This is a genomic window from Paracoccus ravus (genome assembly GCF_004522175.1).
GTDB classification, from domain to species: domain Bacteria; phylum Pseudomonadota; class Alphaproteobacteria; order Rhodobacterales; family Rhodobacteraceae; genus Paracoccus; species Paracoccus ravus.
In genome coordinates this window covers 1-55387 of the sequence record NZ_SDEB01000015.1, presented here as the reverse complement: position 1 = coordinate 55387, position 55387 = coordinate 1, and the positions used below count along the sequence as shown (strand labels likewise).

Sequence of the window (55387 nt, the reverse complement as noted above, 5' to 3'; positions counted from 1 at the left end):
GATCATCTCGACCGTGCATGGCCGGGGCTTTCGCGTGTTGCCACCGGTCGCGCTGTCGGGCAGCGGATCCGGCCCGGCAATCGCTTTGGGTGACGGTAACGGAAAGCCGTCGATCGCGGTCCTGCCGTTTCGGGCGCTGGGACTGGGGCCGGGATCAGAGATCCTGCCCGAAGCGCTGGCCCATGAGATCATCCGCGCCCTTTGCCGCCTGCGCTGGCTGACGGTGATCTCGCGCGGGTCGTCCTTTCGCTTCGCGGGACATGATACCGGGCTGGGGCAGATCGGAGACATGCTGTCGGTCCGCTATCTGCTGACCGGCGCGATCGAGCCTGAGGGCAGGCGGATCGCGCTCTCGGTCGAACTGGTCGAAGCCGCAAGCGGCCAGATCATCTGGACCGACCGGCTGACACGGCCGATCACGGAACTGGCCGAGTTGCGCCATGATATCGTGATCGCCACGGCAAGCGCGCTCGAGGTGAATTTGCCGCTGCACGAGGCGCGATTGGCCGATACGGCCGAGGCCAGCGCTCTGGATGCCTGGGCCAATTATCATCTGGGCCTGCGTCAGATGTTTCGCTTTTGCGCCGAAGGCAACCAGCGCGCGGCGGGCTTTTTCGCCCGCGCGCTGGACCTTGCTCCGCGCTTTGCGCGTGCCCATGCGGGCCTGTCCTTCACCAGTTTTCAGGACGCCTTCCTGCAATATGGCCCGGATCGCGCGGCGGCGGTCCGCCGCGCGAGGTCCGAGGCCGAGTTGAGCCATGAATTGGACCCGCTGGACCCTTTCGCAGCCTTTACCCTGGGTCGCTCGTTCTGGCTGACGGGCGATATGGAGAATGCCGGTGGCTGGCTGACACGCGCCACCGAACTGAACCCGAATTACGCCCAGGCCTATTACTCCCGAGCGCTGACCGAGGTGCTCGAGGCCGAAACCGGGCTGGCGGACAGCAATATCGGCCATGCGCTGCGGCTCAGCCCGCTGGATCCGCTGCTCTATGGCATGTTCGGGACGCGGGCGCTGGCCTTGATCCAGCAGGGCGCGGATCAGGCCGCCGCGGATTGGGCGGACCGTGCGGCGACCTCACCCCATGCGCATTTCCTCATCAGCATGCTGGCCGTCGCGGCAAACGGGCTTGCCGGTCGCGAGGGCAGGGCAAGGCAATGGCGGCGACATACCCGCATGCTGCGCCCAGATGCCAGCCAGCAGCTTTTCTTCAAGGCCTTTCCGCTGCGCGATGACATGGTCAGGCAGCGGGTCGCATCGTCGCTGCGCCAATACGGCCTGTCGTGACGCCGCCTGCGAGGTTCTTGGGTAATATGCCTATCTGTTGCAACGGATCACGGAAAAGTTCCCACAAATCCCGAGTTATCCCCATCACAATGATTTGGCTTTTGTGTCAAATCCATGACTGCTAGTCGGTCCGTCCTTACTAAGGAGATACGACATGAAATTGGCATCCTATGCGATCCTCGCCGGTCTGGCCGCCACTGCGGCAAATGCGGGTGGCTATGCCGCCCCGGTCGTCGAGGCTCCGGTGACCCCGGTCGTTGTGACCGACGTCGAGCCTGTTTCGGACTGGACCGGCTTCTACGCCGGTGTGCAATACGGCAAAGGCAACGCTGACGAAGTCGAGGGCATCTCGGAAGAGAGCGATATTGACGGTTTCGGCCTCCATGGCGGCTACAACCACGATTTCGGCCAGTTCGTTCTGGGCGGCGAACTTGATTACAACCGCATCAGCATGGATGCGACCGACGAGGATGCCGACCTGTGGCGTCTGCGTGGCCGCGCCGGCTATGACGCGGGCAAATTCCTGCCCTACGCCACCCTGGGCGTTGCGCAACTCGAAGGCGACGAACTTTCGGAAACCGGCATCACCTACGGTCTGGGCGTTGACTACAAGATCAACGAGCAGTTCACCGTCGGCGCCGAGTACAACCGCAACGACTTCAAAGACGTTGCTGATGTCGACGGTGCGGACCTCGACACCGATCTGTTCCAGATCCGTGCATCCTACCGCTTCTGATCGGACAGCAATGTCCAACGAGAAACGCCCCCGTAAAGGGGGCGTTTTTTTTTGGCTGGAGTCAATTCCGGCGCAAAGCTCAGGGCGTGGTTGCAGGGCGGCAAATGGTTTCTTCGACCGTCCGTCGCGAATATGGGGGTGGATATCTTTTGATTGCAGGCGCGGGGATCAGCACTGGCGAAGAACGCTGAGGTGACCGACGCCCCGGCGCACCAATTCGAAGCTGCTCATTGTGATGACCAATGTGAGGATCGCCAAGGGCTCTGGCATCGGCTCGGAAAGGCGCAGCATCGAACAGCGCATCGCTGATCTTGCTGCCGGCTCAGATGCGTGCTCAGGGCGACCACGGCGAGGAAAAACCGGCTGGGCGCGAGGATGCTCCAATTGGCCGCGGCCTTTCCGACGGAGGCGGCAGGTCGGTTTGTGAATAGGCGGACATGCGGCTTGCGTCGATCTCGCCTCGAACCGATCACCTCACGCAAGCGGCGCCTTTCCGTAAGCGCAGTCATAGCGCAATGAAAAAGGCCGCCCCCGAAGGGACGGCCCGTTTAGCGGCTGATCGCAGGGATCAGAGCGTGTCCAGAGCCTCGATGGCTTTTTCCAGTTCTTCCTTGCTGACCGACTTGTCGGCAACCTTGGCGCCTTCGACGATGTGGTCGACGACCTTGTCTTCGAAGATCGGCGCGCGCAGCTGCTGCTGGGCCTGCGGGTTCTGCTGGATGAACTCGAAGAACTGACGCTCTTGGCCCGGATACTGGCGAGCCTGACGCAGCACGGCTTGGGTCATCTCTTGATCGGAGACGGTGATTTCGGCTTTTTGGCCGATTTCAGCCAGCAGCAGGCCGAGGCGGACGCGGCGTTCGGCCAGGGTCTTGTGCTCTTCGGTCGGCTCGATCTCGCCATGGTTGTGGCCGTGATCTTCCGGGTTCTCTTCGTGCCACAGCTGGTGTGCGATCTGACCAGCTTCGGCTTCGACCAGCGATTCCGGCAGGTCGAACTTGACCAGACCGTCCAGCTTGTCCAGCAGAGCGCGTTTCAGGATCTGACGCGACGCGCCTTTATACTCGGCTTCCAGACGCTCACGGATCTGGGCTTTCAGCGCGTCGAGGCTTTCGGCGCCGAATTTTTTCGCCAGTTCGTCGTCCAGCTCGGCCGGTTTCGGCGCTTTGACGGCTTTGACGGTGCATTCGAAGACGGCATCTTTGCCAGCCAGAGTCGGGTGGCCGTAGTCTTCCGGGAATTTCACTTCGACTTTGACTTCCTCACCGGCTTTGGCGCCGACGAGTTGAGCCTCGAAGCCGGGGATGAAGCTGTTCGAGCCCAGCACCAGCGGGTAATCCTCGGCGGTGCCACCGTCGAAGGCTTCGCCATCGACCATGCCCTTGAAGTCGATCACGACCTGATCGCCGTCCTTGGCCTTGGTGCCTTTTTTGCGGTCTTCGAAGTTCTGGGCGTTCTTCGCGAGGTTTTCCAGAGCTTCGTTGACCTGCTCGTCGCTGGCTTCGACGATCAGGCGCTCAAGCTCGACGCCCGAGAGATCGGCGTCCGGAATGGCCGGCAGGGCTTCGTAGGCGACGGTGACGACGACGTCGTCGCCCTCTTTCCAGGTCTCGCCATTGACCATCTCGACCTTCGGCTGAAGGGCCGGGCGGTCGCCCGAGGTTTCCAGGTGGTTCTTGAGCGCGGTGTCGATCGCTTCCTGCATGGCGTCGCCCAGGATGCGCTGGCCGAATTGCTTCTTCAGCATCGCCATCGGGACTTTGCCCTTGCGGAAGCCCTTGATCTCGACTTCGGGCTGGGCCTCTTTCAGCTTCGCGTCAACCTGCGCCGCCAGATCGGCCGCCGGCAGGGTGAATTCGTAAGCGCGCTTCAGCCCTTCGTTCTGGGTTTCCTTGACCTGCATGTGCGTTCCTTCATTCAGCCATGATGCGGGTGGGGCAGATCCCCAGCGCAGGCGCAGATGCGCGCCCCGCGCCCGCCCGCAGAGATTCAGCGCGCTAGGTATGGGATTTTGCCGCCCATAGCAAGGAGGAAGGCAGGCCGGATCAGGTATCGGCGCGGCTTCCCGCGCCGGGATCAAAGCCGGCGCAATTTCGGGCTTTGCTCGGCTTGCGAAAAAAACTCGCTGTACGATGCGCTTTTGTGCTTGCGCCCTGTGACGCGGCTTTCTATACGACCCCCCACGGAACGGCGGCGACGCGGTTCAGACCTCCGGTGGGGCCATAGCTCAGTTGGTAGAGCGCTTGAATGGCATTCAAGAGGTCAGGGGTTCGACTCCCCTTGGCTCCACCAAATTCATCTCGAAAACTTAAGTGAAAACAGCGCCTTATCTGGCGCTTTTGACGTTCTTTCTGCAATTATCCTGTCTGTCGCGGATATGCAGAACGCGTGTTGCTTTGGTGCAATTTTCCGCTTGCACCTGTTCTGCCGCCCCCCTATATGAGCGCTCACGAGGACGGCGGCGACGCCTTCCAGACCTCCGGTGGGGCCATAGCTCAGTTGGTAGAGCGCTTGAATGGCATTCAAGAGGTCAGGGGTTCGACTCCCCTTGGCTCCACCAAATCTCCCATTCGAAGAACCTGCCGCGCCGTTTACAGGCGGTGCGTCCTCGGGTCGCGATCATTGGGTCTTGGGGTGTGATCGGAGCCGTGAGAGCGGTCGCCGGTAAAGCCCGAGGCCGGGGGACGGCGCTGCCCGTCGATGATGCCGCGGATCAATTCCGCCGCGTCGCCGAATTCCCGGACAATGGAATTGGCCTGGCTCGCCACGCCGTGAAAACCGGCCACTGCGGATGAAACCGAGCGCATGACATTGTCGAGACTGTTGCTCAGCTTCTGCGAATTGACCTCGATCTCTTCCATCAGGCTGCGCTCGGGTGCGGCGCGTTCTGGCCTGGGGGTTTCGGGGGCGGGGGCGTGCAGCTGCATGCGCGGCTGCGGCGCATCCTCGGGCCGATAGGGGCGGCGGCGGGGCGCGCCGGAACCAGAGAGTGCATCCGCAACCTGCCGAGCGGCGAGGACGGCCCCAGCCGCCAGCCCTGCGGCCGCAAGCCCGGTTCCGCCCCACACGATCCATTTTGCGCTTTTCGACGGCCGGGGATAGGCGCGACGCCCGTCGGGCGAGACATCTCCATGCGGCGGCACGGCGCGGTAATCCCTGTGCCGCGATGCATCATTGCGCGCGGGTTCCGAGACATGGGGACGCTCGTCGAAAGGGGGCTGATGGCTCATGGATCTCACCTCTGCGATGGGCAATTCGCGAAACCAACCCGTGAGCCGGGGGAATGTTCCGCCCCCCGGTTCGAAGCCAATGAGACGAAAAAAACGCGCCGGCAAGCGGCGCGTTCTTTGATTTTCAACCTGTGAAGGGCGATCAGTTCGCGCCTTCGTCCTCGTCGCGACCGGCCGAGCCGATTTCGTCGAAGAGTTCGGCGATCTCGAAATCCGCAGCGGCGTCTGCTTCCGCAGCCAGTTCCTGGATCGACTTGCCCGAAGCTTGCAGTTCGGCTTCTTCGGTCGAACGAGCAACGTTCAGGTGGATCGTCGCATCGACTTCCGGGTGCAGGTGCACGCGGACGTCATGCAGGCCCAGTTCTTTGATCGGGGCGGTCAGGACAACCTGACGACGCTCGACCGCGAAACCTTCGGCATTGGCGGCTTCGGCGGCGTCACGCGGGGTGACCGAGCCGTAGAGCGCGCCGGCGTCCGAAGCCGAGCGGATGATGATGAAGGTCTGGCCTTCGAGCTTCTCGGCAGCGGCTTGCGCTTCTGCACGGGTCTCGTCGTTGCGCACGGCCAGTTCGGCTTTTTGAGCTTCGAATGCCTTGATGTTGGCGTCCGAGGCGCGCAGAGCCTTGCCTTGCGGCAGCAGGAAGTTGCGTGCAAAGCCGTCTTTGACTTTGACGACTTCGCCCATCTGACCCAGTTTGGCCACACGTTCCAGCAGGATGACTTGCATGATCGTCTCTCCTTACTTCACGGCATAGGGCAGCAGGGCGAGGAAGCGGGCGCGCTTGATGGCGCGGGCCAGCTCACGCTGCTTCTTGGCCGAGACGGCGGTGATGCGCGACGGCACGATCTTGCCGCGTTCCGAAACGTAACGCTGCAGCAGACGCGTGTCCTTGTAGTCGATCGCAGGAGCATTGTCGCCCGAGAACGGGCAAACTTTACGGCGGCGGAAGAAGGGTTTGTTTGCCATGATACTGGTTCCTATCCCTTAGTTCCGGTCGTCGCGGTCACGACGCTCGCGGCGTTCGCCACGCTCGCCACGATCACCGCGGTCGCCACGATCACCACGCTCGCCGCGCTCTTCGCGCTTCTGCATCTGGACCGAGGGGCCTTCCTTGTGCTCGTCGACGCGGACGGTCAGCACGCGCATGACGTCGTCATGCAGGCGGGCAAGGCGCTCCATTTCCTGCACGGCGGCCGAAGGCGCGTCCGAACGCAGGAAGGCGTAGTGGCCTTTGCGGTTCTTGTTGATCTTGTAGGCGAGGGTGCGGACGCCCCAATATTCGTTTTCGACAACTTTGCCGCCGTTATCGGCGAGAACGGTCGAAAAATGTTCGATCAGCCCTTCGGCCTGCGTGTTCGACAGGTCCTGACGGGCGATCAGCACATGCTCGTAAAGCGGCATGACTGCTTACCTTTTTGACAGGGCGCACTTCAACGGCGGGTTAGCCCTTCTGCGCCCGCCACGAGAGGCTGCGCCGGTTTCGCATTTGCAGAAGGATGGGGCCTTATAGCGGCGAATCCCCCGGATGCAAGGAAAAACGCCCCAAGCGGCGCGACATTCGCCGTGGCGGCGAAACTGTTTCTGCGCGTCGGCACAACAAAATAATGTCAGGATATGTCATGGAAACCTTTGTTGTGATTGTCGCATTTCGCGACGACAAAGCGGATGACCTTTTCAATCAGGAGTCCTTCATGAAATTCGCCCTTGCCCCCGCCGCTGCGCTGCTTCTGACAGGAACCGCCGCTTTGGCCGCGCCGGTCGCCTATGATCTCGACCCGAGCCACAGCCAGGTGGTGTTCGAATACAGCCATCTCGGCTTTTCGACCAGCACCGGCATCATCAACGGCGTGACCGGCAAGCTCATGCTCGACGCGGAAAACCCGGCCGAGTCCAGCGTCGAGGCGACCATTCCGCTGTCCGGCCTGACCTCGGTCGCGACCAAGCTCGACGAGCACCTGTTCAGCGCCGATTTCCTCAATGCGGATAAGGCGAGCGCCGTGGCGACGTTCAAATCGACCAAGGTCGAGCCGAATGGCGACAAGGAAGCCAAGGTCACCGGCGATTTCACCCTGAACGGCGTGACCAAGGAAATCGTGCTGGATGTCGAGCTGAACCAGATGGCCGCCCATCCGATGACCGGAAAGGAAGCCGCGGGTTTCGACGCCGAGACCACGATCAAGCGTTCGGAATTCAACCTTGGCAAATTCGCCCCGGCGGTCGAAGATGAGGTCGAGATCTCGATCACGCTTGAGGCGACCAAGGCCGAGTGAACCACGGCAGATACGCCATGAAAGGGGGCTTGCGCCCCCTTTTTTATTGCCCCAGCTTGCGGCCGCTGCAAAGGAGGCGGATCATGGCACTGGAAGATGCGAAAACGCAAGTGGATCAGGCGTTTACTCGACATGATCTGCGGGGGTTGAGCTATGAGAACGCCTTTGGCGGCGCGACCAGCTTCCTGCGTCGGCGGTATGGCAAGGATCTGACCGGCGTCGATATCGCGGTGACCGGCCTGCCTTTTGATCAAGCCGTGACCCATCGCCCCGGCACCCGCTTTGGCCCGCGCGCGATCCGCGAGGCAAGTTGCCTGCAGCCCTTCGACAAGCCCTATGGCTGGGATTTCAACGCGCTCGAGGAAATGGCGATCGTCGATTATGGCGACATGGCCTTCGACTATGCCAATGTCGCGGCCACGCCGGGACTGATCCGCGATCATATCGCGGGGATTCTCGCGGCGGGCGTCATTCCGGTCACCCTGGGCGGCGATCATTTCATCACCCAGCCGATCCTTGCGGCCATGGCCGAGAAACACGGGCCGGTGGGGCTGATCCAGTTCGATGCGCATTCCGACACATGGGCCGATGACGACATGGCGCGCATCGACCATGGCACTTTCCTTTACAAGGCGATCCGGCAGGGTCATGTCGATGCCGCGCGCGCGGTCTCGGTCGGCATCCGTACCGACAATCCCGACACTCTGGGCGTCACGATCCTCGATGCGCCCTTCGTCCATCAGGCGGGCGTGGCCGAGACGCTGGCGCGCATCCGCGCGGTCCTGGGCGATGGTCCGGTCTATGTCACCTTCGACATCGACGCGCTCGACCCGGCCTTCGCGCCCGGCACCGGCACGCCGGTCTGGGGCGGCTTGGCAAGCTGGCAGGCGGCGGCGCTGCTGCGCGGGCTTGCGGGGATCGACTTCGTCGGCGGCGATGTGGTCGAGGTCTCACCGCCCTATGACACGACCGGGGCCACGGCGATTGCGGGGGCGCATGTCGCGACCGAGCTGATCTGCCTTGCGGCAGCGCGGATCAGGGGCTAATTCCCGCGACATGCTGCCCCAGGACAGACTTTCCCAGATCGTTCAGCGCTTCGAGTTTCTCGAGGCGCAATTGAATGCCGGACCCGCCCCCGATCAGATCGCGCGGTTCAGCCGCGAATATGCCGATCTCAAACCCGTCGTCGCCCAGATCGCCGAATGGCGCGCCGCCCGGGACGGACTGGCCGAGGCCCAGGCCATGCTCGCCGATCCCGAGATGCGCGAACTGGCCGAGGACGAGCTTGCCCGTCTGCGCGCCCTGATGCCCGAGTTGGAACAGCAACTGCGCATCGCGCTTCTGCCCAAGGATGCCGCCGATGCCCGTCCTGCCATCCTTGAGATCCGTCCCGGAACCGGCGGCGACGAGGCCGCGCTTTTCGCGGGCGACCTGCTGAATATGTATCGCCGCTTCGCGGAATCGCGGGGCTGGAGCTTCCATCTTCTCGAGCTTTCCGAATCCGAACTGGGCGGCGTGCGCGAGGCCATGGCCCGGATCGAGGGTGAGGGGGTCTTTGCCCGTCTCAAATACGAATCCGGCGTTCATCGCGTCCAGCGTGTGCCGGAAACCGAATCGGGCGGGCGCATCCATACCAGCGCCGCGACCGTGGCCGTGCTGCCCGAGGCAGAAGAGGTCGATATCGACATTCCTGCCAGCGACATCCGCATCGACACGATGCGCGCCAGCGGCGCGGGTGGTCAGCATGTCAACACCACCGATTCGGCGGTCCGGATCACGCACCTGCCCACGGGTATCATCGTCACCAGTTCCGAGAAATCGCAGCACCAGAACCGTGCCAATGCGATGACGGTCCTGCGCGCGCGGCTTTACGACATCGAGCGCATGCGCGCCGATGCCGAGCGCGCCGCCGACCGCAAGTCGCAGGTCGGCTCGGGCGACCGGTCCGAGCGCATCCGCACCTATAACTTCCCGCAGGGCCGGATGACAGATCACCGGATCGGCCTGACACTTTACGCGCTGGACCGCATCATCGGCGGCGATCTGACCGAAATCACCGATGCGCTGATCGCCCATGATCAGGCGGCGCGTCTTGCCGCCGAAACGGCATGAGCCTGACCGGCCAGGATCTGTGCCGCGAGGCCGAGGCGCGGCTCTCTGCCGCCGGGGTCATTTCGGCGCGCGCGGATGCGCAGATCCTTTTCCTGCACGCGATCGGTCGCATCTCGGGCAGTGTCCCGCCGCGTCATGCCCTGCGCGATCACCTCGCAGCCCCGGCCTCGGACGCGGTTGCCGCCTGCTATGCCGACATGATCTCGGCCCGCGCCGGGCGTCAGCCGGTCAGCCAGATCATCGGGTTCCGATCCTTCTGGAAGCACGATTTCCGCGTCACGCGGGACACGCTGGACCCAAGACCCGAAACCGAGCTGCTGGTCGAACTGGCCTTGTCGGTGCCGTTTGGATCTGTTCTTGACCTCGGGACGGGCACCGGCGCGATCCTGATCTCGGTTTTGGCCGAGCGCCCGCAGGCCTTCGGCGTGGGTGCTGATCTCTCATCGGCGGCACTTGATGTCGCGCGGGGAAATGCCCAGATGATCGGGGTCAGGCCGGAACTCGTCGTTTCGAACTGGTATGACGCAGTGACCGGGCGCTTTGACCTGATCCTGTCCAATCCGCCCTATATCGCGCTTGGTGAAATGCCGGACCTGTCTCCGGAAGTGCGTGACTGGGAACCCTGGCTTGCCTTGACCGACCATGGCGATGGCTTGTCCGCCTATCGCGCAATCTGCGCGGGCGTCCAAGACCATCTCAATCCGGGAGGCTGGCTCATGGTCGAGATCGGCTTCACGCAAGGGGCCGCGGTGGCGGCGCTGCTGGATGCGGCGGGACTGGTCGATGTGGCGATCCGACAGGACCTTGGCGGGCGCGACCGCGTCGTTCTGGGCCGCCGACCGGGCGTGCAGGGCGCTTAATTGCCTAAAACACATCGGAAAGCGAAATTTCTGCTTGTCACCACCGTTGTGGGATGCTTAGTGGCACTTGTGACGGGGGCGTAGCGCCCACGCACGGGTCAGTAACTCAGCCTCAAACTGGTAAAGCAGGATCAGGGCCTTGGGCCGCTCCTGGAAACTGGCACCCGCTACAAGAAATGACCCCAACCTGAGCCGGCATGGGCCGGACCACGAATTGACAACAAGCTGATGAGATCATCCAAATCCCGTTCGCGTAACAAGTCGAACCGCCAGCGCACGCTGGGGAATATCGTCAACCGCGTTTTCGATTCCTCGGGTCCCGAGGGCAAGGTGCGCGGTACGCCGCAACAGATCATCGAGAAATATCTGACACTTGCCCGCGACGCCCAATTGTCGAACGACCGTGTGGCCGAACAAAGCTTTCTGCAGCATGCCGAGCACTACACCCGCATGCTGGGTGAGGCGCAGCGCGAGCAGGCCGAGCAACGCCAGCCGCATCAGAACGGCCCGCGCGAGGACGACCGCGACGAGGCCGCTCCGGGCGAGAATGGCCAGGTGCAGAACGGTCACTTCAACGGCAATGGCAATGGGCAGAGCCACCGTTCCGAGCGTAGCGAAGAGCGGCGTGACGAACGTCGTGACGAGGCCCGCCGCGATGATCGCCGCGATGATCGCCGCGACAACCGCCGCGATGACCGGCGTGAGGAACGGCGCGACGACCGGCGTGAGGAACGCCGCGATGACCGTCGTGACGAGCGTCGTGACGAGCGCAGCCCCGCCGCCGATCGCCGCACGGCCGAGGAAACGGGCCTGCCTCCGGTGATCTCTGCCGAGGAATCCGCCGGTCCGGTCGAGACGCCGGAAAGCGCCGAAAAGCCTGAAACGGCTGCCAAGCCGGATGTCGTCGCGGAAGCGCCGGCCCCGGTTCCCGCGAGCGAAGAAGCGGCCCCTGCCGCGCCGGTTGCCGAAGATCCTGCGGCTCCCGCCGCCGAGGCTGCGGCCGCACCGGCACCGCGCCGTCGCGCGCCGCGCAGCACGACCGGGACCACGAGCACGCGGACCCGCCGCAAGCCTGCCGCAGAGGCCGGCGATGCCGCCGAGCCGGCAGCCAAGGCTCCGACCGAAAAGGCCTCGGGCGAATAAGCCCGAGACCCTGAATTCAGCGCGGCGCGGCGGCCAGACCCCGCGCCAGCGCGCAGAATTGCTCAAGGCCGATTTCCTCGGCCCGCGCCGTTGGCGCAATCCCCGCCTCCAGCAGCAGATCTTCCATCGCCGGGTGCAGACCCTTGAGCGAGGCGCGCAGCATCTTGCGCCGCTGGTTGAAGCCTGCCGCGACGACGCGGTTCAGCACTGCCGGATCGGCGGGATAGCGCGGCTCGGGCAAGGCGGTCAGATGCACCACCGCAGAATGGATCTTGGGCGCAGGAACAAACGCTTCTGGCGGCAAGGTCATGACAATCTTCGCGTCCGAGCGCCATTGCGCCAGCACCGCCAGACGGCCATAGGCCTTGCCGCCCGGTTTGGCGACGATGCGCTCGGCCACTTCCTTCTGGAACATCAGCGTCAGCGACTGCCAGAAGGGCGGCCATTCCCTGGGCGTCAGCCAGCGGACCAGCAGTTCCGTGCCAACATTATAGGGCAGGTTCGCGACAATGCGGATCGGCGGCGTCAGATGCGCAAGCGGGTCGATCTCCAGCGCATCGCCATTGATGACATTCAGCCGCCCCGGATAGAAATCCGAGATCTCGGCCAGAGCGGGCAGGGCGCGGGCATCCTTCTCGATGGCCAGCACATGACGCGCACCCTCGGCCAGCAACCCGCGGGTCAAGCCGCCGGGGCCGGGACCGACCTCGATCACGTCGCAGCCGGTCAGGTCGCCCGCTGCCCGCGCGATCTTGGCGGTCAGGTTCAGGTCCAGCAGGAAATTCTGGCCAAGCTGTTTCTTGGCCTGCAAATCATGCCGCGCGATCACCTCGCGCAGGGGGGGCAATCCGTCGATCGCGCTCATCTTTTCTCCGCCATGTCATGGGCCATCCGCAGCGCGGCAATCACGCTGGCCGCATCGGCCAACCCCTTGCCGGCAATGTCAAAGGCCGTTCCGTGATCGGGAGAGGTGCGCACGAAAGGCAGACCCAGCGTGACATTCACCCCGCCCGAGAAATCCAAAGTCTTGATCGGGATCAAGGCCTGATCGTGATAGGCGCAAAGCGCCGCATCATAACGCGCCCGCGCAGGCGCATGGAACATCGTATCGGCGGGCAGGGGGCCTGTCAGGTCGAAGCCCTCGGTCCTGAGCCGCGCCAGCAAGGGCGCGATCCAGTCGAGTTCCTCGCGGCCCATGACACCGTTTTCGCCCGCATGAGGGTTGATGCCAGCGACCGCCAGACGCGGCGCGGCAATGCCGAAATCGCGGCGCATTGCGGCATCGGTGATGCGTATGGCCTGTTCCAGCGCTTCGGGCGTGAAGGCACGGGGCACATCGGCCAGTCCGATATGAATGGTGACGGGAACCACCCGGCAGGGCGGTTCGACGGTGGTCGAGGCGAGCATCATCACAACGGGCACGTCGCCCGCGAGATGCGCGAGATATTCCGTATGGCCCGGAAAGGCGAAGCCCGCCCCGGTCTTCAGCGCCTCCTTGTTGATCGGCAAGGTGCAGATGCCCGCTGCCTCGCCCGACAAGGCAAGGCCCACCGCCCGAGCGATGACCTCGATGACTGCCGCCCCATTGGCCGGATCGGGGCGGCCCGGAATGGCGGGGGCAGGGAAGTCGTGGCGCAGCACCGGCAGCACGCCTTGCGGAAGCGGGGCGTCGAGCGAGGCGACCTCGGCCCATGCCGTGCCCTCGGGCAGGTGACGCGGGTCGCCCATGAACACGAAAGGCACGCTCGAGGCCAGCGCCTTCGGTGCCAGTTCGGGCCCGACGCCCGCAGGCTCGCCGCAGGTCAGGATGATCGGTCGCATCTCGGGCATGTTCATTCTTGTCCAGAAAATCCGGGTCCGGAAGAACCGGCCGGTCAGGGCCGCCGGATGATGGCGTTGGCGCGCAAATCCGCCAGATAGTTCTCGGCTGCGGCGGCAATCTTGCCGTTGAAGATCTGATCGCGGACATCGCTTCTGATGGGCAGTGCATCGGCGGGCCGCGGCGGATCGTCGGGGCTGGTCGCAACCGGTGCCTCGGGCGCATTGGCGAGCAGCGCGGGGCTGCGTTTGCACAGCATCAGCAAGGTGGTCGCCCCGCCCAGACTGAGGATCGCCGTCTCGTTCTCGTCGAGGGATGCCAGCCGGAGCGCCTCGCCCGAGGGGATCTGCCCCTGCGACAGGGTCTGGCGCTGCACCTGCGCCAGCGGCAGATTGCCGGTCCGGACCTCGAGCATGTCGCAATTGTCCAGATCGGTCGCGAGGCGCGCGGCTTCCTCGGCAGAGGCCAGCCGGACCCGCATGAAGTCAAGCTGCTGCTCGGTCGCGCCGGGGCGCAACGTCCCACGCGTGTCGCGCAGGAAGAACAGCACGACCGCCCCCTCGACGGCAAAGGGCTGGCTGACCTGGCCCGGCGTCATCTGCAGCAGGACCGGGCGCAGCGTCGGCGGCAGGTTCGCCAGCGGCATCATCGGCAGCCTGCCACCCTGTTGGCCGCTGGGGGTCGCGGAATATTGCCGCGCGAAAGCCGCGAAATCGGCCTCACTCGCGGTTTGCGCGACGATCCGTTCGGCCAGCGCCATGGCCTCGCCCTCTTGGCCGGGCGGGGCGGGAATGATCAGTTCCGACAACGAGACATGGGTGATCTCGGGGGTCTCGATAATGTCCTGCATCTGCTGGTCGACCTCGGCATCGCTGACCGCGACCATGCCGACCACGCGGGCGCGCACGAATTCACGCCATTCGATGCCCGAAGCGACAAAATCCTCGAAGGTCTGGCGATCAATGCCGTTCCGGCCCAGAAGCTGGGTGAATTCCTCGACGCTCAGCCCGCCGCGCGCGGCAAATTCCTCGAGCCCCGCGCCGATCTGCTCTTCGCTCGCCGTGATCCCGGCCTGTCGGGCGGCAAAGCTCTTGAGGCGATCGTCAATCAGGATCTTTTCGACAGAAGCGCGATCGGCATTGGGAGCGCGCAGCATCTGCATGAAACGCAGGCGTTGGTCGATCTCATAGGCGGTGACGGCCGAGTCGTTCACATAGACGACGGGGCGGAACAACCCGCCCGCGCCCTGCGCCATGGCCTGAGGGGCGACGAGGCCCGCCACGTTCCCTGTTCCGGCCAGAATTGCGACCAAAGCCGCTCCCAGAAGAATTCGCCGCATCAGATCCCCCGCCGCGTCATTTTGCCGGACCTTATCGCAGGCAGGCGCGGCGCGCCACCGTTCCCGAATGCGATTGCTGCCGCCCGAAGCCGCCCAGCCGGATGCCAAGGTCGAAACTGGTATCCTCGCGCAGCGTCTCGGAATCGGTAAAGCGCCGTTCCACCGACATTTCGACCGTGAGGCATTCGTTGCGATATTCAAGCCCAAGCTCGGCCTTTTGGGCATTGTCGGCGGTGAAATCATAGCGCGTCTCGGCGCTGGCCCACCAGCCGTCGCGGATTTGCCAGCCGGCGACTGCGGTCAGTTCCGAGACATCCTCTGGGCGGTCCTCGCGCAGGTCCGAATCCAGCCACAGATAGCCGGCCGAGATCTGCAACCCCGGCTTCAGCCAGCCCAGCCGCGTCTCGTTGCGGCTCAGCGACAGGCTGTCGTCGAACAGCGCCCGGTTCACCAGCGCCAGACCGCTGACATCGGCATAGGTCGCCGACAGCAGCCAGTCCGAGCTCTTGCCACCCAGAGGACCGGTCCCGTCAAAAGCCGGGTCGGGCTGCGAGCGCAGCACCCGGCCTGCGGTCAGGCCGAATTGCCAGCCCGCCGGGTCCATCCGCGTCCAGCTTACCCCCAGATTGGCGCGCAGCCCGGACTCGCCGGCATCCCAGCCCGGAAAACGGTCGAGCGAGAACAGGTTGCCCTCGTCGAATTCGATCAGGCGGCTGTCCTCGTTCGGAACCTCGTCCTCGCTGTCGCGCTCGGGCGACCAGATGATCTGGGCGACCGGCTCGATGATCTGGGTCACGCCCCCGGCATGGCGGGCAAGCGGCCAGCGCAGCTCGGCCGCAAGCGTGGGATCGGCCCGCGCCACGAGATCGTCATAGCGGCTGTCCTGGTTGATCCGATAGAGATCCGCATCAAGCGTCGCATCCACCGCGCCGATGAACCCAGCGGGCAGGATCTCGCTGCGGTGCCAGCCCATCGCGACCGAGCCGCGCGCCATGTCCCTGCCCAGGATGTCCTCGCTCGACGAGCGCCGATGCGCGTGGACCGACCATTCGAGGCTGGCGATCCCGCCCAGATAGGCTGGCTCCCACCGCCTGAGCCACAGCGCATCGGCCACCAGCGAGGGCGTGATATCGGCCGGCTCGTCGTCGCGCAAAGATTCGTAATTGCCGATCCGAGCCGTCATCATCCGGTCGCGGCGCACGCGGTCCAGAGTCACGCCGCTCCACAGCCGGTCGGCATCCGATATGTCGTAATCCAGCAGATAGGCGCGGTCCTTGGCCATCTGGACCTGAAGCCCAAGCTGGTAGCCGCGCGGCAATTCGAATCGCGCCGCACCAAAGAGATAGCCGCGCAGCTGGTCCGGCTCAATATCGTCGCTGCTGACCGCGCCGTTCCATTCCATCTCGCCATTCGAAAAGGCCTGCCGATAGCGCAATTCCATCGTGGCGGTCCGGCTGGCGGCGACATAGGGCGTCAGCGTCAGGTCGGCATGGGGGCCGAGGGTCACGAAATAGGGCAGCTTGATGCCGAAACCCAGCCCCGAAGTGGTCCGGAACTTGGGCTGCAGAAACCCGGTCTTGCGCTCGACGGTGGGGTCGGGCGCCGTCAGATAGGGCAGGCTGAACAGCGGCAGGCCAAGCGCACGAAACTGCGGCTGGTCCAGATGCAGCATCCGGGTTTCGGCGTCATGGGTGATGCGACGGGCACGGATCTCCCATAGCGGAATCGGATCCGAGGCGCAGATCTGGCAGCTGGACGCCACGACATTGTCCAGCGTGGTGATGCGGCCGTTCTGTGTGCGGCGCATCTCATGGGAGGCCATCTGCAATTCGCGCGCCAGCACGAGGCGCGCGCCGCGAATGATGCCATCCTGCATGTTCGCGTCCAATTGGGCGGACTCCGCGATCACGATGGTTTCGTCCTGCGTGCCGCGGCGGTCCGGCTGGGTCAGATGGATCGGTCCTTCGATCACCGCGCCCCCGGTCCGGTTGTCATAGATCACCCGCGAAGCCACGAGCCGCGCGCCGCGATGCCAGATCACCACCCCGCCCGAGGCGGTCAGCCGCTCATCGCCGTCAAGCGTCACGGAATCGGCCAGAACCGTCGCCGGGCTGTTTTCGGGCTGGGCCGGAGCGCCCGGAGAGATCGTGACCCTTTGCGGGCGAGCGACCATGGGCGCGGCGGGGGCTTCGGTTCCATCGGCATAGCGCTGCCGGCCATCGGAATCCTCGGTGGGCGCAAGCGCGGGACCCGCGCCCGATCCGGTGAAGAACCCGCTCTGGCCATAGACGGGCAGCGTCTGGCCTTCGGGCGTGAGGCTTTGCGCGGCGAGGCTCACCGGGGCAAGCGCGAAACAGGCTGCCATGAGGCCCGTCCAGCGGCGGCAGTGCGGCAAGCGGGTGCCGATGTAAATGGCCATCAGCCATCCTCCAGTCGCAAGAGCGCGCCCAAGGCGAAGAGAAGGGCGACGATGGGCGGGGTCCAGCCCGCCAGAAACGGGGGGATCTGGCCATTATCGCCCAGAACCTGCGCGAGGTTGCGCAGAAAGAACAGCGCGACCCCGCAGCCAAATGCACCCAGCACCAGAGCGCCCATCTTGCGGCCGCGCAGATGGCGCATGGTAAAGGCCGCGGCGATCGCGACCATCGCCGCCATCAGCAGCGGCAGGGCCAGTTCCATCTGCAGCCAGACCTTGTGGCGCTGCGCCGAAAAGCCCGCGCGCTCGAGCCCGCGGATAAAGGCGGGCAATTGCCAGACCGGGATCGCCTCGGGGCGGCCGAAACTGTCGCGGATGCGCGCGGCGGTCAGATCGGTCGGCAGGTCCAGGCTGTCGCTTTGTCGCGCGGTCGCCTCGGGATTGGGGTCGGTCAGCGGCCATTCCTTGACCTTGGCCAGCTGCCATGACCCCTGCGCCAGGCGCGCCTCGGCCGCGTCGATGCGGCGGGTCGGGCCCTGGCCCGGGGCAAAGATCATGAAGGTGGCGTCGTAAAGCGTGGTGGCGTCCGGGCTGGCGCGGCTGGCCCGGATCACCACCTGTCCGCTGATTTCGGTCCCGTCCGGCGCGCGGCTGCGCAAAGCCTGCCGCAGCCAGACGCCGCTTTCGCCCAGGCTGACGGATTGCCCGCCATCGCTGCGCAGTCGCGTCACCGCATCGTCATAGCGTTCGGTCGTGGCCGCGACCATCGGGTTCAGCACCGCCACGGCAAGGATGCCGACAAGGGCGGCGGTCACCGCCGGCGCGGCCAGCACCCGCAACCCCGATCGCCCCGAAGCGCGGATCGCCACCAGTTCGGAACTGCGCGACAGGCCGATGAACAGCGCGATCGCGGCCAGAATGGTGATCAGCGGCAGGATCGAGTAGAAGTTCGGCAGGATATTCAGGGCCGAAAGCCCCGCCGCCCCGCCAAGGCCGATATTCTCTTCCGAGAAGCGGCGGATCTGCTCGACAATGTCGATCAGGAACAGGATCGCGGCGAAGATGATCGCCACCAGCAGAAACATGCGCAGGAAACGGTTCGCGACATAGCGGGACAGGATCATGGCGCGGCTCCTGCGGCAGAGGGCGGCCGGGGCCGGCGGGCGCGGGCGGCGAGCCACAGGATAACGAGGCAGATCCCGCCTCCGATCGCCGCGGGCAGATACATCAGCGGCCAGCGTCCGGCATCCTGCGCGACCTGATTTTCGGCCGCCGTGCCCAGAAATTGGACGAGGATCAGCGCCAGCACCGCCCAGACCACCTGACGCCAGACCCCGAAACGGCTGAACCCGCCCAGAAGCAGCATGGCGAAGCCCAACATCGCGGCGACCGGGGCCTGAAGCGGCTTGGCAATGCGCCCATGTGCCTCGGCCAGGGCCTTGTCGCGGCTGGCTCCGGTCAGGGAAAGAAGCTCCTCGTCCGGCTTCAGAAGCCTGCCGGTCGGATAGGCGCGCAGATCACGCCTGCGCGCGCTTTCGCCCCCGGCCAGGCTTCCAAGGTCATAGGCCAGCTCGTCGAAACGCGTGATCGAAAGCTGCTGGCGGCCATCGGTCAGGCGCAGGTTCTGTGCCATGCCGCGCATCAGGACAAGGCGCGGCCCGGCATCGGTGCGGATGACCAGCGCCTCGGTCGCGGTATAAGTGGTCTGGTTCGCGGGATTGCGCGCATCCTCGAGAAAGAAATCCTCGAGCCGCCCATCCTCGGCGATATTGCGGATATAAAGCGTCACGCCCTTGACGGGATATTGGAACGACCCGGCGCGCAGGAATTGCGCGGTGACGTTCTGCGCGATCTCAGCCTGACGGTCGGCCATGCGTGCGCGGGCAAGCGGCACGAGGGAATGCACCAGAACCGCGACCATCACCCCGACGATCACGCCGAAATACAGGACTGGCCTCGCCAGCCGCCACGGCGACATGCCGGCGGCCTGCATGGCGGCCAGTTCGGATTCGCCCGCCAGCCGGTTGGTCCCGAAGGCGGTCGCGACAAAGGCCGCGATGGGCAGCACGACCGAGATGACCAAGGGCAGCGTCAGCGCGGTGAATTCCAGCACGACCAGCGCGGTCTGCCCATCCGAGATCAGTTGCTCGAAGAGCGAGACCGCCCGGTTGATCCAATAGACCGAGACCAGCACCAGCGCAAAGAACCCGAACAGCGTCAGGAATTGCGACATGATGTAGCGATCGATCCGGGGCATGGTGGCCTTTTGGCGTGGTGTTTCGGAATTGCTTAGCCTTTGGCGTGGCTTTGCGAAAGCCCCGCCTCTGGTCAAGCGGGGGATCGGCGACTAGTTTCCGCTCAACGGATCAAAAACGAGGAGCAGGGCAATGACCCATCCGGTCGAAATCTCTTTTGTCTCAAACGAGAACGCCGCGCTTGCCGGGCGCAAGGGACGGATCGCCATTCTGGTGCCCGAAGGCGGCCGCCTGCCGGGCGGCTTGCCGCGCCCGGCCCGCGAAGCCGCTTTGCGGGCTCTGGCCTCGGATGCGTGGAAGGGGATGAAACCGGGTCAGGCGCTGGAACTCGCCTTCCCGGCGGCGATGGCGGCCGAGGCGCTGCAACTGGTGCTCTTGCCGCGGCGCGCCGATCCTGCCGTCGCGCGCAAGGCCGGGGCCGCGATCGGCGCGCGTCTGGGCAAGTCCGAGGCCGTCGTGGTCGCGGGCGATCATCCCCGCGCCGCCGAGGTCGCGCTGGGCCTCGCGCTGAGGGCCTATGATTTCTCGGCCTATAAGAGCCGCAAGGCGGATGAGAGCGAGGCCGCCGAGCCCGAAGCGGCCAAGGGTCGCGTCACCTTCATGCACAAGGATCCCGAGGCGCTGGCCCACAAGGCCACCGATGGCGCTGCCCTCGCCGAGGGGGTGTTCTTCACCCGCGATCTGGTGAACGAGCCGGCCAATGTGCTGACCACCAGCGATTTCGCCGACCGCCTGCTGGCGATGCAGGAACTGGGCCTCGAGGTCGAGGTGCTCGACGAAGACGAACTCGCCAAGCTCGGGATGCGGGCGCTGCTGGCCGTGGGCCAGGGTTCGGAAAGCCCCTCGAAGGTTGTCGTGATGCGCTGGAACGGCGGCGGCGACGAGGCGCCGCTCGCGCTGGTCGGCAAGGGCGTGGTGTTCGATACCGGCGGCATCTCGATCAAGCCTTCGGCGGGCATGGAAGAGATGACCATGGATATGGGCGGCGCGGGCGTGGTCGCGGGCGTCATGCGCACCCTGGCGCTGCGTCGCGCCAAGGCCAATGTCGTGGGTCTGGTCGGGCTGGTCGAGAACATGCCCGACGGCAAGGCCCAGCGTCCCGGCGATATCGTGAAATCGATGAAGGGCGACACGATCGAGGTCATCAATACCGATGCCGAAGGCCGCCTCGTGCTGGCCGATGTGCTGTGGTACGCGCAAGAGCGCTTCCAGCCCAAAGCCATGATCGACCTCGCTACGCTGACCGGCGCGGTCATCATCGCGCTTGGCCATGAGAATGCCGGGGTCTTCGCCAATGACGACGGTTTTGCCAATCAGTTCCTCGCCGCCGCCAAGGCCGAGGGCGAGGGGGCGTGGCGCTTGCCTTTGTCGCCGGGCTATGACGAGCTGATCAATTCCCGCCTCGCCGATATCAAGAATACCGGCGGTCGCCCCGCGGGTTCGGTCACGGCGGCGCAGTTCCTGCATCGCTTCGTGAAAAAGGACGTGCCCTGGATCCATCTCGATATCGCCGGCGTGGCATTGCCGCCCGGCGCGACCGATCTCGCCCCCAAGGGCGCCACCGGCTGGGGCGTCATGGCATTGAACCGGCTGGTGCGCGACCGTTTCGAGGCCGCCGACTGATGGGCTCGGCCCTGTTCTACCACCTGACCCGCTCGGGTCCCGGCCAACTCTTGCCCACGCTTCTGGGCAAGAGCCTGCAGGCGGGCTGGCGGGTCGAACTGCGGGGCAGGGACCCTGCGCGGCTGGCCGCGCTGGACGAGATGCTGTGGCAGGATGAGGGTTTCCTGCCGCATGGTCTGGCGGGCGGCGCGCATGATGCGCGCCAGCCCATCCTGCTGACCGTCGAGGGGCAAGCGGCGCAGAACGCGCCGCTTTGCCTCGTCACGTTGGAGGGGGCGGGGATCAGCGCCGCCGAATGCGCGGCGCTCGAGCGGGTTTGCGTCATTTTCGACGGCAATGATCCCGAGGCACTGGAGCGGGCGCGGGGCCAGTGGCGCGACCTCAAGGCCGAGGGCGCCGAGATGGAATATTGGTCCGAAGCGGATGGGCGCTGGGAGAGAAAGCTTTAGCCGACCGCTGAAAAACGCCTGCCTCGATGCCGATCGAGGAGCCTGATGCATGGTGGGTGGATCGGATAACGTGACGGGGTCGCCGTTCACTATGCCGATCTGGAGAAGCGCTTCCCGGCGCGCCATCCGCTGCGCAAGACAGGGTCGTCCTCAACCTCGCGCTGCATGCTCTGGATGCCGAGTGCAACCGGCTCTGCGCCGGGGAGCGCCGCTTTGCCATCGCGCATAAACTGACAATCCGGCCCCGTCTGATGCGGATGGACGCCAACGGGCATCGAAAATGCCGTCGGATCCCTGCCCGTGCTCTGGATGAACTGGCCTCGGATCATGGACATGACACGCCGCCGCATGGCCGCAAGGCTGGCGTATCGAGAGGTCGCGCCGCCGCTGTCGGAATTGCTACGCGGTCCCTGTCGCCTTGCTGCATGGACGTGGAGGCCGCGCCTCCAACCCAAAGAGCGCGAGACGCGGCCTTTCGCGGCCAGCGCTCTGGAACGGTTGGCTTCTATCGACAGGACAAACGTCAAGACGATAACAGCCCTGACCTCCGGATCCATGCCCTGCGGCCAAGGCCTCATCGACCTCGTATCTGACACTCTTGAGATACGGAGCTTCCGCGTTGCGTCTTGCCCGACAGGGCACGCCAAGGGGCATCGACGGCGCGGCGCGGACCTGCGATCTCTGCTCCGAGGAGGAATGCTGGAACGACCTCAAGGCAGCAGGGTATGTGGCCCATGCGCCGCAGCCTGCTTTAGCGTTCCAGGATCAGCAACTCGCCCTCGATGCTGACGCGGGCAAAGCGCGACAGGTAGGACATGCCCAGAAGCGACAGGTCCAGGTTCGAGCGTAACACCAGCGCCTGAACATTGCTGTCCTCGAACGCGCCGATGCGGACCTGTTCCAGCGTGACGGTGGCCGTGTCGATCATGCCATTGGCGGTGCGGGCCTGACCGATGAAGCCCAGTTGATCCGGATCGATTCCGACGCGCCGGGCGTCGCGCTCTGAAAGTGCGATGGTCGAGGCCCCGGTATCGACGATGAAGCGCACATTCGCCCCGTTGACCTGGGCGGTCAGGTGAAAATGTCCGTCATCCCCCAGAGGAACCTCGATCCGGTTCGAGCCGGCCATGCGCGCATCCGGGATCAGCGTCCTGCGGATATCGCCCCACATGCCGGCGACCGCGACCACCCCCAGGAAGATCATCGCCCAGGCGGCGGCAAGGCGCAGGGCACGCCCGGGCTGGGCGCGCAATTCGATCAGCAGGAAACCTCCGATGGCGATCAGCAGCAGAACCAGATAGGTCAGGCGGCCCAGATCGTCCATTTCAGACCAGCCCGGATCCTTTCAGCCCGTCGATCACGAACTGGATCGACAGCGCGGCGAGGAGCATTCCGAAAAGCCGCGTCACCACCATGGTTCCGGTCCGGCCCAGCAGATGCGCGATCGGGCTGGCCAGCGCGAAAAGCACCGCGACGATGCCCAGGACCACCAGCATCACGCCATGGATCATCAGCGTATGCGCCGTGCCCGGATCCTGGTTCACCAAGAGGATCATCGTCGCCAGCGCGCCCGGCCCGGCCAGAAGCGGTGTCGCCAGCGGAAAGACCGAAGGGTCGTCGTGATGGTCCTCGGCGGTTTCGTCCTTGGCCTTGCCCTCGCGCCGTTCCGTGCGGCGCTCGAAGAGCATGTCGAGCGCGGTCAGCAGCAAGAGTATTCCGCCCGCGATGCGAAAGGCCGGAAGCGAGATACCGATGCCGCTGAGGATCGCCTCTCCGGCCAGTCCGAAGAGCGTGAGAAGCGCCGCCGCGATCGCCAATGCGCGCCAGCCGATCCTGCGGCGGCGCTGCGGGTCCATGTCGCGGGTCAGCGCGATGAAGATCGGCGCCAGACCGATCGGGTCGATCACGACGAACAATGTGACAAAGGCGCTGATGGTCTGGGTCATGTCCATGAGAGTGCCATATCACGGCGCGATCCAACGGGGAATGCCATCGGCCCGGCGCGCGCAGGCCCGCACAACGCGCTTCCCGCGTTCACATCCGCGTTTCGGCTTTGCATTGCCTTGATCGGGGGGCTAGACATGATCACATCAAGGTCGGTCTGACCGACAAGGGAGTCAATAAATGCTGAACAATATCGGCCTGCCGGGCCTTCTCCTCATCGCGGTGGTCCTGCTGGTGCTTTTTGGTCGCGGCAAGGTGTCGTCCCTGATGGGCGAGGTCGGCAAGGGAATCACCGCCTTCAAAAAGGGCGTCAAGGACGGTTCGGAAGAAGAGAAAGCCGAAGCAGCGGCGCTTGAGACCGGCCCGGGTGACGAGCTTGCCAAAGCCCGCGCCGAACTGGCCGCCGAACGTGCCAAGCTGGACGCCGAGCGCGCCCGCGTGAATGCCGATGCGGCCCTGCGCGATGTGACGCCGGCCGATCACAACAAGCTCTGATCCGGCGCGCGGCGTATCGCCATGCTGGATATCGGCTGGAGCGAGCTTCTGCTGATCGGCGTTGTTGCGCTGATCGTCATCGGCCCCGAGGATCTTCCCAAGCTGTTTCGTACCTTGGGAAGGCTGACCGCGCGCGCCCGCAGCATGGCGCGAGAATTTACCAATGCCATGGAGGATGCCGCGAAATCCTCGGGTCTTGACGAGGCCGGACAGGCCCTCCGGGACGTGAAATCGCTGGCCTCCAAGAAGTCGCTTGGTCTTGACGCGCTGGAACGCGCGACCGAGCGGTTCGAGAAATGGGATCCGCTGAATCCCAAGGATCAGGCGGCTGAGCCCGCGGCCCAGCCCGACCCTTCGGCCCCGGCCGAGCCGGCCTATCCCGCAGGTTCGCGTTTCGCGCAGACGGGTTCCGCTGCGCCACCCGCTTCTGCGCCGACCCCGGAGACCCCGCCGCGCGACGAATCCAACCTGCCCACGCCGCCCGGCGTCGCGGCAGCGCATCCCGTCGCCGCCGAGATGTCCGAGAGTGCCGATGCTTCCGCCGGCGACACGGCCGGGGGCAAGCGCCGTCTGCATGCGGTGCGGCGCTCGGATCAATGAATTTTCAGGAAAGGCTGCCGCGTGGCGACGAAATCTGCCAAGCCGGATGATATCGAGGATTCCTCCGCCCCTTTGATCGAACATCTGGCCGAGCTGCGGACGCGGCTCATCTGGTCGGCTCTGGCCTTCGTGGCGGCGATGGTGATCAGCTACACGGTCTGGAATCCGATCTACAACTTCCTGACGCGCCCGATCTGCCAGGCACTCGAAGGGCGGGGGCAGGAATGCGGTCTGATCCTCTTGAAGTTGCAGGAAGGCTTCTTCGTCGCGATCCAGATCTCGTTCCTGGGCGGCTTCATGCTGGCCTTTCCGATCATTGCCTACCAGCTTTGGCGTTTCGTCGCGCCGGGGCTCTATCGCAGCGAAAGATCGGCTTTTCTGCCGTTTCTGGTCGCCTCTCCGGCGATGTTCCTGCTGGGCGCGGCCTTTGCTTATTACATCATCCTGCCGATGGCCTATGATTTCTTCCTGGGCTTCCAGCAGGGGCCGATGTCCTTGCCCGACGATCCGAATGCGGCGCAGGGCGACCCCGCTCTGGCCGGGATCGTGTTTCAGGGCTCGGTCAGCGAATATCTGGCGCTGACGACGAAATTCATCCTGGCCTTTGGCATCTCGTTCCAATTGCCGGTGGCGCTGACGCTTCTGGGCACGGCCGGGCTGGTCTCGTCCGAGGGGCTGGCCAGCGTCCGCCGCTATGCGATCGTGGCGATTCTTGTGCTGGCCGCCGTGGTGACTCCGCCCGACGTGGTCAGTCAGGTGGTGCTTTTCACGGTGATCTACGGCCTCTACGAGATCTCGATCCAGCTCGTGCGCCGCATCGAGAAGAAACGCGATCTGGAAGAGCAGGATGGCGATGTCGAGTAATCTGATGGTCCGTATCGCCGAGGCGCTCGAGCGCATGGCCCCTGTGCCTGCGCCCGAGCCGAGCTTCACCGAGGCCACAGCCTATATCTGGCAGCCCGATCCCGACCGGCTGGTGCCGGTTCCCGAGGTCAATCGCGTCGATCTGGTGCAATTGATCGGCATAGACCGCTCGCGCGACACGCTTCTGGCCAATACGCTGCAATTCGCGCGCGGGCATGCGGCGAATAACGCGCTGCTCTGGGGCTCGCGCGGGATGGGGAAATCCTCGCTCGTCAAGGCGGTCCATGCCGAGGCGGTCCGTCAGGGCCTGCCGCTGATCCTTGTCGAGATCGCGCGTGAGGATCTTGGCTCGGTCGGGCGGCTGCTCTCGCTTCTGGGCAAGGCGCAGGACAAGCGCTTCCTGCTCTTTTCCGACGACCTGTCCTTTAGCCATGACGACACCCAGTATAAGTCGCTCAAGGCGGTTCTGGATGGCGGGATCTCGGGGCGACCGGCCAATGTGGTGCTTTACGCCACCTCGAATCGTCGCCACCTGATGCCGCGCGACATGATCGACAATGAGCGTTCGACCGCGATCCATCCCGGCGAGGCGGTCGAGGAAAAGGTCTCGCTCTCGGACAGGTTCGGGCTTTGGCTGGGCTTTCACCCCTGTTCGCAGGACGATTATCTGGCCATGGTCCGGGGCTATTGCGACGCCTATGGTGTCCACATTGCAGAGGATGATCTGCGCGCTCAGGCGATCGAATGGCAAGCCACGCGCGGATCGCGCTCGGGCCGGGTGGCGTGGCAGTTCTTTACCGACCTGGCGGGGCGACAGGGCGTCGCCGTCTGATACGGGCGCAGGGCGTCGCGAACGTGGGGCTGCGCCCGAAGCGCATGGCCGTTCCTTGGCCAAGCGTCGGTCCGGGGCGCGGGTCATGCGACCGTTCTCAACGGTTTCCGACCGCTGCCGCCTCGGCCGAGGGGGATGGCATGTCCCGTCACGCAGTCGTCGTTACGCGGCAGATGCGGGCCGAGCATCGCTTGTCCTTCCGCGATCAGCCGATCACCTTTGGATGCGTCATTGACCGCGGTCCGCGGTTCGCAGAACGGCGCAACGAGCTGCCTGCGCCTGCGAGACGGCAAGGCCATATGCGAAAGCACGGCATCACGAGCCTCATCCGGCCCGCGATCAAGGCCAGGGATATTCGGCGATCGCCTTGCCCCGGCCCTCGAGTCTTGCGGCCAGTTCCCGGCGCATAGCGACGATGTCACCGACACGCGCGGCGCGGTGACTGCCGATCTCATTCGCGTCGAAGGGGCGCGCGGTCTCGTCGGCCCATTGCCGCAAGATGTAATTCATCACCCCGGCGATGCGGTGATCGTCCAGCGAATTGGCCATGACGCCCGGGACATTCGCCATATAGGCGCGCCCCAGATCTTCCGCGGCGATCAAGCCGACGGAACCGGGAAAGGCGGGCATGCCGCCGGCGCGGGTTCCCATCCCGTCCAGCCCATGGCAGCCCGCGCAATGCAAAAAATAGTCCCTGCGCGCATGATCCTCGGATGCCTCGGCCGGGGCGGCCAGCGCCGCCCCAAGCGTCACGCCCGCGCCCGTCACAAGGCTTAGCCGGGCGGCAAGGCTCATTCAGCCATCCCGACCACGACAGAGACGGTGCAGTGATAGCCCTTGTCCTGATTGGCCATGCACCAGTTGATGTCGTTATAGAGACCCATCCGATAGCCCGGACGCTCACCCTTCGAGGTGTAGCAGAACGTGGCGGAATTCACCTGAGGCTTGCCGCAGCAATCATTGTAGCTGACAAGGTAATCCTTGTTGTCGTCGGGATTGGTGCAGGTGCCGACCCAGGACACTGCCGAAGCGGAGGAGCCGGGCGGGCAGGATGTCAGAGACCCGCCCGAGGTCGAGCAAAGATTGCCGTCCAGCGCGCAATGTTTCCAATAGCCGCAATCATCCTCGGGCAGGGGCGTCGCGGCATTCGCGCGGCGGTCGAAAGGCAGGATGGGAGTGGCCGCCGCCGCGCCCAGCATGGCGATCCCCGCCTTTGCCAGAAAGCTGCGCCTGCCATGCGCGCGCGCCGCGTCGCGGATCCGGCCCTCGGCCGCCCTGTCGATGAAAGTGAAGATCTTGTCGGTAAAACGAGACATTTTCGTTCCTGTTGATCAATGTCGATGGCCTCCGGGCGCAGTCGCCCGGAGCAAGGCTGCAAGGATCAGAAATCCGTGGTGATCAGGGCGGGAAAGCTCGACAGGCCCTCGAATTCGCCGGCCTTGGTCAGGAAGACCTCGCCTGCCTCTTCGGCATAGTCGTAACGCGTCAGATTGCCCTCTTCCGAGGCGGCGAAAAGCACCGGCTTTTCGCCCTTGCTGACCGCAAGCGTGTTCTCGTGATGCGCCTCGGACCGACCGACCAGCTTTTTCGCGGCGAGATCATAGGTCCAGATCTCGCGGGCCGGGTCCTTGTGGCTGCCCTCCTTGGCCCCCGCATGCATCAGGATGAAGAGCTTGCCGGTGGCGGGGTTATAGGCCAGCGCCTCCGAGCCGCCGGGACCCCATTTGCCAAGGACGCCATCGGTCAGGTTCAGCGTCTCGGTCAGGACGGGGGCCTCGCCGCTGTCGTCGACGATATAGAGATTGCCCTTGAATGAGAGGTAAACCAGCCTGCCCTCGGCACGCACGGGGTTGGCGAAAAGCGCATCCGCATCGGCGTCGAAGATCTTTTCGGATTTCTTCGGCGCGGTGAAACTGCCATCCGCGGCCCAGTCATGCCGCGCCAGCGTGCCATCGCCGCAGATCGTGGTGAAACTCATCGGGCCTGCGGGAATCGCCGTCCAGCAGCCCGGTGTCGGGATCTCGGCAATGGCCTTGCCAGCCCCGAGATCGATCACCGAAACCGAGGTCGCGGGCGTCGCGTTCTGGGCCAGAAGATAGGTTTCGTCCTCGGTCAGCGCGAAAAGACCGGGCTGGCTTTCGACATGCGCAAGCTTGACCGGGATCTCGAATTCGCGCTTGCGCGACAGGCTGGCCACATCCCATTCATGGACGATCGCCTTGAGCGGGCCATAGACGAAGCGCTCCATATAGACCGAGGCCGTGTAAAGCGTCTTGCCGTCCCGGCTCAGGACCATCTGGGCGGTGGTACCGGGGCCGATATTGCCCTTCATCTTCAATTCGCCATCGGCGGAAAGGACGTCGATCTTGCTGGGACCGTTCCATGACTGGTCCATGACCAGAACGTTGGGTCCCTCGGCGATGCGGGATTCGGTGGTCAAGGTTTCGGGGGTAAAGGCCTCTTGCGCTATTGCAGGCAGGGCAAGGCTTGCCAGAATGAATGGCAGGACCGTGCTTGATCTCATTTGAAACACTCCTGAGTCGGAACCTGCCAATGGTTGAACATGGCCGGGTCTTTGGCACGGGTCACGGGTGCCGGGGGGCGCGCAATTCCTGCTTTGCCCGGCTCAAAACGAAAACGGGCGAAAAATTAATCTCCTGCTACAAAAATACGCGCCATATCACGGAAATATTCACCGAATCTCACCGGCGATATGGAAAACAGCATGTTTTCAAGGGATATAGGTTAACGTGGCCGGGCAGCGCTCATATCGCTGCCCGGCCGTGGCCGAAATCGTGAACACAATACTATCTAACTGGCCAAGGAAACCCTGCCCGTAAATCGGGGCTCGGGGAACTTGGTCTTTTAGTGAGGATTTCGCTTAGTTCGCGAGAAATTTTACTTAGTTTCTATCGCCTTGATTGTGCTTGGTCGTTTCTCTTCCGCTGAGCGCATTGATTTCGCCGTGAAATGTGAAAGGCTGCAGTTCAAGGCGTGGTGGCTCGGCAGCTCCTCCGCGCTGATGTGAACTTCCAAGGGTGTCAGATTTGGTCAAACCGGAAAACAAGCCGAAGCCCGAGGATCTTGTCGCGCAAGACCGAAAATCCGCCAAGGCCGCCGAGCGCGCCGAACGGCAAACGCGGAACAAGGCAGAGCGCGAGGCCCGCAGAATGGAGCGGCGCGCCGCTCGCGAGGCGCAGCGCGCCACGGAACCCGGTGAAGCCGCTTTCGCGCCTGCTGCCCAGGACCAGCGCGCCTTCAATATCCTCGTCATTGCGCAACATGGCCGCCTGGCCTTTGAAGCCGCGCTGTTTTGCGCCAGCCTGCGGCTGAATGCGCCGGATTGGAAAGGTCGGCTGATCGTCGCCGAACCTCTGGAGGAGGGGGTGTGGAAGGGTGCCCAGACCCGCCTTTCGCCCGCGGAGCGCAGCCTGATCGAAAGCTATGGCGCCGAGATCACGCCGTTTGCTGCCCGCCATTTCGGGCGCAGCTATCCCTATGGCAACAAGATCGAAGCATTGCAGCTTTTGCCGCCCGGCGCGCCGTTCATCTTCTTCGACAGCGATACCGTGGTGACCGGTCCGATAGATCAGTTGAAGATCGATTTCACCCGCCCTACGGCCTCGATGCGACGGACGGGAACGTGGCCGCAGCCGCCGCTTTATGGCCCGGGCTATGACGAGATCTGGATATCGCTGTATGATCGCTTCGGGCTGGATTTCGCAAGCTCGCTCGATACTGAACAGCCTGATGAGCACTGGGAGCGGTATCTCTATTTCAATGCGGGCTGGTTTCTTGGTCCGGACCCCAAGATATTCGCGGAACGCTTCCTGAATTACGCCCTCGCCATCCGCGAAACTCCGGGAGAGGCATTGGCCTGCCAGAGCCTGGATCCCTGGCTTGATCAGGTCGCATTGCCGCTGGTGATCCATGCCTTGGGTGGCGGTCGTCCGGGGCCGGAGCTGGATGATCTGGATGGCGACATGACGTGCCATTACCGGACCGTATCGCTGCTTTATGCCCGCGAATCCGAGGCGGCGCTTCAGACGGTCGAGACGATTCTGGCGCGGCCCGCCTTTGCGCCGATCCTCGCAGAATGGCCGCAGGTTCAGGAGATGGTGCTGCAAGGCACGGGGCGCGAAACGGTCCGCCCGCTTTTCGACCGCAGCCAGGCTCTCGACGAGGCGCGCACCCGGCATGTCTTGAAGAAAATGGGCCTCTGGCAGCGCTAGGCCTGAGGCCAGGAAAAAGGGCCGGGCGATTTGCCCGGCCCTGTCTTTTCAGGCGTCTTGCTCTGCGCCACTCAGTGCGTCGTCGCAGCGCTCGCAGGTGCCAGCGTGGTCATGCGTGCCGACATCGGGCAGGATCTTCCAGCAGCGCTCGCATTTCTCGCCCTCGGCGAGTTCGAAGACCACGCCCACGCCCGGCACGTCGGGCAGCCGGAAGGCCTCGTTCGGGGCCGGGTCGGCGGTCAGGCTCAGATCCGAGGTGATGCAGATATCGGCGAAATCGACCGATTTCAGTGCCTTCAGCACATCGGCATCCTCGACATGGACGACCGGGGCGGCCTCGAGGCTGGCGCCGATCACCTTGTCGCTGCGCTTGATCTCGAGCGCGGCAGTCACCGCACGGCGGGTGCGGCGGATCGCGTCCCATTTCCGGGCCAGCGGCTCGTTCAGCCAGTCGGCCGGGGTCACCGGGAAGTCGTGCAGATGGACCGAATCCTCGTCCGAGGGGAAGCGGCTCAGCCAGACATCTTCCATGGTGAAGGGCAGGATCGGCGCGAGCCAGGTCACCAGGCGCTGGAACAGGATGTCCAGCACCGTGCGGGCCGCGCGGCGGCGCAGGCTGTCAGGCGCATCGCAATAGAGCGCGTCCTTGCGGATGTCGAAATAGAAGCTCGACAGGTCCACGGTCGCGAATTGGAACACGGTCTGGAACACGCCTTGGAAGTCATAGGCGTCGTAACCCTTGCGCAACTGGTGGTCGATCTGCGCCAGACGGTGCAGGACCCATTGTTCCAGCTCGGGCATCTCGGCCACTTCGACGCGCTCGGCATCCGAGAAGCCGTCAAGGTTGCCCAGCACGAAGCGCAGCGTGTTGCGCAACCGGCGGTAGCTGTCGGCGGTACCCTTGAGGATCTCTTTGCCGATGCGCAGGTCGGTGGTGTAGTCGGACTGTGCCACCCAGAGGCGCAGGATATCCGCGCCATATTCCTTGATCACGTCCGCCGGGGCCACGGTATTGCCGAGCGACTTGGACATTTTCATGCCCTTTTCGTCCAGCGTGAAGCCGTGGGTCAGCACGCCCTTGTAGGGCGCGCGGCCCTTGGTGGCGCAGGCTTGCAAGAGCGAGGAATGGAACCAGCCGCGATGCTGGTCGGTGCCTTCCAGATACAGGTCCGCGATGCCGTCGGGCGAGCCATCGGCGCGGTCACGGATCACGAAAGCATGGGTCGAGCCGGAATCGAACCAGACATCCAGCACGTCCATGACCTGATCGTAAGCCTCGGGATCGGCCACGCCCTCCAGCATCTTCGCCTTGAAATCGGCGTGATACCAGACATCTGCGCCGTCTTTCTCGAAAGCTTCGATGATGCGGCCGTTCACGCGCTGGTCACGCAGCAGGAAGTCGGCATCGTCCGGGCGCGCGCCCTTCTTGACGAAGCAGGTCAGCGGCACGCCCCAGGCGCGCTGGCGCGACAGCACCCAGTCGGGGCGGTTCTCGATCATCGAGTAAAGGCGGTTGCGGCCCGTTTGCGGGGTCCATTTCACCAGTCGGTCGATCGAGGCCAGCGCGCGGGCGCGGATCGTATCGCCATATTCGCCCATGCCGTCGGTCAGTGCCTTGTCGATGGCGGCGAACCATTGCGGGGTGTTGCGATAGATCAGCGGCGCTTTCGAGCGCCAGCTATGCGGATAGCTGTGCTTGACCTTGCCCTTGGCGAGCAGCGCGCCGGAATAGGCCAGTTGCTTGATGACGCTGACATTGACCGGACCTTCCTTGCCTTCGGGCGTCAGGATCGCCTGACCGCCAAAGATCGGCAGGTCCTTGCGGTAGGTCCCATCCGGCTCGACATTGTAGGTCATCGGCAGGCCGAATTTAAGGCCCAGTTGATAGTCGTCATCGCCGTGGCTCGGCGCGGTGTGGACGAAGCCCGTGCCCGCGTCGTCAGTGACATGGTCGCCCGGCAGCAGGGGAACGTCATAGTCCCACTCACCTGCGCCATTTTCGACGCCACGGAAGGGGTGGGCCAGCAGCACACCTTCGAGTTCCGAGGCCGGAACGTCGCGCAGACGGGTAAATTCCTCGACCTTGGCGGATTTCATCACGCCTTCGGCCAGCGCATCGGCCAGCACCAGCTTCTCACCCAGTTTCGCGGTCGCGTTCTCGGCGGCGGCGACGACCTCGTAAAGGCCGTAAGCGATGGACGGGTTATAGGCGACGGCGCGGTTTTGCGGGATGGTCCAAGGCGTCGTGGTCCAGATCACCACCGAGGCCCCGTCCAGACCGGCTTGCGGCGCGAAGCGGACCCAGATCGTGTGGCTGGTATGGTCGTGATATTCGACCTCGGCCTCGGCCAGAGCGGTCTTTTCGACCGGCGACCACATCACGGGCTTGGAACCCTGATACAGGCTGCCGTTCATCAGAAGCTTCATGAACTCGGCCGCGATCACCGCCTCGGCATGGTAGTTCATCGTGAGGTAGGGGTCTTCCCATTTGCCAATGATGCCAAGGCGCTTGAATTCTTCGCGCTGAGTTTCCACCCAGCCCTCGGCGAATTTGCGGCATTCCTGACGGAACTCGACGACATCCACGTCGTCCTTGTTCTGCTGCTTCAGGCGGTATTGTTCCTCGATCTTCCATTCGATCGGCAGACCGTGGCAGTCCCAGCCCGGGACATAGCGCGCATCGCGGCCCATCATCTGCTGGCTGCGGGTGATGAAGTCCTTCAGCACCTTGTTCAGCGCGTGGCCGATATGCAGATGCCCGTTCGCATAGGGCGGGCCGTCATGCAGGATGAAGGGCTTGCGGCCTTCCTTGGCGCGCAGGCGGTCATAGATTCCCATGCGCTCCCAACGGTCGAGCCATTCGGGCTCGCGCTGCGGCAGGCCTGCGCGCATCGGGAAATCGGTCTGGGGCAGGAAAACGGTATCGCGGTAGTCGGGCGTGGCGTCGCTCATCGGGCGGTCCTTTGTCGGTCATTCAGGCAGGCAGCAGAAACCCGGCGGCGCGAACCCTCACGCCGCCGGGCTGCTAATTCGTATGCCGAACGCCAAAAATCTCATGCGCTCTCTATAGGAATGCGCAAGGCGGCCCGCAAGCCTTCAGCCGCGCCCGCGATAGGGGGCGACGCCTTGATCGGGGATCCAGATGCCAGCAGGCGCCGCGCCGCTTTGCCAGAAAACGTCGATCGGCATGCCGCCGCGCGGATACCAATAGCCGCCGATGCGCAGCCATTTCGGCGCGAGCAACTCGACAAGGCGCAGGCCGATGCTGACGGTGCAATCCTCGTGGAAGGCGCCATGATTTCGGAAGCTGCCAAGGTAAAGCTTCAGCGATTTCGATTCGACCAGCCAATCGCCGGGCACATAATCGATGACCAGATGCGCGAAATCGGGCTGGCCGGTCATCGGGCAGAGGCTGGTGAATTCGGGCTGGGTGAAGCGCACGCAATAGGCGGCATCAAGGCGCGGGTTCGGGACGCGTTCGAGAACGGCCTCTTCGGGCGATTGCGGCAGGCTGGTGGCCTGACCAAGCTGGGTCAGGTTGTCGGTATAATGGCTCATCTGAGGCTCCTGTTTTGGCCGGGTGGGCTGCGACCGGGTGTCGCGCCATAGCAAGCCGCGCGCCTCGCGTCAAAGCCCGGGCTTGCGCGGTCTGGGGCGGCGGCCCATATGCCAGCCATGATACCGCCACGCTTCCCCGTCTCCGCCGAACAGATCGACCGCGTTGTCGCGGTGTTTTATGCCGCGATCCGCAGGCATGAGGTGCTTGGCCCGATCTTTGCTGCCCATGTCACCGATTGGCCCCCGCATGAGGCCAAGATCGCCGCCTTCTGGCGCAACGCGATCCTTTATGAGGGCAGCTATGAGGGCAGCCCGATGCAGGCCCATATGCGCGCCGGAAATGTCGAGCCCGCGCATTTCCGCGACTGGCTCATGCTGTTTGACGAGACGCTCCGCCGCACCTTGCCGCCTGAAGCCGCCGAGGGCTGGTCGGCCTTGGCGCATCGCATCGGTTCCGGGCTGCGCATGGGGGTCGAGAATATGCGGCCAAAGGCTGGGCCCCCGGTCTTGCGCTGAAGCCGCACATGGCGTAAACAAAACGGGAACAAAACCGGAGGTTGCCATGAGGATCGACTATCTGGAATTCACCTCTCCCGACATTTCCGCCTCCAAGGCCTTTTTCGCCCATGCCTTCGGCTGGGAGTTCAAGGATTACGGGCCCGAATATCAGGAAATTGCGAATGCCGGGGTCTCGGGCGGCATTGCGGCCGGAGCGTTCGCTGCGCCGCTCGTGATCCTCAAGGCCGACGATCTCGAGGCAGCGCTCGCGCGGGTCAGCGAGGCCGGGGCCGAGATCACCAAGCCGATCTTCAGCTTTCCCGGAGGAAGGCGGTTCCAGTTTCGCGAACCGGGCGGCAGCGAAATGGCGGTCTGGTCCGAAGCCTGAGAGGGGCCTGCCATGTCATCTATCCGATGAGATGGGCGGGTTGTCAGCGATTTGTGCGGCGGCGGTAGGATGCGAAGCAAAATTCGATCATCAAATTATTGATAATGCTGGCGCCGGGCTGCGCGGGACGCTGTCCGTGTTACGTCGATGTGCTGCAGTTGTAGCACAGGCTCAACCGCAGTTCCTGGCGGTGAACTGGGCTCAAGAGGAGGCTTTCCATCAGGTTCAGCGAGCAGCAGCCTCATTGCGGGGCCATGAAGTGCACGGACTTCTATGAGTGCGGTCACCATTGTTGATTTCATTGAGGCACAACGTGAGGCGCACGGGGTCGAGGCGATCTGCGCGGTGCTGCCGATCGCCCCTTCCACCTATTACGATCACCTGGCGAAGCGGGCTGCTCCGGCGCGGTTGTCGGCCCGTGACCGTCGTTATGCCGCCCTGCGGCCTGAGATCCGCCGCGCATTCGAAGAGAACAGCTCGGGCGGGAAGGCTTCCCGGCAATCGCTACGCCAACGGCAACAAGGGCGGCTACAACATGAACCCCAGAGCGGGCTGGGAATCGTTAATGATGTCGCGCGTAGCACGGTGGCAAAGCGGATGAAGGACATGGGCATTCAAGGCATCATCCGTGGCAAGTCGCACAGAACGACGATTCCCGACAAGAAGCCACCATGCCCGCTGGACAAGGTGAACCGTGAGATCCGCGTTGACCTGCGTGTCAGCGCGATAGCGCTCAAACGCGTCCCATAGCTCATCCGGCGTCCCAGCCCGAAGTGCCATCGAGCCGGAGATCGAAAAATCCCCGCATCCCGGCGCCTAGCTAGGTCATGTTGACAAAAGGGATTCCTATGGCCGGTGGCCTGTGTTTCAAGACCGTCTCTACGAGGGAGATGTTCTTGGCGCGCAATCTTGTTTCGGATGATCAGTGGGACTTCTTCGAACGCTTCATCCACGCGGCTCGACGCCGGAATGGGCGCGAGCCAACAGATCATCGTCTTGTTCTGGATGGTATTTTCTGGATTGAGGCATGAGCCGCCATTGGTTCAAGGCCATGCCGACGCGGACGGGCGCGTCGTGGCGGGATCTTCCCGAAGAGTTCGGCAAGTGGTCGTCGGTCTACCGCCAGTTCCGCCGCTGGACCCTGGCCGGTCTTTGGGAGGATATTCTCGACGGCTTAACCACGCCGGAGTTGCGCCCGACAAGCTTCAGAGGGTCGACAGCACAGTGATCCGGGCGCATCATCATGCGGCGGGCCGCTAAAGGGGACTCCGAACGAGGCTCTTGGCCGTTCGAGAGGTGGGTTCTCCGCGAGATGCTGTCAAAGATCCGTACTCGTCCACGCTTGCGCTGGACTTCCACAAGTTCGAGGAAACCCAATTCGATCAGTTGGCTGTGGACTGGGACCATGCGGCGGGCGCTCTCGCTCTTGAGGCTTTGACCGGTGCCGCGTGCAATGTCGAAATAATGTATTCCCTCGTCGCAGCGGATGTTCTCCGGCTTCAGTTGTAGCATTTCTTCGCTGCGCAGCCCACTCAGGCGCGCGATGATGGGAAGCCAGTAGATCGCGTCGTCGATCATTGTCTTGGGGGATGACCATTTTTCGGTCTTGAGCAGCTCCGCCTGATCTTCGCTCGTCCAGATCTGGCGCGCGGTTTCCGCTTGTCCTTTGCGCAGCTCGTTGATGCTGCGTTCACCCATCACGTAGCTCTTGAAGGGATTGTGCGGCAGACGGCCCATCATGACGGCGTGATCCAGAGGCGCGGAAAGATATTTCTGGTGGCGCTGAAACGTGCGCGGGGCAAGGCGGGGAATGCGCGCTTGGGCGCGAGCCAGTTCTGCTTGATCTGGCGACAGGCGCTCCTTGCCGATCTTGTGCTCAGCGGCCCGTTTCTGGCGTTTTTCGCTGTTGTCCGTGCGCTTGATCAATTCGACACATGTAAGCTCGCGAAGTCTGGATGAGCGTCCGTGGTTGGTCGGAAGACGGCGTACGGTCTCGTTGAGCCGCGTCCAGTCCTGGCTCGTTGCATCCGCGATGCGAAGCTCGCCGAAAATGTCGCGTACCAGTTTGCCTGTCGACCCGATCGTATCCGCATCCTTCTTGAATCTTGCGGCTTTGCTTTCATCAGTCGTGACATAGGCGCCGCTGCGCATGATGCCCTGCGACATTTCCTAGAACCATGCTTCCCAGAGATCGATAATTCGGGGGTTGCTGCCATCAGGGCAATGCGCTTGGCCGCCATGCGATGGGTTCACCTGGATTTCGCCCCCTTCGGCCTTGTGAACCCTGCGAGGCTTTCTTTCGCGAGATTAGCGCCGGTGGCCGGATCAGATGAAACCTTGGCTGCGCTTGGGCTGAGCGGTTTCTGATTGTCGGCGCTGCCCTGCGCTTGGTCGGGCGTTTCCGATTTGGGGAGCTGCTGCGAGACCGTAGCGGAAGGGCCGGATAGGGCGCGGGAAAGAATAGGGCTGAGGCTCGGAAAAATGGCCTCGGGCACGTCGCTCTTTTTCTTCGCTGACCTCGATCATGAGCCGGACCATTCAATCGCAGATGATCCGGAAATCCTCTCCTGCCTCGTCGACAATGATGCCGAGACGCGCTGCCGTGTCGCGGATCGATGGCCGGGGCATTCTCGCAGAGAAAGATCGCGTCGCGCAGCGAGGCGCGGGTGGCAGCTTCAAGTGCCAGGGACGCTTCCGCAGCTGCGCGGCTGCGTGGTCCGGTGAGGGCGCGCAGACGGTCAGCCGTCTCGATTTCGAGACGGGCATAGCTGACCAGAATGTCGTCCATCACCTCGGGCGGCAAGACGGGCTCCGCTTGGAAGCAGAGCTCGCTGATCGCAGTCAATTTGCGTGCGAGCGCTGCGACTTCGCGGAGGTCATGGGTCTTGCGCGGAAAGCAGAAAGAATTTTTCCGGAACCGGTTTGGACTCGCGCCAGGGCACGCGGCGGCGCCAGAAATATCCGGTCTCCCGGCGTTCAAGATGCAGGCGCGTGCGCGTCACGGAGCGGCCCCCTGAAGGAGGTGTCGCGCATTCGCTTCAGAGATTTGTGCAAAGCTTTGTGCAAAAATCTCGCCGCGGCTCTGCCATGCAAGATTTATCGCAATGAAATCAGGTTGTTGTGATACAAATGGCTCCGGCGGTAGGGATCGAACCTACGACCAATTGATTAACAGTCAACTGCTCTACCGCTGAGCTACGCCGGAACATTTTTTGCCAATCGAATGGCGCGGTCTTGTGTTGGCTCCGGCGGTAGGGATCGAACCTACGACCAATTGATTAACAGTCAACTGCTCTACCGCTGAGCTACGCCGGAACACGAGGGGGTGTATAGCGGCGGCTTTCGGGGTCGTCCAGAGGGGGTGTTAAAAAATCTTGAAAAAAACGCAAGCTATTGACCGAGAAATAATTTTCCTCAACTGCGGGAAAATCTTGCGGCGGCGTGGAGCTCTTCGAGCGGCCGGGCCGCGCCGATTTCGGCCAGCGCGATCAGATGCGCCAGCACATTGCGCGTCGCGGCCGGCAGCAGATGCTCTGGCACGTCATAGATCCGGGCCGCGATCTCGGATGCGCTGGCGGGAGCCGTCGTCAGTGCGGCCATGATCTGCCCGGTGCGCTGGCGCCGATGGGCGGCAAGCTCGGCGATGCGCAAGGCGGGGTCGGTAACCGCGGGGCCGTGGGCGGGAAAGAGGATCGCCGGGGCTAAGGCCTCGAGCCGCGAGAGAGAGCGGAAATAATCTCCCAGATCGCCGTCGGGTGGCGAGATCAGGGTCGAGGACCAGCCCATGACCAGATCGCCGCAAAAAATCTGCGCTCCGGACCGGAAGGCCAGATGCCCCGCGAAATGCCCGGGCGTGTGCAAGGCGTGCAACTCCCATTCCTCGCATGAAAGGCTGTCGCCGTCTGCCAGAAGGACATCGGGCATGAAGCCGTGGTCCATGCCCTCGCCACCGGCAAGATCGCCCTGCCGCGCCAAGCGCTGCATCAGTGGCGAGCGTCCCGCCTCGGGCGCGCCAAAGCCAAAGACCGGCGCACCGGTTGCTTCGGCCAGCGCGCGCGCGCCTTCGGAATGGTCGCGATGGGCATGGGTGACAAGAATATGCGTGATGCGTCCCGGTCCCGCTTCCGCAAGGATGCGGGCGCGATGCTCGGGCAGATCGGGGCCGGGGTCGATGACGGCGATCTGCGCTTGGCCCAGAAGAAACGTGTTGGTGCCCGCGCCGGTCAGGGGCGAGGGATTGGGGGCAAGGATGACCCTTGGGGGTTTCGGCGCATCTGTCATGGCGATAACCTAGCCCGCAGCCTGCCCCCTGAGGAAGGCCCAAGCTGAGGCGACGCAATGAACTTCGACTGGCTCAAACGGATCATGCCGAGGGGGCTCTACGGTCGGGCGGCGCTGATCCTGTTCCTGCCCGTCGTGGCCGTGACCATCGTCGTGACCGTGGTCTTCCTGCAGCGCCATTTCGAGGATGTCACGCGGCAGATGACCGGCAGCATGACCCGAGAGATCACGCTGGTCGCGTCGCGCATCGATTCTGCCCCGGATATCGAGGCGGCAAGGGATATGGCGATGCGCGAAGCCGTGCCGCTGGGTCTGAGGCTGGTCCTGCCGGCGACCGAGCCCATACGCAGCTATCACGAATTCTACGATCTCTCGGGCCGAGTCGTCATCGAGGAACTGTTGAGCCGTGTGGCGCAGGCGCGGGCCGTGGATCTGAGCCAGCGCCGCGAGGTGCGGGTGACGCTGGGCGGCAAGTTCGGGCCCTATCAGCTTGTCTTTCAGAGAACCCGGGTCAGCGCCTCGAACCCGCATCAGCTATTGGTCCTGATGATCGGAACTTCGCTTCTGATGACGGCGATCGCGACGATCTTCCTGCGCAACCAGTTGCGCCCGATCAAGCGGCTGGCGCGGGCGGCCGAGGAATATGGCAAGGGCCGGATCATCCCTTACCGCCCCGGTGGGGCAAACGAGATCCGCAGCGCGGGCACGGCTTTCCTTGAAATGCGCAGCCGGATCGAGCGCCAGAACGAGCAGCGCAAGCAGATGCTTTCGGGCGTCAGCCATGACCTGAGGACACCGCTGACGCGGCTGCGTCTGGGGCTTTCCATGCTGCCCGATGACGGCCCGCCCGATCCCCAGGAGATTACCGATCTTGAAAGCGACGTCACCGCGATGGAAAAGATGGTCGATGCCTTTCTGGATCATGCCCGCGATTCCGCCCGCGACGCGCCGCCCGAACCGGTTCCGGCGCTGGAATTCGTGCGCGGCATCGTCGCGGATGCCTGTCGCGGCGGGCAGGATGTGCGGCTGGCGGCTGAGATCGGCAATGGCAATGGCGTCGCGACCTTCCGCAAGGACAGCCTGCGGCGCGCGATCGAGAACCTGATCGGCAATGCCGTGCGCTATGGCGAGCGGGCCGAGGTCGAGACCGCCTTGGGGCCAAGCTGGTTCAGGGTCTCGGTCGAGGATGACGGGCCGGGAATTCCGCCCGCACAGCGCGAGGAGGCGCTCAAGCCATTTACCCGGCTCGATGCGGCGCGCAACCAGAACCGAGGGCAGGGCGTCGGGCTTGGCCTTGCCATTGCCGCCGATATCGCTCGCGCCCATGGCGGGCAGTTGCGGCTGGTCGATGCCGAGCGGCTTCGCGGGCTTCGGGCCGAAATCGTCATCCCGCGATGATGTGCCACGGTTGCCGTGAGGTGCGGCAAGGTCTAAGGCATTGGCGAAGGAATTAGCAGAAGGGGCTCGAGATGCGGGCATTTGTTTTCCCGGGACAGGGCGCTCAGGTGATTGGCATGGGCCGCGAACTGGCCGAGGCCTATCCGGCCGCGCGGGCGGTCTTTGCCGAGGTCGATGAGGCATTGGGCGAGAAGCTCTCGGATCTGATCTGGACCGGCGATATCGAGCCCCTGACCCTGACCCAGAACGCCCAGCCCGCGCTGATGGCGACCTCGATGGCGGCGTTTCGTGCACTCGAGGCCGAGGGTTTCGGCATCAAGGATGCCGATTTCGTCGCGGGCCATAGCCTTGGTGAATATTCGGCGCTTTGTGCGGCGGGCGCGCTGAGCCTTGCCGATACCGCGCGGCTTCTGCGCCTGCGTGGGCGGGCGATGCAAGAGGCCGTGCCGGTCGGGCAGGGCGCGATGGCGGCGATCCTTGGCCTTGATTTCGCGGCGGTCGCGCAATTGGCGCAGGACGCGGCGGAAGGCGAGGTCTGTCAGGCCGCGAATGACAATGATCCGGCGCAGGTGGTGATCTCGGGGCACAAGGCGGCGGTCGAGCGGGCCGCAGGGCTGGCGAAAGAGCGCGGCGCGAAACGCGCGCTTATGCTGCCGGTCTCGGCGCCCTTCCATTCGGCGCTGATGCAGCCCGCCGCGGCTGTCATGGCCGAGGCATTGGCTGGCGTCGAGATCAAGTCCCCTGCGGTGCCTCTCGTGGCTAATGTGCGCGCGAACGCGGTCAGCGAGCCGGCCGAGATCCGCGATCTGCTGGTCGAGCAGGTGACCGGTTCGGTGCGCTGGCGTGAATCGGTCGAGTTCCTTGCCGGGGCGGGCGTCACCGAGTTTTGGGAGATCGGTGCGGGTAAAGCGCTGTCGGGCATGATCAAGCGCATCGCCAAGGAAGCCGTGACGAAGACTATCGGCGCGCCCGCGGATGTCGCGGCGCTGAAAGGCTGAGGGCGGCACCGGGGGCTCTGCCCCCGGACCCCCGGGATATTTGGACAAGAAAGAAGCGAGGTCGGGATGTTTGATCTGACGGGCAAGAACGCGCTGGTGACGGGTGCTTCCGGCGGCATTGGGGGCGCGGTGGCCGAGGCGCTGCACGCGGCGGGCGCGACGGTCGCGCTGTCGGGGACGCGGGAAGCGCCGCTGAGGGAACTGGCCGAGAAGCTGGGCAGTCGCGCGCATGTCGTCATCGCCAATCTGGGCGATGCAGCTGCGGTCGAGGCCCTGCCGAAGGCTGCGGCCGAGGCGATGGGCAGCGTCGATATTCTCGTGAACAATGCCGGGATCACCCGCGACAACCTGTTCATGCGCATGTCGGATGAAGAATGGGCGCAGGTTCTGGATGTGAACCTGACCTCGAGCTTCCGCCTCTGCCGTGGCGTTTTGCGCGGCATGATGAAAGCGCGCTGGGGCCGGATCGTGAACGTGACATCGGTCGTGGGTGCGACGGGCAATCCGGGGCAGGGCAATTATGCCGCCGCCAAGGCCGGTCTGGTCGGCATGTCGAAGAGCTTGGCTGCCGAGGTCGCGTCGCGCGGGATCACGGTGAATTGCGTGGCTCCGGGCTTTATCGAAACCGCGATGACCGACAAGCTGAACGATGACCAGAAGTCGCGCATCCTGACGCAGATCCCGGCCGGCCGCATGGGGCATGCACAGGAAATCGCCGCGGCTGTTCTTTATCTCGCCAGTGCCGAGGCTGGCTATGTCACCGGTGCAACGCTGCACGTTAACGGTGGGATGGCGATGCTGTGATCAGCGGTTTAAGCGGTTGCAACATCACGAACCCGTGCTATATCCCGCGTTCAAGGCTACAGGGCGTCCGCGCCTTGGGCTCTCGTCAGCGTGAGCTGTCACATCTTGGGCGGATGCCCCGAAAATGAGGAAGAGACATGAGCGATATTGCTGATCGCGTGAAGAAAATTGTCGTCGAGCATCTGGGCGTTGACGAGGACAAGGTGACTGAGAGCGCCTCCTTCATCGACGATCTGGGCGCCGATTCGCTGGATACCGTCGAACTGGTCATGGCTTTCGAAGAAGAATTCGGGATCGAAATTCCGGATGACGCCGCCGAAACCATCCAGACCTTCGGCGACGCGGTCAAGTTCATCCAGGGCGCGGTCTGATCTGACCCTGCCTGTGGCAAAGGGGCGGTGCTTTCCTTAGGGGAAGCGCCGCCTTTTTCATTTTCCGCAGCCGGTTCCTGGGGGAACCCTCTGCGGCGCGGGCTCGTTTCCTTGCCGAACCTGATGCAAGGAGAAGAAAATGCCCGTCAATATCCAAGGCTTGACCGATAATGCGCGCAAGACTGCCATTGCCGAGCTGAATGCGCGGCTGGCCGATGCGGTGGCGCTGTCGGCGGCGATCAAGCAGGCGCATTGGAACGTCAAGGGCCGCAACTTCATCGCCGTGCATGAGCTTTTCGATCAGGTCTTTACCAATCTGCAAGTCCATGTCGATGAAATGGCCGAGCGCGTGCAGATCCTGGATGGCGTGGCCGTCGGCACGGTCGAAAAGGTTGCCAAGGCCAGTACGCTCAAGGAATATCCGACCGATCTGACCAAGGCCGAGGATCACATCAAGGCGGTCTGCGAGCGGCTGCGCGATTACGGCAAGAAGGTGCGCGAGGCCATCGACACGACCGATGAGGCCGGGGACGCGAATACCGCCGACCTGTTTACCGCGGCCTCGCGGACGGCAGATAAGGATCTGTGGTTCCTTGAAAGCCATCTGGAGTAACGGGTTTCGTGCACGAAAAAACCGGGGCCTTGGCCCCGGTTTTCTTTTGCTTTTGCCTAATTACTGCGGCATGGGCGCGGTGATGCCCTCGACGTAGAAGTTCAGGCCCGAAAGCTCCTCGTCGGTGGCTTTCTGGCCATCGGCCAGCCAGTCGCTGCCGTCCTGCTTTTTCAGCGGGCCGGTGAAGGGGTGATATTCGCCCGAAGCGATCTTGGCCTTCAGGGCCTCGGCCTCGGCCTTGACCTCGGCGGGGACGGCATCGGTGATCTCGCCGATCACGACCTCGCCATCGCCGATCCCGGCCCAGGTGGCTTCCGATTTCCACGTCCCGTCCAAAGCCTGACCGACGCGCTTGATGTAATAGGGCGCCCAGTTGTCGACGATGGACGAGATACGCGGCTCCGGTGCGAAGCTCGACATGTCCGAGGCCTGACCAAAGCCAAGCGCACCGGCCTCTTGTGCTTTCGCCAGCGGCGCGGTCGAGTCGGTATGCTGCATGAAGACATCGACGCCTTCGGCGATCAGGGCGGCGGCAGCATCGGCCTCTTTGGCCGGATCGAACCAGCTATAGACCCAAACGACTTTCATCTCGACGTCAGGGTTCACTTTCTTGGCGTGGATATAGGCCGAGTTGATGCCCTGAATGACCTCGGGGATCGGGAAGGATCCGATATAGCCGATCTTGTTCGACTTGGTCATGCGGCCCGCGATGGTGCCGATGACGGCGCGGCCTTCGTAGAAGCGGGCGTCATAGGTCGCCACGTTATCGGCGCGCTTGTAGCCGGTGGCGTGCTCGAACTTGATGTCGGGGAATTTCTTGGCGACGTTGATCGTCGCGTCCATGAAGCCGAAGCTGGTCGCAAAGATCATCTTGTTGCCAGCCAGCGCCAACTGGGTCAGGGCACGTTCGGCATCGGCGCCTTCGGGCACGCTTTCGATGAAGGTCGTCTCGACCTTGTCGCCATATTCCTTCTCGACCGCCTGACGGGCCAGATCATGCTGGAAGGTCCAGCCGCCATCGCCCACCGGGCCGACATAGATGAAGCCGATCTTCAGCTTTTCGCCTTGGGCCAGTGCGGGCAGGCTTGATGCTGCAACCAGCGCGGCGGCGCTGCCGAGTAGGGTTCTGCGATTGATCACTGTCACTCTCCTGTCAGGGTGTTTCGCTGCTTAGCGCAGCGCGTGGAAGGGTTGGCCGAGCGAGCCGGGCGTGGCCCCGCCGCCCGAGCGTCCGAATTTCTGCCGCGCCGAGATCGCGACCAGCACGATGATCGTCGCGAGATAGGGGGCCATTGAAAGCAGTTGTACCGGTAGCGCGACGCCCGCCGCCTGCAGACGCAGTTGCAGCACGGTGACGCCGCCGAATAGCCATGCCCCGGCCAGAGCGCCCCAAGGGTTCCATTGCGCGAAAACGACGATGGCGAGTGCGATCCAGCCCGCGCCTGCGGTCATGCCTTCGGTCCATTGCAGCACGGTTGCGATGGAAATATATGCCCCGCCGAGGCCTGCCATCGCGCCGCCAAAGGCGATCGCCCCGATGCGGACGCGGCGGACCGGGTAGCCCAGTCCATGCGCGGCGTCGTGATTTTCACCCACCGCACGCAGGATCAGCCCCGCGCGAGAGCGCATCAGGAACCACCATGTCACTGGCACCATGATCAGGCCGAGCCAGATCATCAGGTTCAGGCCCAAGGGACCGGCCATCATGCTGGGGGCTTTGAGGCCCTCATAGGGTTTGCCGAACATCGCGGTCAGGCCCAGCCCGAATAGTGCAAGCGCAAGGCCGGTCGCGACCTGATTGGACATCAGGTATTGCGTCAGAGCCGCAAAGATCAGCGACAAAGCCATGCCCGCGACGGCGGCGGCGACAAAGCCCAAAGCGGTGCTGCCGGTGACGTTCGCCACTGCAAATCCCGCCAAGGCGCCGCCGATCATCATGCCCTCGACGCCGAGGTTCAGCACGCCCGCACGTTCCGCCACCAATTCGCCAAGCGCGGCGAAAAGGATAGGGGTGGCTGCGCCAAGCAACAGGACGAATACGACAATCGGGTCGATCATTAGCTGCGCCTCCGGATGCGGTAGCGGGTCAGGAGGTCAAAGCCCAGAAGGAAGAACAAGAGCATCCCTTGGAACACCTGCACCGTGGATGCGGGCAGGTTCAGCATCATCTGCGCAAGTTCACCGCCGATATAGGTCAGCGCCATCAAGAGGCCTGCCAGCAGGATGCCCAAAGGGTGCAACCGGCCAAGGAAGGCCACGATGATCGCGGTGAAACCATAGCCCGAGCCGAAGCTTTCGGTGATCTGGCCCGCCGGACCTGCGACCTCGAACAGGCCCGCGAGGCCCGCCAGCGCGCCGGAAAGGCCAAGGCATAGCGCCACCAGCCGTTCGGGGCGGACGCCCGCAAAGCGGGCTGCGCGCGGGGCCGCACCCGCCGTGCGGATGCGGAAGCCAAGGATATGGCGCGACATCAGGAACCATGTCGCCGCCAGCGCGATGCCCGCAGCGATCACGCCCCAATGCAGCCCGGTATTGGCGATGAGTTCAGGATTCGCCGCCGACGGATATTGCTGCAGGTTGCGCGAGCCGGGGAAGTTGAAGCCTTCGGGGTTTTTCATCGGCCCAAAGGCCATCCAGGCCGCGATCTTTTGCGCGACATAGACCAGCATCAGCGAGACGAGGATTTCGGACGCCCCGAACCAGTTGCGCAGCAGCGCCGGGATCATGCCCCAAGCCCAGCCGCCCGCAGCGCCCGCGACGATCATCGCCGGGAAAATCCAGAAGGCTTCGGTCGGGTAGGCGGCCAGCGCGACAGCGGCGCCGCAGATCGCGCCGATGATGTATTGCCCCTCGGCCCCGATGTTCCAGATGCCCGCGCGAAAGCCCAAGGCCAGCCCCGAGGCGATCAGGATCAGGGGTCCTGCCTTGACCAGCAATTGCGGACGCGAATAGCCCGCTGCGGGGCCGAAGAGAGGGTCCCAAAAAATCGTCCGGATCGAGGCGACGGGATCGAATCCAAGTGCCGCGAACAGCAAGCCTCCGGTGATCATCGTGGCAATGACGGCCAAGACAGGCGTCGCGACCTGCCAAAGCAAGGGGGCGCTGGCGCGCGGCTCAAGCCGGAACATGACCGACCTCCATTCCGTGGGCGCCACCCAGCATCAGGCCGATCTCGTCAAGGGTCAGGCCCTCGGTCGGGCGCGGGTCTGACAGGCGGCCATTGTTCAGGGCGCAAAAGCGGTCCGAGAGTTCCAAAAGCTCATCAAGGTCCTGCGAGATGACGATGACGCCCGCACCTTTGGCGGCCAGATCCAGCAGCGCCTGCCGGATCGAGGCCGCGGCCCCGGCATCGACGCCCCAAGTCGGCTGGTTCACGACCAGCACGCGGGGATTGCCCAGAACCTCGCGGCCAATGACGAATTTTTGCAGGTTGCCGCCCGACAGCGCGCCAGCCGCCGTGCCGGGGCCGGGGGTGCGCACATCAAAGGCCTTGATGACGGCCTCGGCGAAGCGACGGGCGGCGGTGTTATCGACCAGCCCGCCTTTGACGATGTCCTGCCGCCCGCCTGCGGTCAGCAGTGTGTTCTCGGTCAGGCTGAATTGCGGAACGGCGGCATGACCCAGCCGATCCTCGGGGGCGGAGAGTAGGCCAGCCGCGCGGCGCGGATCGGGACCAAGCGTGGACAGGTCCGCGCCGGACAGCGTCACCGTGCCGGGGGCGCTTGCAATTTCGCCTGAGAGTGCAGCCAGCAACTCGTCCTGACCGTTCCCGGCGACGCCGCCAATGCCAAGGATCTCGCCCTTGCGCAGGGTCAGGGCGATATTCTTCAGCGCCACACCCTCATGCGCGGCATGGGTCGAAAGGGCGCGGACATCCAGCACGACCTCACCGGGGCTGCGGCCCGAGCGATCGACCAGCTTCATCTCGGCCCCGACCATCATCGCGGCGAGTTCACGGGCGGAATGGGCGCGGGGATCGACCGTGCCCACGACCTTGCCGTGACGCAGAATGGTGGCGCGGTCGCAATGGGTGCGGATCTCTTCCAGCTTGTGGCTGATATATAGGATCGCGGTTCCGGCTTCGGCCAGTTGGCGCAGGGTGGCGAAAAGGATCTCGGCCTCCTGCGGGGTCAGGACCGAGGTCGGCTCGTCCATGATCAGCAGGCGCGGGTTCTGCAAGAGGCAGCGCAGGATCTCGACCCGTTGACGTTCGCCCGCCGACAGCGTGACGACGCGGCGCGCGGGGTTCAAGGGCAGGCCGTAGCTTTGCGAGAGTTCCGCGATGCGGCGCGACAGTTCGGCGCGGGGTGGTGGGTTCTCCATCCCCAAGGCAATGTTTTCAGCAACCGTCAGCGCGTCGAACAGGCTGAAATGCTGGAACACCATTGCCACGCCCGAGGCCCGCGCCGCGCGGGGATCATGCGGCGCATGGGGCTGACCCGACAGCTGCATGTGACCTTCATCGGGTCGAACAAGGCCGTAGATCATCTTGACGAGGGTAGATTTCCCGGCACCGTTCTCGCCCAGCAACGCGTGGATTTCCCCGGCTCCGACCGACAAGCTGATATCGTCATTGGCGCGCACGCCGGGATAGGTCTTGCCCAGGCCCTCCGCCCGGAAGATGTCTGTCACTGTCGCGCGCCTCATTGCCCCTTTTATCGTCACCTTTAGAGGATTTCCGCCGGGGAGCAATTGCACAGTTGGACAGGTCCGGCCTAGATTGCAGGCATGCCGGAAATTTCGCCCCGATTCATCCATTTGCGCACGCATTCCGAACATTCACTTCTGGAAGGTGCCGTGCCGGTTAAGAAACTTGCCGATCTCGCGGCCCAGAACGGGATGCCCGCGGTCGCGCTGACGGATTCCAACGCGCTCTTCGCGGCACTGGAGTTTTCGATCAAGGCGCAGGACGCGGGTGTGCAGCCGATCATCGGCTGCCAGGTGACGTTGCGTTCTGAGGTCACCGCGCCCATCGTCCTGTTGGCGCAGAACGAGGCAGGCTGGCTGAATCTGATGGAGCTGTCCTCGTGCCTCTACCTGCGCGACGACAATTCCCTGCCGCATGTCACGCTCGACGAGCTTGCCGCGCGTGCCGAGGGGCTGATCTGCCTGACCGGCGGCGCGCTGGGGCCGCTCGGGCAGCTGGTCGGGCAGGGCCGCCTGCCCGAGGCGCGGGCGCTGCTCGAACAGCTGGCCCAGGCCTTCCCGACGCGGCTCTATGTCGAGCTGCAGCGCCACAAGGATGCCAATGGCGCCCCGGTCCCCGAGGAGGCCGCCTCCGAGGGCGGCATGATCGACCTTGCCTATGCGCTGGAGCTGCCGCTGGTCGCGACGAATGATGTCTATTTCCCGAAGCCCGATCTCTACGACGCGCATGACGCGCTGATCTGCATCTCGGAGCGCAGCTATGTGGATCAGACCGCGCCGCGCCGCCGGCTGACGCCCGACCATTACTTCAAGACCCCCGCCGAGATGATCGCGCTGTTCGCCGATCTGCCCGAGGCAGTAGAAAACACGGTCGAGATCGCCAAACGCTGCGCCTTTGCGGTCAAGAAGCACAAGCCGATCCTACCGCGCTTCGCCGATGACGAGGTCGAAGAATTGCGCCGTCAGGCTTGGGACGGGTTGCGCGACCGTCTTGCGATCATCCCCCATGCCGTGCCGGTGGCGGAATACGAAGAACGCCTGCGGTTCGAACTGGGCATCATCGAGCAGATGGGCTTTCCCGGCTATTTCCTGATTGTGGCCGATTTCATCAAATGGGCCAAGGATCACGGCATTCCGGTCGGACCGGGACGGGGTTCGGGCGCTGGCTCGCTGGTCGCTTACGCGCTGACCATCACCGACCTTGACCCGCTGCGCTATTCGCTGCTTTTCGAACGCTTCCTCAACCCGGAACGCGTCTCGATGCCGGATTTCGATATCGATTTCTGCATGGATCGCCGCGAAGAGGTGATCCGCTACGTTCAGGAAAAATACGGTCGCGACAAGGTCGGCCAGATCATTACCTTTGGTGCGCTGCTGTCCAAGGCCGCCGTGCGCGATGTAGGACGGGTGCTGCAACTGCCCTTTGGTCAGGTTGATCGCCTGTCGAAGATGATCCCGGTCGAGGGGGTGAAACCCGTCAGCGTGACCAAGGCGCTGGCCGATGAGCCGCGCCTGCGTGAGGCCGCCAAGGAAGAGGTCGTCGGTCGTCTGCTGGATTACGCGGCGAAGCTGGAAGGCTTGCTGCGCAACGCCTCGACCCATGCGGCGGGTGTGGTGATCGGGGACAGGCCGCTCGACAAGCTGGTGCCGCTTTACCGCGATCCGGCCTCGGAGATGCCTGCGACCCAGTTCAATATGAAATGGGTCGAGGCGGCGGGCCTCGTGAAGTTCGACTTCCTCGGCCTGAAGACGCTCACCGTGATTCAGAACGCGGTCGACCTGATAAACGGGGGCGGGCGTCCCTTGCATGTCGCCGCCGATGGGCGCGTGCTTTACCAGCCTGCCGAAGGGGCCGAAAACCAGATCAACGCCATCCCGCTGGATGACACGCCCAGCTACGAGCTTTTCGCCAGCGCCCGCACGGTTGCGGTGTTCCAGGTCGAAAGCTCGGGGATGATGGATGCGCTGCGGCGCATGAAGCCCACCTGCATCGAGGATATCGTTGCGCTGGTGGCGCTCTACCGACCCGGCCCGATGGAGAACATCCCGACCTATTGCGAGGTCAAGAACGGGCTGCGCGATCTGGAATCGCTGCATCCCAGCATCGACCCCATTCTGGCCGAGACGCAGGGCATCATCGTCTATCAGGAACAGGTGATGCAGATCGCGCAGGTCATGGCGGGCTACAGCCTTGGCGGAGCCGACCTGCTGCGCCGGGCAATGGGCAAGAAGATCGCCGAGGAAATGGCCAAAGAGCGGCCCAAATTCGTCGAAGGCTCGGTCGCGAATGGCGTCGATTCGAAGAAGGCCGGAGAGGTCTTTGACCTTCTTGAGAAATTCGCCAATTACGGCTTCAATAAATCGCACGCCGCCGCCTATGCCGTGGTCAGCTACCAGACCGCATGGCTGAAGGCGAACCACCCGGTCGAGTTCATGGCCGCGGTGATGAACTGCGATATCCACCTGACCGACAAGCTCGCCGTCTACAAGCGCGAGGCCGACCGCATGGGCATCGAGACCGTGCCGCCCTGCGTCAACCGCTCGCTCGCCACATTCAGCGTCAAGGACGGCAGGATCGTCTATGCGCTGGGCGCGCTGAAGGGCGTCGGCGTCGAGGCGATGCGGATGATCACCGAGGCGCGCGGCGAGAAGCCCTTCCGCGACCTCCATGACTTTGCCCGCCGCGTCGACATGAAGCGCGTGGGCAAACGCCCGCTGGAGATGCTGGCCCGCGCGGGGGCCTTTGACCTTCTCGAGGAAAGCCGCTCCAAAGTCATGAAATCGCTGGACGGTTTGGTGGCGTGGTCGGCTGCTGTGCAGGCGGCCTCTGCCTCGTCGCAAAGCTCCCTTTTCGGGGGTGGCGAGGATCTGCCGCCTCCGCGCCCGGTGGTCGCGCCGATCTGGATGCCCGCCGAGAAGCTGGGCGAGGAACATGCCGCCGTGGGCTTCTACCTGTCCGGCCATCCGCTGGATGATTACCTGCCCGCGTTGCGGCGCAAGAATGTCCAGACGCTGGCCGAGGTGACGCAGGCGGCGGCGGATGGGGCAATGGTGGCGTCGCTCGCCGGGACCGTCGCCTTCCGGCAAGAGAAGAAATCGGCGCGTGGCACGCGGTTTGCTTTTGTCGGTCTGTCCGACCCGACCGGGCTTTATGAGGTCACGGTGTTTTCCGACACGCTCGACGCGCATCGTCAGCATCTGGAACCGGGCGAGAATGTCGTCCTGCAGGTGCAGGTCGAGCCTTCGGGCGATCAGGTCAAACTGCTTGCGCGTTCTGTCGTGCCGCTGGAACAGGCTGTGGCGGATGCGGGCGCAAACCGGCTTGCGGTCGAGATTTCGGGGATCGACGCCGTGCCGGGCATTGCCGAGGCCTTGGCCCGCATTCAGGCCGAGGTCATGGCCCCCTCACGGGCGCGGGGACCCATCACGCTGCGGCTGAAGGACGGCGAGGATCTTGTGGATATCGAGATCACCGAGGACGCCCCCCTGACCACGCCCGCGCGTCAGGCCCTGCGGGTCCTTCCCGGCGTGCTTGAGGTGCTCGAGGAATAGGCGCAGACTGCCGCGACCGTTCCAGCGATGGGAAAGCGTGATGACGGACATAAATCCCAAGGTCGAGGCCTATTTCGACAATCCCGGCCTTTGGCCCGATGAGCAAAGGGCGCTGCGCGAGATCCTTCTGGCCAGCCCGCTGACCGAGGATTTCAAGTGGCGCTCGCCCGTCTATACCCATCAAGGGGCCAATATCGCGATCATCTGGGGCTTCAAGGACCGCGCCGCGCTGGGTTTCTTCAAGGGCGTGCTGCTGAAGGACCCCGAGGGGATTCTGGACGCACCGGGCGAGAACTCGCGCTCGTCGCGCGGGGCGAATTTCACCGATCTCGCGACGATCAAGGCGCTGCGGCCCACGCTGTTGGCCTATATCGACGAGGCCATTGCGCTGGAAAACGCAGGCGCCAAGGTCGATCTGCCCAAGGATGATCTGGACTATCCGCAGGAATTGGTCGACCGGCTCGACAAGGACGCGGATTTCAAATTCGCGTTCGAGGCCCTGACCCCCGGCCGCCGCCGCAGCTGGGTGCTGCATGTAAGCCAAGCGAAGCAGTCCGAGACCCGCATCGCCCGCATCGACAAGGCCGCGCCGAAAATCCGCGAGGGCAAGGGGCTGAACGACCGTTGAACTTGGGCGGCCCTTAATTGGCCAGACTGTTCTTGTAGATCTGCCCATCCTTCATGATCAGGACGAAGCTGCGCTCGGGATCGGCCACCAGATCGATATTGGTGAGCGGATCGCCATCGACCAGCAGCAAGTCCGCCAAGGCGGCCTCTTCGATCACGCCAAGCTTGCCTTTATAGGGGCTGCGCAGGCCGGAAAGCGCCAGAAACTCGCTATTGGTCGAGGTCGCCTGACGCAGGATCTCGGCGGGGGTGAACCATTCCTTCAGGGAAGCCAGCATCTCGCCCTGACGCCGCGCCATGGCCTCGGAGAACAGGACATCCGTGCCGAAGGCCGTCTTGATGTCATGGGCCTTGACCATGCGATAGAGATTATCCGTGCCGGTCATGACCTCTTCGGCCTTTTCGGCCTGAGAACTGCCGGGCGGGAACATGTTGCCGAAGAAAGCAGGAACTATAGGCTGGGCTGAAAGCCAGATATCCTTTTCCGCCATGTATTTCGCCGTCTCGTCATCCATCAGATGGGCGTGTTCGATGACCTTCACGCCGGCATCGATCGCGCGCCGAACGGCCTCGGTCGTATAGGCATGGACGGCGACATAAGTGCCCCAGTTCGAGGCGGCCTCGACCGCCGCTTTCAACTCCTCCAGCGTAAAGGTCGAGACATCAAGCGGGCTATGCGGCGAGGCAACCCCGCCGCCCGCGGTTAGCTTGATCTGGCTCGCGCCCAGCATCAATTGCTCGCGCACGCGCTGGCGGATCAGGTCGGGACTGTCGGCCACCAAGGCCCCGCCCAGTTCCTCGACCCGTGAGAGGGGCCGCGATCCGTCGCGCGGCAGATCCGTCAGGGGTCGGAAATCGCCATGACCGCTGGTCACGGTGATCATCGCCCCCGAGGGCCAGATGCGCGGGCCGGGAACGACGCCTGCATCAATGGCTTGTTTCAGCCCGAAGGAGGGCCCGCCCATATCGCGCACCGTGGTGAAGCCGCGCATCAGCGTCGCTGTGGCCTCGACCCCGGCCAGCAGGTTGACGAAGCCGACATCGCCGAAAAGCATCTGCTCGGGGGTCTGGCGGATCAGCATGGTGTGCCAATGCGCGTCGATCAGGCCCGGCATCAGCACCCGCCCGCCGCCGTCGATGATCGTGGCCTCGGCTCCTGCGGTGACGGCCTCGCCGATCCCCGCGATCTGGTTGCCACGCACGAGCACCGAGGTCGGTGGCGTCAGCGCGTCGCCATTGCCGTCAAAGATGCGCACGTCGCGGAACAAGGTCTCGGTCTGTGCCCCGGCGGCATTGCCGAGGGTCAGCGCCAAAACTGTCACGGCTAGTCTCGTTCTCCAAGGGAATCGCATCTCGAGGTCTCCTTTTCATGGAAAAAGGCGGGTCGAGTCGGAAACTGGACGGAAGAGGCGCAGGCTGGCCAAACTCTGGCGGGCTGCCCGATTGAGGACAGGTTGCGCAGGGCAAATCGCAAGGTCAAGAATTATCGCAGCATCTCACCGGTTCCGGGATTTGTCGTCCTCCGGATTCTAGCGCCGCGATCGAGACCCTTCCTCCCGTAAGCCGACACACCTAGGCGGTGTTGACAAAAGGGGATTCACAGGACGGGCTGATCGTGATTCAAGCTGGTATCTGCGATGGAGACCAGCTTGGCACGAGACCTGATGTCGGACGAGGAGTGGGCGTTTCATGAACGCTTCATCCTTGCCACCCGCGCTACGAACGGACGCAAGCCCACGAACCATCGCCTTGTTCTGGATGGGATTTTCTGGAGTGAGGCATGAGCCATTGGTTCAAGGCCATGCCGAACGCGCACCGGTTCGCCTTGGCGTGACCTACCGGAAGAATTCGGTAAGTGGTCATCCGTTTACCGCCAATTCCGGCGCTGGACCCTAATCGGGCTCTGGGAGCGGATCCTGGATGCCCTGAACGAAAGCGGGGCGGTGCCGCACGCGCTCCAGATGATCGACAGCACCGTGGTCCGCCCCCATCATCAGGCAGCGGACGCTAAAGGGGGACTCCGCGACAGGGTTCTGGCCGTTCGCGAGGTGGGTTCTCGACTAAGAGCGCGTTTCAAAACTCCTTGGTCAAGTTTCGGAAGCAGATGATGGCGCAAGCCAGGATGGTGAAGGCGAGGTGGATGTCTGCCCGGCGCTCGTATCTGACGGTGAGGCGGCGGAAACGGGAAAGCCAGGCGAATGTGCGCTCGACGACCCAGCGATGCTTTCCGAGATGGCTGGTGCTCTCGATGCCTTTCCGGGCAATCCTGTGTTTGATGCCGCGTTTTGTGCAGGCCCTGCGGCAGCGGGGATAGTCATACTCCTTGTCGGCATGCAGTTTCCCGGGACGGCGGCGTGGCCTGCCGCGTTTGCCACGAATAGGAGGAATGGCGTCAAGCAACGGCTCAATCATCCGGCTGTCATGGACATTGGCACCGCTCAAACACAGCGCCAGCGGAATGCCGTGCCTGTCAGTGACGATGTGGCGCTTCGTCCCCGGACGACCGCGATCGGTGGGGTTGGGGCCGGTGACTTCGCCCCCCTTTTCGCCGCGATGGATGCGCTGTCCATGCAGGCCCGGCTCCAATCGAGACGACCGGCGCGATGAAGCTGCTGGAGCAGCGTGCGATGCAACCGTTCCCAGACACCGGCCAATTGCCAGTCCCTCAATCGGCGCCAGCAGGTGATGCCCGAGCCGCATCCCATATCCAACGGCAGCATGCGCCAAGGGATGCCGGTTTGCAGGACAAACAGGATCCCCGCCAACGCGCCCGGTCGGAGGTTCGAGGCCGCCCGCCTTTCACGGATCGGGGTGATGGCGGCAAAAGCGGTTCGATAACGGCCCAGAGGGCGTCGGAGACATGCGTGGTCGACATAACCCGCTAATCTAACAGTCAGAATCTGGCTGCAAGGGTTTTGAAACGCGCTCTAAGATCCACCTCCGCGTCAACGGCGCAGGCCTGCCCATGAGGTCGGAGATCACGCCGGGGCAGACATCGGACTAACTGGGCTTTGATCTGGCCATGGCCGACAACCCGCCTGCGCCGTCCGTCCTGCTCGCGGACCGGGGCTATGACGCTAACAACGTTCGCAAAACCATCGAGGCGCGCAACGCTCATCCGATGATCCCTATGCGCAAGACCCG

At 64.0% G+C, this 55387-nt stretch carries 49 protein-coding genes, 4 tRNA genes and 5 pseudogenes (1 of these 58 cut by a window edge); 31 read left to right on the top strand and 27 right to left on the bottom strand.

Annotated elements, in window-relative coordinates:
* Together ESZ60_RS13100 and ESZ60_RS13095 are read left to right on the top strand one after the other, a co-directional pair.
* Positions 1 to 1288, top strand: the 3' portion of a protein-coding gene (locus ESZ60_RS13100; RefSeq protein ID WP_134681182.1) for a winged helix-turn-helix domain-containing protein. The gene continues 251 nt to the left of window position 1, outside the view; the window shows 1288 of its 1539 coding nt (coding positions 252-1539); its start codon lies beyond the left edge, outside the window; it ends in the stop codon at positions 1286 to 1288.
* A 154-nt stretch (positions 1289 to 1442) separates the two neighbouring features.
* Entirely contained in the window at positions 1443 to 2024 is a 582-nt protein-coding gene (locus tag ESZ60_RS13095; RefSeq protein ID WP_134681181.1) for an outer membrane protein, read from the top strand.
* A gap of 568 nt (positions 2025 to 2592) precedes the next feature.
* Here the strand turns inward: ESZ60_RS13095 and tig are convergent.
* Positions 2593 to 3927 (bottom strand): trigger factor, encoded by a 1335-nt coding sequence (gene tig, locus ESZ60_RS13090; RefSeq protein ID WP_134681180.1) that lies wholly within the window; start codon positions 3925 to 3927, stop codon positions 2593 to 2595.
* A 313-nt stretch (positions 3928 to 4240) separates the two neighbouring features.
* Here tig and ESZ60_RS13085 point away from each other — a divergent pair.
* Both ESZ60_RS13085 and ESZ60_RS13080 read left to right on the top strand, forming a co-directional pair.
* Positions 4241 to 4316 (top strand) — tRNA-Ala (locus ESZ60_RS13085).
* A 192-nt stretch (positions 4317 to 4508) separates the two neighbouring features.
* Positions 4509 to 4584: transfer RNA gene (locus tag ESZ60_RS13080), tRNA-Ala, on the top strand.
* Between the two features lie 31 nt (positions 4585 to 4615).
* Here the strand turns inward: ESZ60_RS13080 and ESZ60_RS13075 are convergent.
* The 4 genes from ESZ60_RS13075 to rpsF form a co-directional block, all read right to left on the bottom strand.
* Positions 4616 to 5254, bottom strand: a complete 639-nt coding sequence (locus ESZ60_RS13075; protein ID WP_134681179.1) for a hypothetical protein — start codon at positions 5252 to 5254, stop codon at positions 4616 to 4618.
* Positions 5255 to 5396: 142 nt separating this feature from the next.
* Positions 5397 to 5981 (bottom strand): 50S ribosomal protein L9, encoded by a 585-nt coding sequence (rplI, locus tag ESZ60_RS13070; protein ID WP_134681178.1) that lies wholly within the window; start codon positions 5979 to 5981, stop codon positions 5397 to 5399.
* A 12-nt stretch (positions 5982 to 5993) separates the two neighbouring features.
* Positions 5994 to 6221, bottom strand: a complete 228-nt coding sequence (gene rpsR / locus ESZ60_RS13065) for a 30S ribosomal protein S18 (protein ID WP_022704737.1) — start codon at positions 6219 to 6221, stop codon at positions 5994 to 5996.
* A gap of 18 nt (positions 6222 to 6239) precedes the next feature.
* Positions 6240 to 6656, bottom strand: coding sequence for a 30S ribosomal protein S6 (rpsF, locus tag ESZ60_RS13060; protein WP_134681177.1), 417 nt, complete (start codon positions 6654 to 6656; stop codon positions 6240 to 6242).
* 290 nt (positions 6657 to 6946) lie between these two features.
* Here rpsF and ESZ60_RS13055 point away from each other — a divergent pair, with 290 nt between their 5' ends.
* The 5 genes from ESZ60_RS13055 to ESZ60_RS13035 all read left to right on the top strand — a co-directional run bounded on the left by ESZ60_RS13055 (position 6947) and on the right by ESZ60_RS13035 (position 11640).
* On the top strand, positions 6947 to 7525 hold the full coding sequence (locus ESZ60_RS13055) for a YceI family protein (protein WP_134681176.1): 579 nt from the start codon (positions 6947 to 6949) through the stop codon (positions 7523 to 7525).
* 83 nt (positions 7526 to 7608) lie between these two features.
* Positions 7609 to 8571 (top strand): agmatinase, encoded by a 963-nt coding sequence (gene speB, locus ESZ60_RS13050; RefSeq protein WP_134681175.1) that lies wholly within the window; start codon positions 7609 to 7611, stop codon positions 8569 to 8571.
* 10 nt (positions 8572 to 8581) lie between these two features.
* Positions 8582 to 9637 (top strand): peptide chain release factor 1, encoded by a 1056-nt coding sequence (gene prfA / locus ESZ60_RS13045; protein WP_134681174.1) that lies wholly within the window; start codon positions 8582 to 8584, stop codon positions 9635 to 9637.
* A 2-nt stretch (positions 9638 to 9639) separates the two neighbouring features.
* Positions 9640 to 10497 carry a peptide chain release factor N(5)-glutamine methyltransferase gene (gene prmC, locus ESZ60_RS13040; protein ID WP_425331323.1) on the top strand — a complete coding sequence of 286 codons (858 nt, stop codon included), beginning with the start codon at positions 9640 to 9642 and terminating at the stop codon, positions 10495 to 10497.
* Positions 10498 to 10725: 228 nt separating this feature from the next.
* Positions 10726 to 11640 carry a DUF4167 domain-containing protein gene (locus tag ESZ60_RS13035; protein WP_134681172.1) on the top strand — a complete coding sequence of 305 codons (915 nt, stop codon included), beginning with the start codon at positions 10726 to 10728 and terminating at the stop codon, positions 11638 to 11640.
* 16 nt (positions 11641 to 11656) lie between these two features.
* On the opposite strand, the gene rsmA is transcribed toward ESZ60_RS13035, so the two are convergent.
* The 6 genes from rsmA to lptF are packed head-to-tail and all read right to left on the bottom strand — an operon-like array spanning position 11657 to position 19471.
* Positions 11657 to 12505, bottom strand: a complete 849-nt coding sequence (gene rsmA, locus ESZ60_RS13030) for a 16S rRNA (adenine(1518)-N(6)/adenine(1519)-N(6))-dimethyltransferase RsmA (protein ID WP_134681171.1) — start codon at positions 12503 to 12505, stop codon at positions 11657 to 11659.
* Entirely contained in the window at positions 12502 to 13470 is a 969-nt protein-coding gene (gene pdxA / locus ESZ60_RS13025; RefSeq protein ID WP_134681170.1) for a 4-hydroxythreonine-4-phosphate dehydrogenase PdxA, read from the bottom strand. The genes rsmA and pdxA overlap by 4 nt, the downstream gene beginning before the upstream one ends.
* A gap of 44 nt (positions 13471 to 13514) precedes the next feature.
* Positions 13515 to 14798, bottom strand: a complete 1284-nt coding sequence (locus ESZ60_RS13020) for a peptidylprolyl isomerase (RefSeq protein WP_134681169.1) — start codon at positions 14796 to 14798, stop codon at positions 13515 to 13517.
* A gap of 31 nt (positions 14799 to 14829) precedes the next feature.
* Entirely contained in the window at positions 14830 to 17217 is a 2388-nt protein-coding gene (locus ESZ60_RS13015) for an LPS-assembly protein LptD (protein WP_245155690.1), read from the bottom strand.
* A complete protein-coding gene (lptG, locus tag ESZ60_RS13010) occupies positions 17217 to 18338 on the bottom strand; it encodes an LPS export ABC transporter permease LptG (RefSeq protein ID WP_134681168.1) in 1122 nt (373 codons plus the stop codon). The genes ESZ60_RS13015 and lptG overlap by 1 nt, the downstream gene beginning before the upstream one ends.
* Positions 18335 to 19471 (bottom strand): LPS export ABC transporter permease LptF, encoded by a 1137-nt coding sequence (lptF, locus tag ESZ60_RS13005; RefSeq protein ID WP_134681167.1) that lies wholly within the window; start codon positions 19469 to 19471, stop codon positions 18335 to 18337. The genes lptG and lptF overlap by 4 nt, the downstream gene beginning before the upstream one ends.
* A gap of 130 nt (positions 19472 to 19601) precedes the next feature.
* Here lptF and ESZ60_RS13000 point away from each other — a divergent pair, with 130 nt between their 5' ends.
* A complete protein-coding gene (locus ESZ60_RS13000) occupies positions 19602 to 21092 on the top strand; it encodes a leucyl aminopeptidase (RefSeq protein ID WP_134681166.1) in 1491 nt (496 codons plus the stop codon).
* Positions 21092 to 21541: a DNA polymerase III subunit chi gene (locus tag ESZ60_RS12995; RefSeq protein ID WP_134681165.1), complete on the top strand. Its 450-nt coding sequence runs from the start codon at positions 21092 to 21094 to the stop codon at positions 21539 to 21541. Before ESZ60_RS13000 ends, ESZ60_RS12995 begins: the two co-directional genes overlap by 1 nt.
* A 751-nt stretch (positions 21542 to 22292) precedes the next feature.
* Here the strand turns inward: ESZ60_RS12995 and ESZ60_RS12990 are convergent.
* Positions 22293 to 22865: a retropepsin-like aspartic protease family protein gene (locus tag ESZ60_RS12990; RefSeq protein WP_134681164.1), complete on the bottom strand. Its 573-nt coding sequence runs from the start codon at positions 22863 to 22865 to the stop codon at positions 22293 to 22295.
* A gap of 1 nt (position 22866) precedes the next feature.
* Positions 22867 to 23493 (bottom strand): MarC family protein, encoded by a 627-nt coding sequence (locus ESZ60_RS12985; protein WP_134681163.1) that lies wholly within the window; start codon positions 23491 to 23493, stop codon positions 22867 to 22869.
* A gap of 172 nt (positions 23494 to 23665) precedes the next feature.
* Here ESZ60_RS12985 and ESZ60_RS21860 point away from each other — a divergent pair.
* From ESZ60_RS21860 to ESZ60_RS12965, 4 genes and pseudogenes are all read left to right on the top strand, one after another.
* A pseudogene (locus ESZ60_RS21860) lies at positions 23666 to 23839 on the top strand (twin-arginine translocase TatA/TatE family subunit); the annotation flags it as partial.
* A 162-nt stretch (positions 23840 to 24001) separates the two neighbouring features.
* Positions 24002 to 24580, top strand: coding sequence for a Sec-independent protein translocase protein TatB (gene tatB / locus ESZ60_RS12975; RefSeq protein WP_134681161.1), 579 nt, complete (start codon positions 24002 to 24004; stop codon positions 24578 to 24580).
* A gap of 21 nt (positions 24581 to 24601) precedes the next feature.
* Positions 24602 to 25444 (top strand): twin-arginine translocase subunit TatC, encoded by an 843-nt coding sequence (gene tatC / locus ESZ60_RS12970; RefSeq protein ID WP_134681160.1) that lies wholly within the window; start codon positions 24602 to 24604, stop codon positions 25442 to 25444.
* Complete coding sequence (locus ESZ60_RS12965; RefSeq protein ID WP_134681159.1) at positions 25434 to 26276, top strand: ATP-binding protein; 843 nt, start codon at positions 25434 to 25436, stop codon at positions 26274 to 26276. Before tatC ends, ESZ60_RS12965 begins: the two co-directional genes overlap by 11 nt.
* Positions 26277 to 26615: 339 nt before the next feature.
* On the opposite strand, the gene ESZ60_RS12960 is transcribed toward ESZ60_RS12965, so the two are convergent.
* From ESZ60_RS12960 to ESZ60_RS12950, 3 genes are all read right to left on the bottom strand, one after another.
* Complete coding sequence (locus tag ESZ60_RS12960) at positions 26616 to 27071, bottom strand: cytochrome c family protein (protein WP_134681158.1); 456 nt, start codon at positions 27069 to 27071, stop codon at positions 26616 to 26618.
* Positions 27068 to 27592, bottom strand: a complete 525-nt coding sequence (locus ESZ60_RS12955; protein WP_134681157.1) for a methylamine dehydrogenase light chain — start codon at positions 27590 to 27592, stop codon at positions 27068 to 27070. Before ESZ60_RS12955 ends, ESZ60_RS12960 begins: the two co-directional genes overlap by 4 nt.
* Before the next feature lie 65 nt (positions 27593 to 27657).
* The gene (locus ESZ60_RS12950; protein ID WP_134681156.1) at positions 27658 to 28800 is read right to left on the bottom strand and encodes an amine dehydrogenase large subunit; all 1143 of its coding nucleotides are present in this window, start codon (positions 28798 to 28800) and stop codon (positions 27658 to 27660) included.
* 523 nt (positions 28801 to 29323) lie between these two features.
* Here ESZ60_RS12950 and ESZ60_RS12945 point away from each other — a divergent pair.
* Positions 29324 to 30508, top strand: a complete 1185-nt coding sequence (locus ESZ60_RS12945; RefSeq protein ID WP_134681155.1) for a hypothetical protein — start codon at positions 29324 to 29326, stop codon at positions 30506 to 30508.
* A 48-nt stretch (positions 30509 to 30556) separates the two neighbouring features.
* On the opposite strand, the gene ileS is transcribed toward ESZ60_RS12945, so the two are convergent.
* On the bottom strand, positions 30557 to 33460 hold the full coding sequence (gene ileS / locus ESZ60_RS12940; protein ID WP_134681154.1) for an isoleucine--tRNA ligase: 2904 nt from the start codon (positions 33458 to 33460) through the stop codon (positions 30557 to 30559).
* Between the two features lie 144 nt (positions 33461 to 33604).
* The gene (gene queF / locus ESZ60_RS12935) at positions 33605 to 34066 is read right to left on the bottom strand and encodes a preQ(1) synthase (RefSeq protein WP_134681153.1); all 462 of its coding nucleotides are present in this window, start codon (positions 34064 to 34066) and stop codon (positions 33605 to 33607) included.
* A gap of 108 nt (positions 34067 to 34174) precedes the next feature.
* Between queF and ESZ60_RS12930 the strand changes: the two genes are divergently transcribed.
* The 6 genes and pseudogenes from ESZ60_RS12930 (at position 34175) to ESZ60_RS12905 (ending at position 38076) form a co-directional block, all read left to right on the top strand.
* Complete coding sequence (locus tag ESZ60_RS12930) at positions 34175 to 34582, top strand: group III truncated hemoglobin (protein WP_167620147.1); 408 nt, start codon at positions 34175 to 34177, stop codon at positions 34580 to 34582.
* A 46-nt stretch (positions 34583 to 34628) separates the two neighbouring features.
* The gene (locus ESZ60_RS12925) at positions 34629 to 34952 is read left to right on the top strand and encodes a VOC family protein (protein WP_134681152.1); all 324 of its coding nucleotides are present in this window, start codon (positions 34629 to 34631) and stop codon (positions 34950 to 34952) included.
* Between the two features lie 273 nt (positions 34953 to 35225).
* Complete coding sequence (locus ESZ60_RS12920) at positions 35226 to 35702, top strand: hypothetical protein (RefSeq protein WP_134681151.1); 477 nt, start codon at positions 35226 to 35228, stop codon at positions 35700 to 35702.
* Positions 35703 to 35842: 140 nt separating this feature from the next.
* Positions 35843 to 36265: pseudogene (locus tag ESZ60_RS12915) on the top strand (IS5 family transposase); the annotation flags it as partial.
* Positions 36266 to 36611: 346 nt separating this feature from the next.
* On the top strand, positions 36612 to 36911 hold the full coding sequence (locus tag ESZ60_RS12910) for a hypothetical protein (protein ID WP_134681150.1): 300 nt from the start codon (positions 36612 to 36614) through the stop codon (positions 36909 to 36911).
* Between the two features lie 565 nt (positions 36912 to 37476).
* A complete protein-coding gene (locus ESZ60_RS12905; RefSeq protein ID WP_134681149.1) occupies positions 37477 to 38076 on the top strand; it encodes a hypothetical protein in 600 nt (199 codons plus the stop codon).
* Positions 38077 to 38082: 6 nt separating this feature from the next.
* Here ESZ60_RS12905 and ESZ60_RS12900 read toward each other — a convergent pair.
* The 3 genes from ESZ60_RS12900 to ESZ60_RS12890 form a co-directional block, all read right to left on the bottom strand.
* A tRNA-Asn gene (locus ESZ60_RS12900) sits at positions 38083 to 38157 on the bottom strand.
* Between the two features lie 35 nt (positions 38158 to 38192).
* Positions 38193 to 38267 (bottom strand) — tRNA-Asn (locus ESZ60_RS12895).
* A gap of 99 nt (positions 38268 to 38366) precedes the next feature.
* Complete coding sequence (locus tag ESZ60_RS12890; RefSeq protein WP_134681148.1) at positions 38367 to 39233, bottom strand: MBL fold metallo-hydrolase; 867 nt, start codon at positions 39231 to 39233, stop codon at positions 38367 to 38369.
* 57 nt (positions 39234 to 39290) lie between these two features.
* On the opposite strand from ESZ60_RS12890, the gene ESZ60_RS12885 reads away from it, so the two are divergent.
* From ESZ60_RS12885 to dps, 5 genes are all read left to right on the top strand, one after another.
* A complete protein-coding gene (locus ESZ60_RS12885; RefSeq protein ID WP_134681147.1) occupies positions 39291 to 40631 on the top strand; it encodes an ATP-binding protein in 1341 nt (446 codons plus the stop codon).
* Positions 40632 to 40702: 71 nt separating this feature from the next.
* Positions 40703 to 41629: an ACP S-malonyltransferase gene (gene fabD, locus ESZ60_RS12880; protein ID WP_134681146.1), complete on the top strand. Its 927-nt coding sequence runs from the start codon at positions 40703 to 40705 to the stop codon at positions 41627 to 41629.
* 66 nt (positions 41630 to 41695) lie between these two features.
* Positions 41696 to 42433, top strand: a complete 738-nt coding sequence (fabG, locus tag ESZ60_RS12875; protein ID WP_134681145.1) for a 3-oxoacyl-ACP reductase FabG — start codon at positions 41696 to 41698, stop codon at positions 42431 to 42433.
* A 137-nt stretch (positions 42434 to 42570) separates the two neighbouring features.
* Positions 42571 to 42804 (top strand): acyl carrier protein, encoded by a 234-nt coding sequence (locus ESZ60_RS12870; RefSeq protein ID WP_028720942.1) that lies wholly within the window; start codon positions 42571 to 42573, stop codon positions 42802 to 42804.
* A 139-nt stretch (positions 42805 to 42943) separates the two neighbouring features.
* Positions 42944 to 43417: a DNA starvation/stationary phase protection protein Dps gene (gene dps / locus ESZ60_RS12865; RefSeq protein ID WP_134681144.1), complete on the top strand. Its 474-nt coding sequence runs from the start codon at positions 42944 to 42946 to the stop codon at positions 43415 to 43417.
* Positions 43418 to 43477: 60 nt separating this feature from the next.
* Here dps and ESZ60_RS12860 read toward each other — a convergent pair whose 3' ends face one another.
* The 4 genes from ESZ60_RS12860 to ESZ60_RS12845 are packed head-to-tail and all read right to left on the bottom strand — an operon-like array spanning position 43478 to position 48064.
* Complete coding sequence (locus tag ESZ60_RS12860) at positions 43478 to 44554, bottom strand: BMP family ABC transporter substrate-binding protein (protein WP_134681222.1); 1077 nt, start codon at positions 44552 to 44554, stop codon at positions 43478 to 43480.
* Positions 44555 to 44587: 33 nt separating this feature from the next.
* Positions 44588 to 45475 (bottom strand): ABC transporter permease, encoded by an 888-nt coding sequence (locus ESZ60_RS12855; RefSeq protein ID WP_134681143.1) that lies wholly within the window; start codon positions 45473 to 45475, stop codon positions 44588 to 44590.
* Positions 45475 to 46545, bottom strand: coding sequence for an ABC transporter permease (locus tag ESZ60_RS12850; protein WP_134681142.1), 1071 nt, complete (start codon positions 46543 to 46545; stop codon positions 45475 to 45477). Before ESZ60_RS12850 ends, ESZ60_RS12855 begins: the two co-directional genes overlap by 1 nt.
* Positions 46532 to 48064 carry an ABC transporter ATP-binding protein gene (locus ESZ60_RS12845; protein WP_134681141.1) on the bottom strand — a complete coding sequence of 511 codons (1533 nt, stop codon included), beginning with the start codon at positions 48062 to 48064 and terminating at the stop codon, positions 46532 to 46534. Before ESZ60_RS12845 ends, ESZ60_RS12850 begins: the two co-directional genes overlap by 14 nt.
* A gap of 81 nt (positions 48065 to 48145) precedes the next feature.
* Here ESZ60_RS12845 and dnaE point away from each other — a divergent pair, with 81 nt between their 5' ends.
* Both dnaE and ESZ60_RS12835 read left to right on the top strand, forming a co-directional pair.
* The gene (gene dnaE, locus ESZ60_RS12840) at positions 48146 to 51616 is read left to right on the top strand and encodes a DNA polymerase III subunit alpha (RefSeq protein ID WP_134681140.1); all 3471 of its coding nucleotides are present in this window, start codon (positions 48146 to 48148) and stop codon (positions 51614 to 51616) included.
* A 40-nt stretch (positions 51617 to 51656) separates the two neighbouring features.
* Positions 51657 to 52244 (top strand): YdeI/OmpD-associated family protein, encoded by a 588-nt coding sequence (locus ESZ60_RS12835; protein WP_134681139.1) that lies wholly within the window; start codon positions 51657 to 51659, stop codon positions 52242 to 52244.
* Positions 52245 to 52257: 13 nt separating this feature from the next.
* Here the strand turns inward: ESZ60_RS12835 and ESZ60_RS12830 are convergent, their stop codons facing one another.
* The gene (locus ESZ60_RS12830) at positions 52258 to 53565 is read right to left on the bottom strand and encodes a metal-dependent hydrolase family protein (RefSeq protein ID WP_209021298.1); all 1308 of its coding nucleotides are present in this window, start codon (positions 53563 to 53565) and stop codon (positions 52258 to 52260) included.
* 315 nt (positions 53566 to 53880) lie between these two features.
* On the opposite strand from ESZ60_RS12830, the pseudogene ESZ60_RS12825 reads away from it, so the two are divergent.
* A pseudogene (locus tag ESZ60_RS12825) lies at positions 53881 to 54308 on the top strand (transposase); the annotation flags it as partial.
* 8 nt (positions 54309 to 54316) lie between these two features.
* On the opposite strand, the pseudogene ESZ60_RS12820 reads toward ESZ60_RS12825, so the two are convergent.
* A pseudogene (locus tag ESZ60_RS12820) lies at positions 54317 to 55118 on the bottom strand (IS5 family transposase).
* A 36-nt stretch (positions 55119 to 55154) separates the two neighbouring features.
* Between ESZ60_RS12820 and ESZ60_RS12815 the strand changes: the two are divergent.
* Positions 55155 to 55387: pseudogene (locus tag ESZ60_RS12815) on the top strand (transposase); the annotation flags it as partial.

What these genes read in the sequence shown, in the direction of transcription:
- rsmA (WP_134681171.1), bottom strand. Translation starts at nt 12,505, where the DNA reads ATGAGCGCGATCGACGGATTGCCCCCCCTGCGCGAGGTGATCGCGCGG.
- ESZ60_RS12870 (WP_028720942.1), top strand. Translation starts at nt 42,571, where the DNA reads ATGAGCGATATTGCTGATCGCGTGAAGAAAATTGTCGTCGAGCATCTG.
- ESZ60_RS12950 (WP_134681156.1), bottom strand. Translation starts at nt 28,800, where the DNA reads ATGAGATCAAGCACGGTCCTGCCATTCATTCTGGCAAGCCTTGCCCTG.
- ESZ60_RS13075 (WP_134681179.1), bottom strand. Translation starts at nt 5,254, where the DNA reads ATGAGCCATCAGCCCCCTTTCGACGAGCGTCCCCATGTCTCGGAACCC.
- ESZ60_RS12845 (WP_134681141.1), bottom strand. Translation starts at nt 48,064, where the DNA reads ATGAGGCGCGCGACAGTGACAGACATCTTCCGGGCGGAGGGCCTGGGC.
- ESZ60_RS13035 (WP_134681172.1), top strand. Translation starts at nt 10,726, where the DNA reads ATGAGATCATCCAAATCCCGTTCGCGTAACAAGTCGAACCGCCAGCGC.
- fabG (WP_134681145.1), top strand. Translation starts at nt 41,696, where the DNA reads ATGTTTGATCTGACGGGCAAGAACGCGCTGGTGACGGGTGCTTCCGGC.
- ESZ60_RS12930 (WP_167620147.1), top strand. Translation starts at nt 34,175, where the DNA reads ATGCCAGCCATGATACCGCCACGCTTCCCCGTCTCCGCCGAACAGATC.
- ileS (WP_134681154.1), bottom strand. Translation starts at nt 33,460, where the DNA reads ATGAGCGACGCCACGCCCGACTACCGCGATACCGTTTTCCTGCCCCAG.
- queF (WP_134681153.1), bottom strand. Translation starts at nt 34,066, where the DNA reads ATGAGCCATTATACCGACAACCTGACCCAGCTTGGTCAGGCCACCAGC.
- tatB (WP_134681161.1), top strand. Translation starts at nt 24,002, where the DNA reads ATGCTGGATATCGGCTGGAGCGAGCTTCTGCTGATCGGCGTTGTTGCG.
- ESZ60_RS13015 (WP_245155690.1), bottom strand. Translation starts at nt 17,217, where the DNA reads ATGGCCATTTACATCGGCACCCGCTTGCCGCACTGCCGCCGCTGGACG.
- ESZ60_RS12850 (WP_134681142.1), bottom strand. Translation starts at nt 46,545, where the DNA reads ATGTTCCGGCTTGAGCCGCGCGCCAGCGCCCCCTTGCTTTGGCAGGTC.
- rpsR (WP_022704737.1), bottom strand. Translation starts at nt 6,221, where the DNA reads ATGGCAAACAAACCCTTCTTCCGCCGCCGTAAAGTTTGCCCGTTCTCG.
- rplI (WP_134681178.1), bottom strand. Translation starts at nt 5,981, where the DNA reads ATGCAAGTCATCCTGCTGGAACGTGTGGCCAAACTGGGTCAGATGGGC.
- ESZ60_RS13000 (WP_134681166.1), top strand. Translation starts at nt 19,602, where the DNA reads ATGACCCATCCGGTCGAAATCTCTTTTGTCTCAAACGAGAACGCCGCG.
- ESZ60_RS12990 (WP_134681164.1), bottom strand. Translation starts at nt 22,865, where the DNA reads ATGGACGATCTGGGCCGCCTGACCTATCTGGTTCTGCTGCTGATCGCC.
- fabD (WP_134681146.1), top strand. Translation starts at nt 40,703, where the DNA reads ATGCGGGCATTTGTTTTCCCGGGACAGGGCGCTCAGGTGATTGGCATG.
- ESZ60_RS12965 (WP_134681159.1), top strand. Translation starts at nt 25,434, where the DNA reads ATGTCGAGTAATCTGATGGTCCGTATCGCCGAGGCGCTCGAGCGCATG.
- ESZ60_RS12985 (WP_134681163.1), bottom strand. Translation starts at nt 23,493, where the DNA reads ATGGACATGACCCAGACCATCAGCGCCTTTGTCACATTGTTCGTCGTG.
- rpsF (WP_134681177.1), bottom strand. Translation starts at nt 6,656, where the DNA reads ATGCCGCTTTACGAGCATGTGCTGATCGCCCGTCAGGACCTGTCGAAC.
- ESZ60_RS13055 (WP_134681176.1), top strand. Translation starts at nt 6,947, where the DNA reads ATGAAATTCGCCCTTGCCCCCGCCGCTGCGCTGCTTCTGACAGGAACC.
- prfA (WP_134681174.1), top strand. Translation starts at nt 8,582, where the DNA reads ATGCTGCCCCAGGACAGACTTTCCCAGATCGTTCAGCGCTTCGAGTTT.
- ESZ60_RS12885 (WP_134681147.1), top strand. Translation starts at nt 39,291, where the DNA reads ATGAACTTCGACTGGCTCAAACGGATCATGCCGAGGGGGCTCTACGGT.
- ESZ60_RS12960 (WP_134681158.1), bottom strand. Translation starts at nt 27,071, where the DNA reads ATGAGCCTTGCCGCCCGGCTAAGCCTTGTGACGGGCGCGGGCGTGACG.
- ESZ60_RS12925 (WP_134681152.1), top strand. Translation starts at nt 34,629, where the DNA reads ATGAGGATCGACTATCTGGAATTCACCTCTCCCGACATTTCCGCCTCC.
- ESZ60_RS12855 (WP_134681143.1), bottom strand. Translation starts at nt 45,475, where the DNA reads ATGATCGACCCGATTGTCGTATTCGTCCTGTTGCTTGGCGCAGCCACC.
- pdxA (WP_134681170.1), bottom strand. Translation starts at nt 13,470, where the DNA reads ATGCCCGAGATGCGACCGATCATCCTGACCTGCGGCGAGCCTGCGGGC.
- ESZ60_RS13095 (WP_134681181.1), top strand. Translation starts at nt 1,443, where the DNA reads ATGAAATTGGCATCCTATGCGATCCTCGCCGGTCTGGCCGCCACTGCG.
- ESZ60_RS12835 (WP_134681139.1), top strand. Translation starts at nt 51,657, where the DNA reads ATGACGGACATAAATCCCAAGGTCGAGGCCTATTTCGACAATCCCGGC.
- ESZ60_RS13020 (WP_134681169.1), bottom strand. Translation starts at nt 14,798, where the DNA reads ATGCGGCGAATTCTTCTGGGAGCGGCTTTGGTCGCAATTCTGGCCGGA.
- ESZ60_RS12920 (WP_134681151.1), top strand. Translation starts at nt 35,226, where the DNA reads ATGAGTGCGGTCACCATTGTTGATTTCATTGAGGCACAACGTGAGGCG.
- ESZ60_RS12890 (WP_134681148.1), bottom strand. Translation starts at nt 39,233, where the DNA reads ATGACAGATGCGCCGAAACCCCCAAGGGTCATCCTTGCCCCCAATCCC.
- tig (WP_134681180.1), bottom strand. Translation starts at nt 3,927, where the DNA reads ATGCAGGTCAAGGAAACCCAGAACGAAGGGCTGAAGCGCGCTTACGAA.
- lptF (WP_134681167.1), bottom strand. Translation starts at nt 19,471, where the DNA reads ATGCCCCGGATCGATCGCTACATCATGTCGCAATTCCTGACGCTGTTC.
- speB (WP_134681175.1), top strand. Translation starts at nt 7,609, where the DNA reads ATGGCACTGGAAGATGCGAAAACGCAAGTGGATCAGGCGTTTACTCGA.
- lptG (WP_134681168.1), bottom strand. Translation starts at nt 18,338, where the DNA reads ATGATCCTGTCCCGCTATGTCGCGAACCGTTTCCTGCGCATGTTTCTG.
- ESZ60_RS12955 (WP_134681157.1), bottom strand. Translation starts at nt 27,592, where the DNA reads ATGTCTCGTTTTACCGACAAGATCTTCACTTTCATCGACAGGGCGGCC.
- dnaE (WP_134681140.1), top strand. Translation starts at nt 48,146, where the DNA reads ATGCCGGAAATTTCGCCCCGATTCATCCATTTGCGCACGCATTCCGAA.
- dps (WP_134681144.1), top strand. Translation starts at nt 42,944, where the DNA reads ATGCCCGTCAATATCCAAGGCTTGACCGATAATGCGCGCAAGACTGCC.
- ESZ60_RS12905 (WP_134681149.1), top strand. Translation starts at nt 37,477, where the DNA reads ATGAGCCGGACCATTCAATCGCAGATGATCCGGAAATCCTCTCCTGCC.
- ESZ60_RS12995 (WP_134681165.1), top strand. Translation starts at nt 21,092, where the DNA reads ATGGGCTCGGCCCTGTTCTACCACCTGACCCGCTCGGGTCCCGGCCAA.